The 57,086-nt window shown below is 71.8% G+C and carries 55 protein-coding genes and 2 pseudogenes (1 of these 57 running past the window's edge); 33 read left to right on the forward strand and 24 right to left on the reverse strand.

The features are described 5' to 3' along the window. Window positions 1-180: 180 nt before the first annotated feature. The 6 genes from FB00_RS10930 (at window position 181) to FB00_RS10955 (ending at window position 5,240) form a co-directional block, all read left to right on the forward strand. Complete coding sequence (locus tag FB00_RS10930; protein ID WP_047232961.1) at window positions 181-1,062, forward strand: DegV family protein; 882 nt, start codon at window positions 181-183, stop codon at window positions 1,060-1,062. A gap of 519 nt (window positions 1,063-1,581) precedes the next feature. Further along, a complete protein-coding gene (locus tag FB00_RS22735; protein WP_231581807.1) occupies window positions 1,582-2,505 on the forward strand; it encodes a helix-hairpin-helix domain-containing protein in 924 nt (307 codons plus the stop codon). Between the two features lie 930 nt (window positions 2,506-3,435). Further along, window positions 3,436-3,729 carry a hypothetical protein gene (locus tag FB00_RS10940; protein WP_047232962.1) on the forward strand — a complete coding sequence of 98 codons (294 nt, stop codon included), beginning with the start codon at window positions 3,436-3,438 and terminating at the stop codon, window positions 3,727-3,729. Continuing rightward, a complete protein-coding gene (locus FB00_RS10945; protein WP_156186373.1) occupies window positions 3,729-3,935 on the forward strand; it encodes a hypothetical protein in 207 nt (68 codons plus the stop codon). The genes FB00_RS10940 and FB00_RS10945 overlap by 1 nt, the downstream gene beginning before the upstream one ends. A 195-nt stretch (window positions 3,936-4,130) precedes the next feature. Further along, window positions 4,131-4,364, forward strand: coding sequence for a DUF2188 domain-containing protein (locus FB00_RS10950; protein WP_082141229.1), 234 nt, complete (start codon window positions 4,131-4,133; stop codon window positions 4,362-4,364). Between the two features lie 132 nt (window positions 4,365-4,496). Further along, on the forward strand, window positions 4,497-5,240 hold the full coding sequence (locus FB00_RS10955) for a hypothetical protein (protein ID WP_047232964.1): 744 nt from the start codon (window positions 4,497-4,499) through the stop codon (window positions 5,238-5,240). 63 nt (window positions 5,241-5,303) lie between these two features. Here the strand turns inward: FB00_RS10955 and FB00_RS10960 are convergent, their stop codons facing one another. From FB00_RS10960 to FB00_RS11045, 19 genes are all read right to left on the reverse strand, one after another. Further along, entirely contained in the window at window positions 5,304-5,612 is a 309-nt protein-coding gene (locus tag FB00_RS10960; RefSeq protein WP_047232965.1) for a hypothetical protein, read from the reverse strand. Beyond that, window positions 5,612-6,667: a hypothetical protein gene (locus FB00_RS10965; RefSeq protein WP_047232966.1), complete on the reverse strand. Its 1,056-nt coding sequence runs from the start codon at window positions 6,665-6,667 to the stop codon at window positions 5,612-5,614. Before FB00_RS10965 ends, FB00_RS10960 begins: the two co-directional genes overlap by 1 nt. Continuing rightward, a complete protein-coding gene (locus tag FB00_RS10970; RefSeq protein WP_197088797.1) occupies window positions 6,667-7,662 on the reverse strand; it encodes a hypothetical protein in 996 nt (331 codons plus the stop codon). The genes FB00_RS10965 and FB00_RS10970 overlap by 1 nt, the downstream gene beginning before the upstream one ends. Continuing rightward, window positions 7,662-9,251, reverse strand: coding sequence for a hypothetical protein (locus FB00_RS10975; RefSeq protein ID WP_047232968.1), 1,590 nt, complete (start codon window positions 9,249-9,251; stop codon window positions 7,662-7,664). Before FB00_RS10975 ends, FB00_RS10970 begins: the two co-directional genes overlap by 1 nt. A 1-nt stretch (window position 9,252) precedes the next feature. After that, window positions 9,253-9,759: a hypothetical protein gene (locus FB00_RS10980; protein WP_047232969.1), complete on the reverse strand. Its 507-nt coding sequence runs from the start codon at window positions 9,757-9,759 to the stop codon at window positions 9,253-9,255. Further along, a complete protein-coding gene (locus FB00_RS10985; protein ID WP_047232970.1) occupies window positions 9,759-10,184 on the reverse strand; it encodes a hypothetical protein in 426 nt (141 codons plus the stop codon). The genes FB00_RS10980 and FB00_RS10985 overlap by 1 nt, the downstream gene beginning before the upstream one ends. Continuing rightward, window positions 10,184-10,543, reverse strand: a complete 360-nt coding sequence (locus tag FB00_RS10990) for a hypothetical protein (protein ID WP_047232971.1) — start codon at window positions 10,541-10,543, stop codon at window positions 10,184-10,186. The genes FB00_RS10985 and FB00_RS10990 overlap by 1 nt, the downstream gene beginning before the upstream one ends. After that, on the reverse strand, window positions 10,540-10,899 hold the full coding sequence (locus tag FB00_RS10995) for a hypothetical protein (RefSeq protein ID WP_047232972.1): 360 nt from the start codon (window positions 10,897-10,899) through the stop codon (window positions 10,540-10,542). Before FB00_RS10995 ends, FB00_RS10990 begins: the two co-directional genes overlap by 4 nt. Beyond that, window positions 10,899-12,422: a hypothetical protein gene (locus tag FB00_RS11000; protein WP_047232973.1), complete on the reverse strand. Its 1,524-nt coding sequence runs from the start codon at window positions 12,420-12,422 to the stop codon at window positions 10,899-10,901. Before FB00_RS11000 ends, FB00_RS10995 begins: the two co-directional genes overlap by 1 nt. Before the next feature lie 2 nt (window positions 12,423-12,424). After that, entirely contained in the window at window positions 12,425-13,489 is a 1,065-nt protein-coding gene (locus FB00_RS11005; RefSeq protein WP_156186375.1) for a phage portal protein, read from the reverse strand. A 149-nt stretch (window positions 13,490-13,638) separates the two neighbouring features. After that, complete coding sequence (locus FB00_RS11010) at window positions 13,639-15,075, reverse strand: hypothetical protein (protein WP_047232975.1); 1,437 nt, start codon at window positions 15,073-15,075, stop codon at window positions 13,639-13,641. Window positions 15,076-15,196: 121 nt separating this feature from the next. Beyond that, the gene (locus FB00_RS23235) at window positions 15,197-15,478 is read right to left on the reverse strand and encodes an HNH endonuclease signature motif containing protein (RefSeq protein WP_082141230.1); all 282 of its coding nucleotides are present in this window, start codon (window positions 15,476-15,478) and stop codon (window positions 15,197-15,199) included. Between the two features lie 372 nt (window positions 15,479-15,850). Continuing rightward, window positions 15,851-16,063, reverse strand: coding sequence for a hypothetical protein (locus FB00_RS11020; protein WP_156186376.1), 213 nt, complete (start codon window positions 16,061-16,063; stop codon window positions 15,851-15,853). Continuing rightward, a complete protein-coding gene (locus FB00_RS11025) occupies window positions 16,063-16,299 on the reverse strand; it encodes a hypothetical protein (RefSeq protein WP_047232978.1) in 237 nt (78 codons plus the stop codon). Before FB00_RS11025 ends, FB00_RS11020 begins: the two co-directional genes overlap by 1 nt. Window positions 16,300-16,545: 246 nt before the next feature. Then, a complete protein-coding gene (locus FB00_RS11030; RefSeq protein ID WP_047232979.1) occupies window positions 16,546-18,081 on the reverse strand; it encodes a hypothetical protein in 1,536 nt (511 codons plus the stop codon). A gap of 166 nt (window positions 18,082-18,247) precedes the next feature. Next, the gene (locus FB00_RS22025; protein WP_156186377.1) at window positions 18,248-18,409 is read right to left on the reverse strand and encodes a hypothetical protein; all 162 of its coding nucleotides are present in this window, start codon (window positions 18,407-18,409) and stop codon (window positions 18,248-18,250) included. Further along, window positions 18,406-18,591 carry a hypothetical protein gene (locus FB00_RS11035; protein ID WP_047232980.1) on the reverse strand — a complete coding sequence of 62 codons (186 nt, stop codon included), beginning with the start codon at window positions 18,589-18,591 and terminating at the stop codon, window positions 18,406-18,408. The genes FB00_RS22025 and FB00_RS11035 overlap by 4 nt, the downstream gene beginning before the upstream one ends. Before the next feature lie 193 nt (window positions 18,592-18,784). Beyond that, window positions 18,785-19,087 carry a hypothetical protein gene (locus FB00_RS11040; RefSeq protein WP_047232981.1) on the reverse strand — a complete coding sequence of 101 codons (303 nt, stop codon included), beginning with the start codon at window positions 19,085-19,087 and terminating at the stop codon, window positions 18,785-18,787. 200 nt (window positions 19,088-19,287) lie between these two features. Further along, window positions 19,288-20,760: a recombinase family protein gene (locus tag FB00_RS11045; protein ID WP_047232982.1), complete on the reverse strand. Its 1,473-nt coding sequence runs from the start codon at window positions 20,758-20,760 to the stop codon at window positions 19,288-19,290. 83 nt (window positions 20,761-20,843) lie between these two features. On the opposite strand from FB00_RS11045, the pseudogene FB00_RS22990 reads away from it, so the two are divergent. The 5 genes and pseudogenes from FB00_RS22990 to holA all read left to right on the forward strand — a co-directional run. After that, window positions 20,844-21,560: pseudogene (locus FB00_RS22990) on the forward strand (ComEC/Rec2 family competence protein); the annotation flags it as partial. 165 nt (window positions 21,561-21,725) lie between these two features. Beyond that, window positions 21,726-22,709, forward strand: a complete 984-nt coding sequence (locus tag FB00_RS22995; protein WP_269430006.1) for a ComEC/Rec2 family competence protein — start codon at window positions 21,726-21,728, stop codon at window positions 22,707-22,709. Between the two features lie 153 nt (window positions 22,710-22,862). Further along, a pseudogene (locus FB00_RS21670) lies at window positions 22,863-23,771 on the forward strand (IS5 family transposase). 143 nt (window positions 23,772-23,914) lie between these two features. Beyond that, window positions 23,915-24,349: a hypothetical protein gene (locus FB00_RS11065; protein WP_047232983.1), complete on the forward strand. Its 435-nt coding sequence runs from the start codon at window positions 23,915-23,917 to the stop codon at window positions 24,347-24,349. 242 nt (window positions 24,350-24,591) lie between these two features. Further along, window positions 24,592-25,602 carry a DNA polymerase III subunit delta gene (gene holA / locus FB00_RS11070; protein ID WP_047233033.1) on the forward strand — a complete coding sequence of 337 codons (1,011 nt, stop codon included), beginning with the start codon at window positions 24,592-24,594 and terminating at the stop codon, window positions 25,600-25,602. Between the two features lie 223 nt (window positions 25,603-25,825). Here the strand turns inward: holA and rpsT are convergent, their stop codons facing one another. The 4 genes from rpsT to FB00_RS11090 form a co-directional block, all read right to left on the reverse strand. Next, window positions 25,826-26,086: a 30S ribosomal protein S20 gene (gene rpsT / locus FB00_RS11075; protein WP_047232984.1), complete on the reverse strand. Its 261-nt coding sequence runs from the start codon at window positions 26,084-26,086 to the stop codon at window positions 25,826-25,828. Window positions 26,087-26,341: 255 nt separating this feature from the next. Continuing rightward, complete coding sequence (locus tag FB00_RS21675; RefSeq protein ID WP_419865526.1) at window positions 26,342-26,650, reverse strand: type II toxin-antitoxin system PemK/MazF family toxin; 309 nt, start codon at window positions 26,648-26,650, stop codon at window positions 26,342-26,344. A gap of 387 nt (window positions 26,651-27,037) precedes the next feature. Beyond that, complete coding sequence (locus FB00_RS11085) at window positions 27,038-27,742, reverse strand: maleylpyruvate isomerase family mycothiol-dependent enzyme (protein ID WP_047232985.1); 705 nt, start codon at window positions 27,740-27,742, stop codon at window positions 27,038-27,040. Between the two features lie 31 nt (window positions 27,743-27,773). Further along, a complete protein-coding gene (locus tag FB00_RS11090; protein ID WP_047232986.1) occupies window positions 27,774-28,352 on the reverse strand; it encodes a DJ-1/PfpI/YhbO family deglycase/protease in 579 nt (192 codons plus the stop codon). A 200-nt stretch (window positions 28,353-28,552) separates the two neighbouring features. Here FB00_RS11090 and lepA point away from each other — a divergent pair, with 200 nt between their 5' ends. The 5 genes from lepA to FB00_RS11115 all read left to right on the forward strand — a co-directional run bounded on the left by lepA (window position 28,553) and on the right by FB00_RS11115 (window position 36,437). After that, window positions 28,553-30,445, forward strand: coding sequence for a translation elongation factor 4 (lepA, locus tag FB00_RS11095; RefSeq protein WP_047232987.1), 1,893 nt, complete (start codon window positions 28,553-28,555; stop codon window positions 30,443-30,445). Continuing rightward, window positions 30,442-31,776 carry a radical SAM family heme chaperone HemW gene (gene hemW, locus FB00_RS11100; RefSeq protein ID WP_047232988.1) on the forward strand — a complete coding sequence of 445 codons (1,335 nt, stop codon included), beginning with the start codon at window positions 30,442-30,444 and terminating at the stop codon, window positions 31,774-31,776. The genes lepA and hemW overlap by 4 nt, the downstream gene beginning before the upstream one ends. Before the next feature lie 86 nt (window positions 31,777-31,862). Then, entirely contained in the window at window positions 31,863-33,899 is a 2,037-nt protein-coding gene (locus FB00_RS11105) for an acyltransferase family protein (RefSeq protein WP_156186379.1), read from the forward strand. Window positions 33,900-34,104: 205 nt separating this feature from the next. Then, window positions 34,105-35,199, forward strand: a complete 1,095-nt coding sequence (locus FB00_RS11110; protein WP_052877601.1) for a hypothetical protein — start codon at window positions 34,105-34,107, stop codon at window positions 35,197-35,199. A gap of 119 nt (window positions 35,200-35,318) precedes the next feature. Continuing rightward, window positions 35,319-36,437 (forward strand): hypothetical protein, encoded by a 1,119-nt coding sequence (locus FB00_RS11115; RefSeq protein WP_052877602.1) that lies wholly within the window; start codon window positions 35,319-35,321, stop codon window positions 36,435-36,437. An 84-nt stretch (window positions 36,438-36,521) separates the two neighbouring features. Here the strand turns inward: FB00_RS11115 and FB00_RS11120 are convergent, their stop codons facing one another. Next, a complete protein-coding gene (locus FB00_RS11120; RefSeq protein ID WP_047232989.1) occupies window positions 36,522-37,385 on the reverse strand; it encodes a DUF3097 domain-containing protein in 864 nt (287 codons plus the stop codon). 155 nt (window positions 37,386-37,540) lie between these two features. Between FB00_RS11120 and FB00_RS11125 the strand changes: the two genes are divergently transcribed. From FB00_RS11125 to recO, 17 genes are all read left to right on the forward strand, one after another. After that, complete coding sequence (locus FB00_RS11125) at window positions 37,541-39,004, forward strand: MFS transporter (RefSeq protein ID WP_047232990.1); 1,464 nt, start codon at window positions 37,541-37,543, stop codon at window positions 39,002-39,004. A gap of 79 nt (window positions 39,005-39,083) precedes the next feature. Then, the gene (gene hrcA, locus FB00_RS11130; RefSeq protein ID WP_047233038.1) at window positions 39,084-40,100 is read left to right on the forward strand and encodes a heat-inducible transcriptional repressor HrcA; all 1,017 of its coding nucleotides are present in this window, start codon (window positions 39,084-39,086) and stop codon (window positions 40,098-40,100) included. Between the two features lie 133 nt (window positions 40,101-40,233). After that, the gene (gene dnaJ / locus FB00_RS11135; protein ID WP_047232991.1) at window positions 40,234-41,355 is read left to right on the forward strand and encodes a molecular chaperone DnaJ; all 1,122 of its coding nucleotides are present in this window, start codon (window positions 40,234-40,236) and stop codon (window positions 41,353-41,355) included. 11 nt (window positions 41,356-41,366) lie between these two features. Next, window positions 41,367-42,179 (forward strand): 16S rRNA (uracil(1498)-N(3))-methyltransferase, encoded by an 813-nt coding sequence (locus tag FB00_RS11140; RefSeq protein ID WP_047232992.1) that lies wholly within the window; start codon window positions 41,367-41,369, stop codon window positions 42,177-42,179. Then, window positions 42,176-42,538 (forward strand): HIT domain-containing protein, encoded by a 363-nt coding sequence (locus FB00_RS11145; protein ID WP_047232993.1) that lies wholly within the window; start codon window positions 42,176-42,178, stop codon window positions 42,536-42,538. Before FB00_RS11140 ends, FB00_RS11145 begins: the two co-directional genes overlap by 4 nt. A 121-nt stretch (window positions 42,539-42,659) precedes the next feature. Next, window positions 42,660-43,763, forward strand: a complete 1,104-nt coding sequence (locus tag FB00_RS11150; RefSeq protein ID WP_082141232.1) for a PhoH family protein — start codon at window positions 42,660-42,662, stop codon at window positions 43,761-43,763. Next, window positions 43,760-44,212, forward strand: a complete 453-nt coding sequence (gene ybeY / locus FB00_RS11155; protein WP_047232994.1) for an rRNA maturation RNase YbeY — start codon at window positions 43,760-43,762, stop codon at window positions 44,210-44,212. The genes FB00_RS11150 and ybeY overlap by 4 nt, the downstream gene beginning before the upstream one ends. Further along, window positions 44,209-45,546, forward strand: a complete 1,338-nt coding sequence (locus FB00_RS11160; protein WP_047232995.1) for a hemolysin family protein — start codon at window positions 44,209-44,211, stop codon at window positions 45,544-45,546. The genes ybeY and FB00_RS11160 overlap by 4 nt, the downstream gene beginning before the upstream one ends. Then, window positions 45,543-46,493, forward strand: coding sequence for a GTPase Era (gene era, locus FB00_RS11165; protein ID WP_047232996.1), 951 nt, complete (start codon window positions 45,543-45,545; stop codon window positions 46,491-46,493). The genes FB00_RS11160 and era overlap by 4 nt, the downstream gene beginning before the upstream one ends. A gap of 91 nt (window positions 46,494-46,584) precedes the next feature. Further along, window positions 46,585-48,183 carry an acyl-CoA thioester hydrolase/BAAT C-terminal domain-containing protein gene (locus FB00_RS11170; protein WP_047232997.1) on the forward strand — a complete coding sequence of 533 codons (1,599 nt, stop codon included), beginning with the start codon at window positions 46,585-46,587 and terminating at the stop codon, window positions 48,181-48,183. 45 nt (window positions 48,184-48,228) lie between these two features. Beyond that, entirely contained in the window at window positions 48,229-49,827 is a 1,599-nt protein-coding gene (locus FB00_RS11175; protein WP_047232998.1) for a PQQ-binding-like beta-propeller repeat protein, read from the forward strand. Window positions 49,828-49,960: 133 nt separating this feature from the next. Further along, window positions 49,961-52,111, forward strand: a complete 2,151-nt coding sequence (locus FB00_RS22340; protein ID WP_052877603.1) for a hypothetical protein — start codon at window positions 49,961-49,963, stop codon at window positions 52,109-52,111. A gap of 275 nt (window positions 52,112-52,386) precedes the next feature. Then, window positions 52,387-54,168 carry a 2-isopropylmalate synthase gene (leuA, locus tag FB00_RS11185; RefSeq protein ID WP_047232999.1) on the forward strand — a complete coding sequence of 594 codons (1,782 nt, stop codon included), beginning with the start codon at window positions 52,387-52,389 and terminating at the stop codon, window positions 54,166-54,168. Window positions 54,169-54,287: 119 nt separating this feature from the next. Then, complete coding sequence (locus FB00_RS11190; protein ID WP_047233000.1) at window positions 54,288-55,409, forward strand: ABC transporter permease; 1,122 nt, start codon at window positions 54,288-54,290, stop codon at window positions 55,407-55,409. Beyond that, on the forward strand, window positions 55,406-56,116 hold the full coding sequence (locus FB00_RS11195; protein WP_047233001.1) for an ABC transporter ATP-binding protein: 711 nt from the start codon (window positions 55,406-55,408) through the stop codon (window positions 56,114-56,116). Before FB00_RS11190 ends, FB00_RS11195 begins: the two co-directional genes overlap by 4 nt. Window positions 56,117-56,228: 112 nt before the next feature. After that, window positions 56,229-56,801 carry a TetR/AcrR family transcriptional regulator gene (locus FB00_RS11200; RefSeq protein ID WP_047233002.1) on the forward strand — a complete coding sequence of 191 codons (573 nt, stop codon included), beginning with the start codon at window positions 56,229-56,231 and terminating at the stop codon, window positions 56,799-56,801. Between the two features lie 54 nt (window positions 56,802-56,855). Next, window positions 56,856-57,086: the 5' end (the start) of a DNA repair protein RecO gene (gene recO / locus FB00_RS11205; RefSeq protein ID WP_047233003.1), read on the forward strand. It continues 582 nt past the right edge of the window; only the first 231 of its 813 coding nucleotides appear in the window; the start codon lies at window positions 56,856-56,858; its stop codon lies off the right edge, out of view.

The following is a 57,086-nucleotide window of genomic DNA, read 5'->3' on the forward strand; positions in this document are numbered from 1 at the left end:
GACGGCCTTGGCCTCGGCGGCCTCCGCGGCCGCCTGCGCGGCCGCCGCGCGCAGGGCGGCGAGCTCGGTCGGGGACTGTGCGGCGTCGTCGGCCATGCTCGGATCGTAGGGGTGGCACCGCGCGGGCGCAGCCGGGCCGGGATGCGCGACGGCCCGCGCGCGCCGTAAGGTGGCGCGGCCATGACCGACCACCGCGTGCACGTCGTCACCGACTCGACGGCGTCCCTCCCGCCCGTCCCCGACGAGCGGCTCCGCTCCGTCCCGCTGCACGTGATCGTCGACGACGTGTCCTCCCTCGAAGGGGTGGGCCTCACCGCCCAGGACGTGGCGGCGCACCTCGAGGCCGGTCGTCGGGTCACGACCTCGCAGCCGACGCCGCGCGCCTTCGCCGAGGCGTACGCCGCGGCCGCCGCGGCGGGGGCGCGGGAGATCGTCTCCGTCCACCTCTCGGGCGAGCTGTCGGGCACGGTGCACGCGGCCGCGATCGCGGCGGCGGACGCACCGGTCCCGGTCCGGGTCGTGGACTCCCGGACCGTCGCGATGGGGCTGGGCTTCGCGGCGCAGGCCGCCGCCCGGGCCGCGGCGGCGGGGGAGAGCACGGACGTCGTCGCGCGGCGCGCGATCGAGGTCGCCGACGCGAGCCGCGCCGTGTTCCTCGTCGACTCGCTCGACCATCTCCGCCGCGGTGGCCGCCTCAGCGCGGCGTCGGCGGCGCTGGGGACGGTGCTCGGCGTGCGGCCGCTGCTGGCCGTCCGGGACGGGAAGATCGAGGTCGTGCAGAAGGTCCGGACCAAGGCCGCGGCGGTCGAGCGCCTGACGACGGTCGCGGTCGAGTCCGCCGCACGCCGCACGCGGCCGGCGCTCGCGGTCCACCACGTCGGGGACGACGCCGGCGCGCACCGGCTCGCGTCCGAGCTGACCGCTCGCACCGGCCTGGACGTCGTGGTGACCCCGGTGAGCGCCGTGCTCGGGGCGCACGTCGGACCGGGAGTGCTGGCGGTCGTCGTCGCGGAGCTCGCGGACCGCGGTTCCGGCGTCGGGGGCCGCTCGGCCGCGCACTGAGTCCCGTCGCTCCGGCCTGCTGCGGGAGCGCCTCGTTGGTCCTGGCCGTGCACAGGACCGCTCGCGGACGGTCTCGTCCACAGGGCCGCCCGGCGCCCGGTCCCCGCCCTGCCCGACCTCCGTACGGTGCGCGACGTGAGCACCCCACGACCCGAGCCGCGTCAGCACGCCCGTCCCGCCCGTGACCCCGTCCGGGAGGGAGCGGTCGTCCGGCAGCGTCTGCGCGCCGTGACCGGGACCGGGCGACCAGCGCTCGCGTGGCACCCGGCGACCACGACCCTTCCGCAGGTCGGACCACTGGGCGACCCGGAAGCCGCGCCCGACGTCGGTCCGTGGCCGGGCGGTCCGGGGACGCCGGCGCTCTACCCCGTGGGCGATGGCGCGGCACCCGCGTCCAGCGGAGAGGCGCCCGGAGGCTGGGGAGAGTCTCCCGTGCCCGACGAGGGTGATCGCCGCGGACGCGTTCGTGCGCGGGGGTCGGACGACACTGCCGCGGGTTGGCTCCCGCCCCGCCCCGACGTGGACGAGAGCAAGGGCGTGGACCGCGCGGGAGAAGCCGGGACGGACGACGCCGGGACGGAGGATTCCGGGCTCGCCGGTCGCGCGAGTCCGGGCGACGTGGCGGTCGACCGCCTGCGGTCCCGCGCGGCGCGGACCGCGGCGACGGCGTACACCGCGACGTACGGGCACCCCACGTCGCACGCGGGGTTCGCCGGGCTCGGCGAGGAGGGGCGCCGCCGGTGGGCGCTGCGGCCACGGACGGCGGTGGTCGCGCTGGTCGTCGTGCTCCTCCTCGCGGCCGGGGTCGTGCTGCTGAGGTCCCCGGCCGGAGGGGTCACTGCGGTCGCGCCGATCGACGCGACGCCGGCCGGCGGTCCGGCGACGGAGCCGGACGGGGAGTCCGCGGCGCTGGCGGGCGCCGACGCGACGACCGGCGGCGGGACCGCGGAGCGTGCAGCAGCGGGAGGAGGGGGAGAGAGCGCCGAGTCCGGGGCCGAGGGCGCGCCGTCGGGCGGCGTGGTCGTGCACGTCGTGGGCCAGGTCGCTGCTCCCGGCCTCGTGACCGTCGCCGCCGACGCACGCGTCGCGGACGCGCTCGAGGCGGCCGGCGGGGCGACCGCCGAGGCCGACCTCGCCGCCCTGAACCTCGCCCGGACGGTGACGGACGGCGAGCAGATCGTCGTCCCACGACCCGGCGAGGCGGTGCCCGCCGCCGGACCGGCAGCGCCCGCGGCCGGGACCACCGCGGGCGGAGCGGTGGACCTCAACGCGGCCGACGCGACGGCGCTCGACGCGCTGCCCGGGATCGGGCCCGTGCTCGCCGAGCGCATCGTCGCGTGGCGGGACGAGAACGGTCCGTTCACGACGGTCGACGAGCTCGGCGAGGTGAGCGGGATCGGGCCCGCCGTGCTCGCGGACGTGCGCGACCTCGTCCGCGTGTGACCGACCTGCGGCTCGTCCCGGCGGCGCTCGCGGCCTGGGGGGCGGCGTTCCTCGCGGTCGGCGCTGCGCCGACCCTGGTCCTGCGCGGTGCGTCGATCACCGTCGTGCTGCTGGGCGTCGTGCTCGGCGGAGTGCTGCTCGGCGCGCGACATGCCCGCCGCGGGACGCCGGCGGGCACGGGACCCGCCATCTCCCCGGGCGCCGCCCGCGTGCCGTCGGGGCCGGGAGTCCGACGACCTCCGTCGGGCCCGGGCCGGCCCGTCCGGTCGGGCCTGACCGCGCGCGTGCTGGGACAGGTCGCCCTGGTGGCCGCGTGCGTGGTGGCGGTGCTCCTGTCCACGGGCGCGCAGCTCGCCGACCGGCAGGCGCTCGCCGACCTGGCCGGCCAGGGTGCGACGGCGACGGTGACCGCGACCGTGCGCTCCGCCGTCGTGCCGCGGTCGAACCCGTGGTCGGGCGCCACCGACCGCCACGAGGTACGCGTCTTCCTGCGCGACCTCACCGCGCGCGGCGTGACGACCGCCGCGGCGGGCACCGTCGTCGTCACCGGGACGGGCGACGGCTGGGAGGAGCTCCCGTACGGGGCGTCCGTCGTGGCGACGGGCCGGCTCGCGGTCCAGGGCGACCGGACGATGCTCCGGACGGAGGGCCCGCCGCGGGTCGTCGAGCCACCGGGCGCGTTCCTGCGCGGCGTGCACGCGATGCGTCGCGGGCTCCTCGACGCGACCGCGGGCCTGAGCCCGCAGGCGCGCGGGCTCGTCCCGGGTGTGGCGGTCGGTGACACCTCGCGGCTCGACCCCGTGCTCGACGACGCGATGCGGACGACGTCGGTGAAATTCATGAACTACCACCTCTGGGTGTACATGCCTAGCACCGCTAGATATGGTTATCAACGTCAGGATAATCCGACACTCAACCCAGGAGGACACCATGGCCACCAAGCCCGCCCGCAAGACCGAGACCGTCGTCGAGTTCAACCGCGTCGCCGTCCCCGCCAAGACCGTCGCGCCCAACCCGTTCCAGCACGTGATCGACTACCTCAACGGCCACGTGGACGACGCCGAGGGAGCGGTCGAGTTCAACCACGACCGCCCGGGCTACGCGCTCGGCAAGATCCGCTCCGGCTCCGCGGACGGCGTCAGCTTCCGCGCCAAGATCGACGGCCGCACCGTCACCATCTGGGCGCAGACCCGCCGCCCGCGCGTCGCCAAGGAGGCGAAGTGATGGCGACGTTCACCGTGACCCTGCCGCTCCTCACGGACGCTGCGCAGTCGTTCGCGGAGGACATCGGCGTCGACCGCTTCGGAGTCGTCGTCGCCTCATGGACCGAGGGCGCCTCATCACTCCTCGCGGAGGTCGACGCCTCATCACAGGAGGACGCCGACGCCTGGGCCGCCTACGTGTCACGCGGAGACCGAGTGCACGAGTGACCCTCTAAGACGCAGAAGGACCCCGGCGCGGGTATCGCCGGGGTCCTTCTTGTTGCGTGACTCTACTGCCACGAGGAGTGCCTCCTGTCCGCCCTAAGCGAACGCGCGTTCGAGAACTACAACTGTGCAACTTGGTCCGGGACACTGAATGTGACGCGGCCAACACGGGCGGCGTCTTGACACAAAGGAGCCACCATGGCCAAGGGCGACGTGCACACGTCGTACGACGACGAGCGGGGTCAGTGGGTCAACCGGCGCGAGGGTGCTAGCCGCATCTCGAGCGCCCACGACCGCGCGGACGACGCGAGCGCTCGGGGGCAGGACCTCGCGCGCAGTACCGGTTCGGAGTGGGTCAAGCACCGGAAGGACAACGGGCAGATTCACGACCGCAACAGCTACGGCGACGACCCGTTCCCTCCGAGGGGCTGACAGGTCGTCCTGCTGCCTGAGACTCAGCAGGACGACCCGACTAGCGCGACCGTAGCGCACGAAGAGCCGCCGTTCCTGGATTCACCCGGGAGCGGCGGCTCTTGCCGTACTCCGGATCGGTACGCTCACCGCATGTTTCCGCCCATCCCCAATCCCCTCACGATCGTGGTCGAGTCTGCGGCGTCCGAGCCCTCGTGGTGGCAGACCTGGGGTCCGACCCTCGTGCCGCTGCTCGTCTCACTCGTCGCGCTTGGCGGTGTCATCTATGCGCAGCGGAAGACCGGCAAGAACATGATCGTCGCTGAGCGGGAGCGTGCGCGTCTGGCCGAGATCGCGGAAGACAAGCGGGCAGCTCTGGCGATCGAGGCCGAGAATGTCCGAGCAAAGGCGGCGCTTGACGCTGAGAACGCTCGTCACGCAAATGCGATTCGGCAGGCGACGCACGCGCACGTTGTCGACAACATCCGTGACTTGTACTTGGAAATCGAGGCCGCGCGTCACGAACTCTCTCGAGCCTGTTGGTTCATTACAAACATGACGAAGGACAACGCGCTGGACTGGCTCAACATGACACCGGGCGGAGTCGAACGGCTCGATGAGGCGATGAACGCCTTCAGCAAGGTGGACGATCGGGCTTCGCTATTTGGCAGCAATGAAGTGTCGTTCCTCACATCGAAAATCTTCGGAACTGCGTTCGGTCTGTCTATGGACCTCGGCGAGATCAAGCACCTGAGCGAAGCGGACGATGTTGATGAAGCGCAAATTACAAAATTGGTTGCCCGCGCTCGAAGGCTTCAGCAAGAGTGCAGAGAATTGCTCCAGCAAATGAGGAGCGAAATGCACGTATCAACTAACGCCACTGCCGCCACCACCTGATCGCCTGCCAGAGGAACCAGCCCGCGACGAACCCGCCGACCGCGAACATCGTCCAGACGACGATCACTTGTCCGCCTCGGCCTCTTCCGCCATCTTCCGCGCGGCCCACTCGTTGACCGGCGCGGCAGCCTCGATGTGCTCCGCGAGGACACGCTCGATGCGGTCGGTCTGGTCACGAAGCGTCGAGCCGCCGTTGTTCTTGAACTGCTTGCGGACCTCTTCGGTCTTGCGCGTGTTAGCGGCCAAGGCGTTGATGATGTCCTTGCCGAACTTCCACAGCAGGACGAAGATGCCCGCGAGGACGACGAGGAACAGCGCGGGCCACGACGTTCCCACCGCCTCGACAAGCTTGATCAGGCTGTCGACGTCCATCACACACTCCCGGACGGGTTCGGGTTGAGGACGGCGCGCATTGTTCCGTTCACCTGGAAGGTCACGGACTCGACGCTGAGCATGCGGTCTTCACCAAGCGCGTTGAGGCGGACCCACTGGCGAGCCGCGAGCGGGTAGTGCGCGATGGCCTCGACCTCGTAGAGCCGGCTCTGGGTCATCACGCGGTCCAGCAACTCGCTGGCCTCTGCCGCGCCTGCGAGTGTCACGGCGGTTGAGTCGCTGTAGTTGAGGTATTCGGTGCGTCGGCCGATCTCTGTGGGGGCTCGTGGTCCGGTGAGGGACGACGTGGTGACACCGTCGGAGTAGCGGACGACGACCATGTTCGTGAGGTTCGAGGAGTCGAACTGCGCGGACATCGCGAGGATCGTGGCGTCGGTGATCTGGTGGTCCTCTGACCCCGTTGCCGGAGGAGTGAGCGTGGTCGCGCTGTCCACGTAGGTGATGGCGCCCGCGCGCGAGCCGTAGATGATTCGACCTGCGGAGCGTGCGGCGTCGGTGAGGAAGCCGGATGCGCTCTGTCCGGTCTTCCACTCGAGCGCGCGGTTGGTGCCCGTGCTCCCGACACGCGTGATGCCCCAGATGGTCAGGTCCAGGTTGCTCAGCACGTTGGTCGTGATCGTCGCGAGCGATGCACCCTTCACGTATGTCTGGGGGTCCTCGCTGGTGGAGTAGCGCGGGTAGTCCAGGAGGATGTCCAGGGACGCGACGTCGACGGTTACCTCTCGTTGCACGTAGTCGATGCTTGCCTTGTATGCGACGAACTTGAACGTCGTGGACGCCGCGGAGTCCGGTGTTGTGCTTGTCGGGCCACCTGCCGAGAGGGTGAGCACGAGGACGCGTGGGATCGAGAAGTCCCACGAGGTCGTGACGCCGTTGTACGGGGTGACGACCTGTCCCTGCGATGTGGGTGCCCAGTCCGAGTTCTCCGTGATGTTGAAGTGCAGCACGTCGAGGTCGCGGATGAACGTTCCGCTAGGTGAGTAGAGCGCCGCTGAGGCTGTACGCCAGTGGTCCTTGGAGTAGTCGACCGCCATCAGGCAACCTCGACCCACTCAAGGGTGACCTCGCGGTACTCCTTCGCGAATCCGGGCACGTGCGAGACGCTGATCGAGCGGACGTGCATCGCGCGCGAGCGAGCCGGGTTGTCCGTGTCCTCGAAGTACACGGCGGAGGATCGCGTGATCGACTGCAAGCGGTTCACGCCGTCCTGGAACATGATCGCCTTGAGCGTCCCGGACGGCGGCGTGTAGCGGACGGCGCCCGGAGCGAGGACGACGACCGGGCTCGTCGCGCCGAGCGGTAGGAGCTCGTACCCGCGAGTCGTCTTGTCCTCGTCGTACTGCGTGACCGCGAGCGGGACGTTGAGCGCGGCCGGCTCGATGGTCGGCTGCGCGACGGACAGCGAAGCTCCGCGCGAACCGGTCCACCACGAGCCTGTCGCGCCGGTCGCCGGAGGTGTGTCACCGCTGAACGCTCGCGTCGTGCTGCCCGCACTAGAGGGGAAGGTGCTCGCGTACTCGACCTGGACTCCGCCGATCTCTAGCCAGCCGCCAGCGGGCAGCGGTGTCGAGCCGGGCACGGTGACGTAGAACATCACGCCGTCAAAGTCGGTCGGCGCGGTTCGGCTGAAGGTGCGCTGCGTGAAGCCCGTGCCGAAGTTGGTGGAAGCCTGCGCCGACAACGCGACGGGCTCTCCGGCCTTGGTCAGGTAGACGCTCGTGGTGGCGTTGCGTGCATCGCTCGCGCGCTGTGAGAACGCGAACCAGATGACGTCTCCGGCCTTGCCGTTGATCACGCCCTGGACCATGTAGCCGACGCCGTAGTCACCCGTGCCGGGTGTCGTCCAAGTGCGGCGAACTGTTCGCAGCCCACCCGTACCTGCGCTGTACGACGGTGTCGTGTTCACGACGCCGCCCGTGCCTGCGCCGTAGAAGTAGCCCGCATCACCGACCGTCGCGTCAGGAGCCGGGTTCGTCGCGTAGTTGACGCGCACGCGCGGTGCGGTCAGAGATAGGAATCGTTGAGACATCAAACAGCCCTCGGTGCGCCCACTGCGGAGCGGTAGTAGATCGTCGGGGGACGGACGCGGCGCGCGGCCGAGTCGATGGCCTCCTGAAGACCAGCGACCGCTGCCTTTGCGGCGATGACCGCCTCACGCCTGCGCGCGACGTTGTTCAGCTGCTCCTCGGCGGTCTGCGTGTGAGCGTTGGCCGTCGTGTCGACTTCCTTCGGGATCAGCCCGAGTGAGGTCGCGTACGACTCGGCCTGCTCACGAGTCATGCCGAGTTGCTGTGCGGCCGCGATCAGGCGCTCGCGTCCCTGGTTGATGACCGCGTTGGCCTGCTCCTGAGAGCCGCCGGCCTCGGTGATCGAGTCCGCGTACTGGAGCGCGCCCTCGGAGATGTCACCGAGCGCACGCAGGTTCTCGCGTCCCGCGGCGGTGTTCTTGTCCCAGCCCGCCTCGGCGTTCTCCTGCAACTTCGCCGTCGTCTCGTCGAGCGTGTCGAGGAAGTCGAGTTCGGAGTCGATCATTCCGCGGTTGAGTTCCGCGGCCTCCTCCATCGCGGCGTTGCGCTCCTGCATCGCGTCACGCTGCTTGATGACCTCGACAGTCACGCCCTCTTCAGCGGCGCGCATGTCGTAGGCGACGTCCTCGGCCTCCTGGCGCTTCTCGATCTCCTTCTCGAGTTCGCTGATCGCGTTCTTGCGCGCCTGGTACTCATCGTTGATCGCAACGGTGTTCGCCTGGTGGCCCTCGGGAACGAGTTCACGATTGACCTCCTTCAGGCGCTCGACGTACTCCTCAAGCGTCGACGTGTCACCCTCGGAGAACGCGTTGTAGAGGTCCCCGAGCGAGACGCCGGTTCCCTCAAGCGCGACGTTGAGGTTGTCGAGGTTCGTGATCGCGTCGTCCTGCCAGAACTCCCACGCCTGCTTCGTGTCCTCAATCGCGACAAGCCACTCATCGAACTTGGCGACGAGGTCCATCTCCGCGAGACGACCACCCGCCTCCTTGAACTCAAGCGCGAGGTCGCCCGTCTCCTCCTTGAGTTCGTTGATCTTGTCGGCGGCCTCCTGCAACTTGGTCATCGCCAGACCGAGACCCATCGCCGCGATGAGTCCGCCCGCCGCACCGGCCGGACCAAACCCGGCGAACGCCTCGGAAAGGATCTCTTGGGCCGAGTCCGCGATGCCCTCAAGCGAGCCGTCGAACGACGACGCCGCTTCCTCGGCCGACTGACGCGCGGAGTCCTTGAACTCGTCCGCGCCCTCCTTCGCCCGGTTGAAACCGTCCTTCGCTGACTTGCCGATCTTGTCTCCGGCGTTGTCCGCGTTCTTCTCGACGTTGTCGAACGCGTCCTTGAACTTCCGCTCAAGGTCGCGCGCAGAGTCCTGCGCGTCGTCCACCTTCTCGGTGAACTTGTTGTCGATGTCGCGACCGGCGTCCTTGGCCGCGTCTGCGACGTCCTCGAACGACTTGTCGACGTCGCCCAGGTCCGCCTTCTCAAGCTTCTCTAGTTCGTCACCGAGAATTTCGAGAGAGTCGGCCGCCTCGTCGGAGCCCTTCTTAAAATTCCTTGTGTCAAAGTCAATAGCGAACTTGAAACCACCGGCCACGTCAGGCTCCCTTCTTCAGTGCTTCGAATACGAGTCGGATTGCGTTCTGCGACCAGAGCGCGAAGATGCGCGGCGCGGTCGCCGCTACGGCGGGGTACAGGACACGCCCGCCCTTGGTCTTCTGCGGGAGTTGCCGCTTGGTCTTGCGGATCACCTGGTGGCGCTTGCCCTTGGGTGACGTGCGTGAGTAAGCGACGCGCTCGTGGCGGTTGGCTCCGAACTCGAACGCGCGCCACGACTCGGAGGGCACCAGGCCACCTGAGAGCGCGCGGGAGGACGTGGCGGCTGCGAGATACGGACGCGCGCCCGTCGCGACTCTGGCGCCCTTCTGGAGGACTCTGGCGTCCATCGGGTGACCCGACCGCTCAGCGACCTCGCCCTGCCATATCTCGTTCAGGACCCCGCGCGCCTGAGCGTTGATGTCCTTGCGCAGGTCCGCGTCGACGCGACGGAGCGCGTACGACGCGGCGCGCGCCTCACGAATCCCGTCGACGCGGACCCGGCTCATCAGGAGATGACCGGCTTACCGTTCACGCCGAGCGTGACCGAGGTCGTCGCGTAGGCGTTGACCGTGCCGCCGATGGCACCCGGCGCGGCAACCAGCTTCGCCGTGACCGTCGTCGTCCCAGCGGAGCGAGGCTTGAAGACCACGCTCAGTTCCGCACCCTCGTTGTTGAAGAGGTACTTGCTGAGAGAATCCGTGGTCTCCCAATCCTGAACGTAATTGATGACGCACGTCCACGTGGCGGTCGAGACGTCGGTGTGAGTGTTCGAGCCGAGGCCCGTCCACGTCACGGATGACGTGGTCGGCGTGAAGGTGACCGCGTCGATGTGCTTCTTGAAGTCCGGGCTGGTGCCGGAAGGTGCGCCCGAGAGTGACGAGATGAAAGTCACGTCCTTGAGTACGAGCGGCTTAACGTCGATGACTGGCATTACTCTGTTTCCTTCTTAAGCGGAAGAGTGAGTGAGATTTCGTAGCCGTGGACCTTGTCTCCGAAGACGGAGCGGGTTGCGGTCCCGGTAATTGAGGGGAGGCCGTCCAACGCGGCGAGGAGGTCAAAGACCGTGTCGTCTAGGGCGTCCTCGGCTCGCTTGTAGTCCTCGTAAGGAACGACGAGCGAGAGCGTCAGGCCGACCTGGAAGAGGCCGACCGTCAGACCCCACTCAATGGAGTTCTGGGTGACGTAGACGGTCGGCGCCGTGATCGCAGCCGCGTTCGCAGGTGCGTAGTCCTCAACCTTCAGGTCCGTGTTCTCGCGGAGGAACGCGACAACCTCAGTGCGGGCGCTCATGAACGCGCTCCGAAGTAGAACGAGCCCGGACGCTTCGGACGAAGAAGGTCCTTGACGGTCCAGTCCATCGGGAAGACCGTGACGGTGAATCCGTCCGGGCCCACCTGATCGGCGTCACCGGCCTTGCCGGAGCGCCACAGCGCACGGGCCTGCATGACCTGCGCCATGAGATGGCGCTCCTCGAGTTCTGGACCCTCGTAGTCGGCAGGGATTCCGACGAACGCCGCGCACTGCTGGACGGCGGCCACCAGGTAGGAGCCCAACTCAAACTCGTCCATGCGCGCGGCCTCGGGCCAGAGTCGATAGACGTACTCGAAGTCAGGGACCCACCCGATGAAGCCGTCGTCCGGGAACATCAGACCACCGAGACGATTCCGCGACCCGTGTAGAGCAGCGCGTAGTAGCCGTACAGTGCCTCGTCGATACCGGCGTGAGCGACGTCGAGAGCGTTCACGCGGATCGGGGAGCCTGGGAGCTCGAAGAGCGTCAGGGACTCACGAGCGCCGACGAGGACCTTGCCCTGAAGGGCAGCGGCCGAGGACGGTACGACCGTGAAGCCGAGCGAGTTGCCGGACTCCAGGCCGAACGCGCTGGACAGGTACTCGAAGACGTTGTCCTTCGGGGTGAGGAGCAGCGAGCGGTAGAGGTCCGAGCCGACGACCGCGAAGGTCGGAACGATGTCCTGGCCGAGCAGGTCGAGCGCACCGTCAACGATCTTGGTAGCGGTGGCGTTCATGCCCGCTGGAACGGTGCCGCCGGTCACGACCGTTGCCGAAGCGCTGATCTTGTTGAGGACCTTCGCGTCGATCTTGCGTGCGTAGTCGTCCGTTGCGTGGCGGAAGAACGACGAGATGAACGCCGACTCACCGAAGTCCACGAACTCGCGGTCAAGCTTCCAGCCACCCGCGAGGCGCTGAGCGTTGACCTCGACGGACTCCGTAGAGACGCCCGAGGTCGGGACCTCTGCCGGGAAGCCCGCGTAGTCGTCTACGGTCGGCGTCTCCACGAACTTCCAGCCGACTGCCTTGCGGCTCGTGAGGCTGGCGTGCGAGACGAGCGGAGCGAAGCGCTGCGAGAAGGAGCGTCCGTCCCAGAGTTCTCCGAGGAACTGCGGCTGCGTGATGTCGTCGTAGACGTCACCGATGCCGATGTTCTCAAGAGCAGCGGTCAGCTTGTTCTCCTGGCCGCTCTTGTGGTGGCTCGCAACGAGTTCTGCGAATCCCTTGATGTTGACCGGTGCGTCGGTCTTGTCCTGGTTGACGTTCTTCGACGCCACCAGGAGTTCCTGTGGTGCAACTGCGTTGTCCACGTTCACTTCCTGTTCTGTGTTGGTGTCGTCGGCGGACGCCTCAGACGTTGGTGCGGAAAGGGCCTCCGGGGTCACCGAAACGGGGTCGTTTTCAGACGCGGGATCGGGGTTACCGGAGGGGTCTAGGTCGCCGCAGTCGGATGCGACGAGTTGCGCGCTCGGGAAGGCGGGAGTCACGACGAATCCCGCTCCGGTGAGGTCACCCGCGAGCAGCGCGCCAGCGCGAATGACCGGGTTCTCGATCTCGACGGAGATGCCCGTTCGCAGGCCCTCTGCGATCTCGGCAAGAAGGTCGTTGCCCGCCGTGTTGGCGACGACGCGGACCGAGGCGGTGAGACCCTCCTCCGTCTCCTCGACCGATACGAAGCGTCCGACCGGACGAGTCGGGTCGTGCTCGAGGTTCGCCGTCAGAGTCGTGGCGTCCTCCGGCCAGGAGACCGAGCCGGCCGAGGCCGTGATCGCGCCCGCGGACGTCCGTCCGGTCTCTCCGAAGGGGAGCAACAGATAGCGCACTACTCTGCTATCCGCACTAGCGGTGATGAGTTGGCCCTGGGCCTTGAGAGTGGTCATGGTCAGTCCTGTACTGAGGTGTTAACCGCGGAGGAAAGGTCGAACTGCACGTAGGTGCCGCGCGGGACGCAGTCGTCCATGGAGAGGCGAGACGTGATCGCCTCAGCCCAGAAGGCGAGGCCGGTGTTCGCGAACCACTCGGCGCTCTGTGTCTTGTTCTCGTACGTCAGGGAGGACGTGTTGCCCGTCGCGACGGCGGTGTCGATGACGTTGGAGGGGATGCCGAGCAGCTGAGCGATTTCCACGCCGAGCGCGTTCGAGACCTCCACGAAGAGGTCGACCTTGATGTCACCGCGCTCGCGAATCTCGATGCCCGGCTTAGTGACGACGACGGAGCCGTTCGCGGACCTCAGGGCCTCGACGTAGTTCTTCTGGATCCCGACGATCTCTTCCTCGTCAAGCTGCGCGTCGTCGGTGATGTGGAGTTCCGTGACCGCCGAGGGGTTGCGGAGACGCTGCGAGCGGGTCGCCTGAGCGTCGCGGGCCGCGCGGATGGTGCGGGCGCCGATCGTCAGCAGTCCGCCCGGGATCGGGCCGGAGAAGAGGATGACGTCCAGGACGTCGACGTTCTCGTTGTCGATGAGGATTTCGCCCTGCGCGTTGAGGTCCCAGCGCTCGAACGGAACCCGAGCGGCGTCCGTGATCTGACCGTCCGTGCCGCGCGCGACCTTCCAAAGAGACGAGCCGTAGAAGAGCAGGTCATCGACGGTGTACATCAAGCGGTACTGCGGAGCGAGGTTGCCGTTCGTGCGGTAGAGCCAGGTGGGCTGGTTCGCGAGCGGGGTGCCGTCCTTCTTGGCCTGGAGCGGCAGGCGGGCGATGGTGCCTGAGATGAGGTTTCGCGCGGCGGCGACAGCCGGAATCTGCATGGCCTCGCCCTGCGAGAGCGGGAGCCAGGAGGCGTCTCCGAGGATGTCCGGGAGGACGATCGTCGCGAGGTTGTTCGGGGTCGAGGAGGCAAGCGGAAGGCCCCCCATGCCGTAGGTGGGTACTACGCCCTGGGGGGCCGTCGCGTGGGTAGCGGTAAGTGCGGCATCAACAACGCTGTTACGTGTGAAGAGCCCCACTTAAAATCCGCCTGTCATGACCCGATACTTGGATAGATCAATTTTATCGGGATTTCTAGGCCGACTGCATTCACACAATGCACAAGTGAAAGCCCCGCCGGGCAACCTTGTTCCGGCGGGGCGAGGGTTTGATCACCTATTCGATTGTATTACGTGTATGCGTTCGGAATGACACCGATGCTCGATTTCGTGTTGTTCTCGAACTCGAACAGCGCCATTGCCGCCGCACGTACGGGCGTGATGTCGCCCTTTGAGCGGGAGAACCCGAACCAGCGCCCGCGCTCCGCCGACTCGCGCCACTGGAGACAGTCCGCCGCAGCGTTGAGTCCCGGCTGGTTGGGGTGTTCGAGGTCTCCGGCGTGGACCTGTCGGACGAACGCGGCCTGCCCTGCCTGGACGTCCTTTGAGTTGACCGGCTTCACACGGTTCTTCACCTTGGAACGTTCGAGCGTGCGAGCGGGGTCCAGGTTCGCGCCGACCGCGTCGTACATCAGGCGGGCCTTCGGGTACTTCACGAGGAGGTCGTTCGCGGTCTTGGCGAGCCAGTTCGTCCCCGGCTTGTGCTCGGTGAGAGAGACGCGCGCGACACCGTTCTTGTCGCGCCAGGCTGCGACGAGTGCGGCGGACGACGACTGCGGGTGAACGTCGAACGCCAGCACGAAGCGGTCCGTGTCCGGCAGGGCCAACTCTCCCGCGCACTCCTCCCAGCGGTCCGGGTCGATGGCGCGGTCGTGCGCTGCCTTGGGCCAGTAGCCGAGATACTCCACCATGAACGCCGGGAGCGGCATCAGCTCGAAGCGCTCACGGACGATCTCGATGTCCACGAGGCCACAGGCGAGTCCGGGGTGGCAGCGCCACCAGACGTCCTCTGAGGCGGGGTCGTCCTCCTCTCCCATGCCGTAGTCGAGTGCTCCGGTGCCTCTCTTGCCTTCCTGGGCCGCGACGATGGAGTCCCACAGCAGTCCGGTACGGCTGGGCGCGGGTGTCCCGCTGATGATGACCTGGCCCATCTGGCGCGTGTCCATGAGGGGCAGGGCTCCTTGAACGAGCGCGTCGGAGACCTCAGGTCCGTACTCGCCGGCCTCGTCGAACCAGAGTGCGTCCGCCGCCGCTCCTCGGAACGCGGACGCGTTCGGGGGTCGACGCTCCCAGCGAGACCCGTTCGAGAACAGGATCATCTCGCCGCCGTTCGACCAGCGCGTCTCCCAGAGTCCGAGCGTTCCGTCCGGGTCGACGGCGTCCAGGATGTACATGATTTCGCGGAGCGCGGTCGACGCGCGGGAGCCGTCCTGCGCCGTGCTGATCACGCGGTAACCCGGCGTCGAGAGGCAGCGACCGAGGAGCGTCGAAGCGATCGACGTTGTCTTGGTCGAGCGTCGCGCGAACTGGATGGCGACACGGCGATAGAGCGGACGTCCGTCCTCGCGCCGCGCCTCCAGGAGCGAGCCGACCTGGCGGCCCTGGGGCTTCAGATCGAGTCCGAGGTGCTTCGCGCCGAGTTCGGGCGCATCTAGCGGCACGTCGTCCGGGACGGCGGACATGTACCGCGGTATTGCCCTGAATTCGGGCGCGATTAGCGTGCTCATTTGGTGCCTATTCTGGACCGCTTTTCCACATCGTGGAATAGAGAGAGAAAGTTAACGGAAGTCGCGAGGGTTGTCGTGCATTCTAAAAAGGATGCGTGCGACTCGTCGCGTTGCGTTCGCATCACAGGTCGAGCAGTCTTTGATCCGAGTCCGCGCGTGTGTTCGCGCGTCGACTCTGTTGACCGAGTGCTTGACCTGCTCGCATGTTGCAGCGCGGATGCGACGGCCACGTGTTGTTCACGTCGTTCGGCGCTCCGCCTTTCGAGCGCGGAACCAGGTGATCGACGTGGAAGTTGTCCGCCGTGACCGGACCCCCGCACTTCGAGCAGGGCAGCGGACCAGCTGCGAGCCTCGCCGCCCAGTGCGCGCGCAGCCTGCGTACGTCGTACCCGACGCCGCTCATCGCTCGGCCTCCGCCGCGCACAGCGGGCAGCGGTCCGGGGCCGAGACCCCGCGCTTCGTGTGGTACCTCGTGTGCGTGGACTTGGTCCACGTGTCCGGCGTCGGCTCCGTCTTCGGAGCCCAGCCCTGCTCGATGTGGTCCGCGCACCACCACCAGCCGACAGCCGAGGGGCGGAAGCAGCGCATACAAGGGCGGTACGGCTCGACCCTGCCTGTCCGCCCGGCCTCAGGCTCTACGCCTCTCTCAGCGGCACCTCGTGATCCTGGCGCCGTCATTCGTCCGACTCCGCGAGGTAGCGCTCGATCTCCGCGATGAACTCGTCGTCCTCGCGAGACCACCACGACCCGATCTCGTCGTTCCAGTAGACCGCGCTCATCGCTGCTCCAACGAGTCCGCGATTCGCTCAAGCGCGTCCGCTGTCCGCTTCTGCTGCTGGTACATCCCCTGCGTCCAGGTGAACGCCGCCTGCTCGATCGCGAGCCGTTCCTCTGTCGCCTTCGCGAGACGCTGAATCGCGGTGTACACGTCGTCGATGTCCGCCTGGAAGTGGACCTGCTGGCCGTCCGGGTCCGTGTAGTACGCCATCATCGGACCTCGATCTCGTCCGTCGTGAGGAGGAACTGTCCGGACCGTTCGCCCGTGAACGGGTCCGTGTACTTGACGAGACGTGGACCGTCTTTGTCCTCGTCCCAGATCGCGCGCTCGACCTCGATGGTCGTGCCGCTCCACCTAATCGCGCTCACGTGGTTCGGGTCGTACCCGAGGTCCATGCACAGCTGCTTGACGATGTCTCGTGTGTTCTTGTTCTTGTTCGTGCTCAACTTCTCGCCCGTTTCTCGTCCGGCCAGCCTTGTGCTGACCGGTGGGCGTCTCTGTGTCGTTGATCGGGGCATCTGGCCCCTCGTCGTTCCAGATGGTCTACAACTACTTGTTGTCTGGCTCAGGTCCCGTACTCTCTGACTCCATCCATCAACATCTCTCACTCCAGAAGTAGAACAAGTAGTAGAAGTAGAACAGAGTGCTGGAATCACAGGGTTTCGAGCCGGTCTACTTGTGCGCCTCCGGTACTACATCGACCACTTCTGGATTGCTGGAGCGCCCACAGGGGCCAGCCGGTACCACGCTCCGCCCTTGGTGCCCACGTTCCGGAGCTCGTAGTTGTAGTACCGGCGCGTGATTCGAGCTAGCTTCCGGCCGGCTGCCATCTTCGAGCCCTTGGGTGTATCGCGCAGCCACTCGTGGAGGAACCGGCCCTCAGGCGTGTTCAGCGCGTCTACCTGGTCCACGCGCTCCCAGAGGTCCTTCGCCTGCCACGTCTCCTCCGTGCCCATTACCTTCGCGATGCGCGCCACCACATCGGCGTCGTCCTCGTCTTCGGTGTAGACGCTTCCTGCGGTCTCCTCGTGTGCCTCGTAGAAGCCCTTCACCCCTGCCGCTTCGAGGATGCCGGAGACTGTGCGTGACCACGTCTCGTAGCCGGACTTCACGACGGAACCCTGTGTGCACCCCTGCTGTACCCAGTAGGCGATCAGGAGCACGAGGTCCATGCGCAGGTCGTCGGCCATCATCCGGGCTCGGTCTACGACCCCGCCCGACCACGCCGTACGTGTTGGACTCTCGAGGTCGAGCGGGATGAGGATTAGGCGGCGGAGCATGTCCGGGCTAGCGGACGCGCCGTTCATCGTGAAGAGCCACGTGACGTTGTTCTTGAGCCTGATCTTCTCGGAGCGCCCGAGCACACGACCGGTGAACGATCGGCTCGTGAGCACCGATTCGAGGGATGGGGAGTTGAGGTCGTGCTTGATGTTGTCGAACAGGACCACGCCCGCGTCACCGTCTCGGAGGGTCGCCGTGATGCGCTTCTCGATCTCCGCCTCGCCGGGAAGCGCCTGCGCGTCCGGCTTTGCGCCGGAGCCCATCGTGCCGATGACCTCTGCGAGAGCCGTCTTGCCGGAGCCCTGGCGGTTCGCCATGACGAGACCTCCGGGGATCGTCGCGGTAGGGATCGCGCTCACGATCAGCGGTGTTAGAGCGAGCGCGAGGCAGTCTGCGCGGGACGACTCGTGCTTGAGCGCGAACTCGTCGAACCACTCCATGAGCCGTCCGGCCGCCACCCGGACTTCCTTCTGCTCGATCGGCCGATCACGCCAGGCCGGTGTCACGGGTGCCTTGCGGGTCACGAACGTCTCCGAGTCCGGGTCGTATCCCTGCTCCCACGCCAGCGTCCACATCGGACGAACGATCGGAGCCGGTGCCATGCGCGTCACACGCGGCACCCCGGGGTGAGCCTCTGCGCCGATGTACGCGCGAAGGAGCGTCTGAGGGATCGCCGTCTCGGGTCGCGTCTGCCACGAGGTCGAGTTGTCGGCGTTCTTCTTGAGGGTCTTCTTCGACGGTACGACCCAGTTCATGAGGAACGAGTTCAGACGCTCCTCGCGGAAGGGGTGGTAGACGAACTCCCCGTGCTTGTCCACGACGCGCCCTAGGCTGCCGTCCGGAAGTTCGAGGAGGTCGTGCTTTCGGTTGCACGTCTCGACCGCCTTGTGCAGCATCTCTTCCTGCTGGTTGAGGGAGAGGTCCAGATCGATTGCGTATCCAGTCACCTGATAGAATCCTTACTAGTAGTTGACGCAGCCACGTCTACTTCTTCGAACGGCTCGCCCACAAGGCGGGCCGTTCGTCTTGTCTCCCATGCCTGCCGCGCGACGAATCCCCAGAGCGCGCCTGCCGCGAGCCACAGCAGGCACGTGACGACGATGAACGCCGTGATCACGCGACTGCCCAAACCAGCGTGCCGAGCAGGAGCACTCCCGCGATCACCCCGAGGAGGACGATCACGACCGTCCGCTGACGCTCGGCCTTCGGCGCCACGACGCCCTTCTCCTCAAGTGCGCGGCGTACTGCGTCGAGGTCGACCTTCTCGCCGCTCATCGGGCGTCCTCGGGGTGCTCGTTGAGGTACAGCTCGTACTCAGCGCGTAGGGCGGAGAGTTCTTGCTCCTTCGTGCGGCGCTCACGGGCGTGACGTTCCGCCATCTGCTTCAAGCCCTTTTCGCGGAGTCGGATGCGCATCCGGTACGTCAGGCTGTCGGGCTGGTTGTAGTGCTTTCCCACTTCTACTCCCTGTGTCCAATTCGCCGCTTTGGCGATGGATTAACCGTAAGCGGCAGGAAGCGGCTACTTGCATCGCGGAATGCGCGCGCCATCTGCTTTCCGTTGCAGTTGCAACGGTCTGGGCATCACACAGGTTCATCGAAGTTCACCAGGAACCGACCGAGGACGGCCCCGGAGGGCCGCCCTCGGCGCGCTACTCGGATGTCGTGTACCTCTCGGCAAGTTCCCTGTAGAACTTCTCCTTGCTGGTGATGTCCGGGGTGGTTTGCGGAATCGTGACGGCGACCGGCGCGATTCCGCCGGTTACGAGAGCGGGCGTCGTGTTCGAGCCGACCTCGAGGGTCGTACTCGATGCCTTCAAGGCATCACGGGCCTCGACCCACTCGTCGTGCGCCTTGTTCAGCTTCGCGATGCGCCGCTTGAGGCGACGGTCCGCCTTCACGAACCGTCGCAGGATCTTGTCCACGCTCGGCGGGGTGTTCTCGGTGTCGGTCACTCGATCTCCTGGTGTCGTGCCGAGGGCTCTTCCCTCGTGCTCGACAACCATGCCCCCGAGAGCCTGGTCGCCCTCGGAGCCCCGCCGCAGGGATTCCCGGACAAACCAGGCGTCCGTGCAGGTCAGAGTCGCGTTTCCGCAGGTAGTGCACGCCGCCGAACACGGTGTAGGAAGGTGAAGACGACCGCGATCATCTTCGTCTAGACGACGTTCTCCACCCGGACCGGTGCGAGCGCAACCTCACCGAGCGTGATCTCGAGCCCGGACTCCCTGGGCTCGTCCGTCGAGTCCCAGACCGCCTCGACCTCTGCCGCCCGCCTGAAGACGACGGTCTCGGGCCGGAACTTCTGGTTCGGCCGGATCGGCAGGAGCGTGATCCGGTCCCAGACGGACCGCAGGACGTCCTGCCGACGCATCAGGGGCAACTCGTTGAAGCGGCGGATCGCCTCCGCGCGCGCCTCCGCGTCCTCCCACGTGAAGTGCCAGAGCCCGTCCAGGAGGTCGGAGCGCGTCCGCTCGTGGATCTGGGCGTCGATCGCGTCGACGCGCTCCTGGAGGCCGCTGGATGCCACGATCAGCTGCGAGAGCGTGATCTGTCCCTTGCCGTGTGCGTCGGCAAGTTCGTCCAGTTCGACACCGAGGCGGATGCGCTCGCCGCGGAGTTCCCTCATTTGTTCGGGGTCGCTCTGCCGGACGATCGACTCACCGGCGCCGTGCGCGAGAGTCCAGAGCGTCGCGAGGACTACGTGCTCCTCGATGTCCGCCGCCTTGCGCGTGCAGTGGTGCTTCTCGCGGCAGCGGTACGCCCGGTTGCCGTGCGAATTCACCGAGACGACCGTCGCGCCGTTGTCGCAGATGCCGCACCACGCGAGCGTCGAGAGGAGGTAGGTAAGGCGCCGTGGACCGCCGTGGGTGCGACCGGGGGAGTTGAGCACTGCGACCGCGTCGCGCCAGGTGTCCTCCGAGACGAGGGGAGTCCAGTTGCCGGGTCCGACCTCTTCGCCGTTGTGCGTCCGGATGCCCGCGTTCCGCGCGGCGCAGAGGATCTGTCTCAGGTGAGACGGACCCTTGCCGATGTCGCGCGCGATGTCCTTGAGCGTGTCTCCGTGCAGGACCCGGTCGTACGCGTCTCGGATCAACGCGGCCTCGCTCTCGCGGAGTGTCCCGTCGCGCTCGTATCCGTAAGGTCGGTTGCTCCACCAGGGCTTCCCCTCGGCGGCGTGCTGGGTGAAGAAGCGTCGCATCCTCTCCTTGGCGATCTCGGACTCGCTCGTGGCGACTTCGCCGAGGATGCCCGCGACGAGTCGTCCCTGCGCGGTGGACATGTCCACGTCGGTGCCCTTGATGAGCGAGACCCGGAGCTCACGCTCCTGGCCGAGTTCCATGAGCCGGTACTGGTCCTTGCGGTTGCGCAGTAGGCGGTCCCACCTGTCCGCGACGACTACCTGGACGCGTCGCTCGTCTACGAGACGGAGTAGTCGCTCGAAGCCTGGGCGCGGCTGCCCCTTGGTCGCGCTCGTGTCGTTGTCCTCTACGACCTCGACGACCGTCCAGCCCTTGATCTCGGCCATCTTCTCGGCGTCCTGGCGTTGACGCTTGACGGCCTTCCTCCCGTCCTTGTCGTCGTCTGCCAGGTCGTCCTTGCTGATCCGTACGTACACCACCGCGTCCACCGGTGGACCTCCTCTCCGGGCGCTCGGGCGCCCCTGGCGCCACCGTATACGGATGAGGTGGTTCAAGACACCAGACCTCGCTCACGCACGTCACCGCCGTGTCCGGCGGGCACTTCGCGATCGTCGTGGCCTGCGTGGCCGGGCTGTGCGTCCTGGTCCGCGCGCCCCGCTGGGCGCGCGTCGTGATCACCGGCGCGGCCATGGCGGGCTTCGTCGTGCTCGTCCACCCGGAGCCCAGCGTGCTGCGGGCGGCCGCGATGGGCGCCGTCGGCGTGGTCGGCATCGCGCTCGGCAGGCCGTCGCGCGCCGTGGCTGCCCTCGCGGCCGGCGTCGTCGTGCTGCTCGTCCTCGACCCCGGGCTCGCCCGCTCGTACGGCTTCGTGCTCTCTGTCGCGGCGACGGCCGGGCTCGCGCTCCTCACGACGCCTCTCGCCCGCCGGATGGCGCCGTGGTGCGGGCGGACCGTCGCGCACGTGGTCGCGGTGCCCGTCGCCGCGCAGGCCGCGTGCGCCCCGGTGCTCGTCCTGCTCGACCCGAGCGTGAGCACCTGGTCCGTCCCCGCCAACCTGCTCGCGGCCCCGGCACTCGGACCCGCGACCGTCCTGGGCGTCGTCGCCACCCTCGTCGCGCCGTGGTGGCCCGCCGCGGCGACGGCGCTCGGGTGGGCCGCTGGGATCTTCACGGGGTGGATCGCGGGCGTCGCAGAGGCGTTCGCGGGTCTCCCCGGCGCACGACTGCCCTGGCCGGGGGGCGTCGGAGGGCTGGTCCTGCTCGCGCTCGGGACCGTCGTGCTGATCGCCGTCGTGCTCCGCTCGCGCGCGCTGCGCGAGGCCGGGGAGCGACGTGCCGTGCGGCGAGCGTCGTCGCCGCCGCTGGGCGACCGCGTCGCCCGGGCGGTCCGGGCCACCCGGCGCCGGTGGTCCCGCGGCGGCCGAGGCGGGGCCTGGCCCGGCACGACGCCGAGGATGCCCCGCCGGTCCCCGGGGAAGGTCGTGGCTGGTGCGCTCGCCGTCGTGGGCCTGGTGGTGCTCGTCGTCGCGCTCGTGCGCCCGCTCGTCGTGACGGCCGGGCCGGTTCCGCAGGACTGGGCCGTGGTCGCGTGCGACGTCGGGCAGGGCGACGCCCTCGTGCTGCGCTCCGGGCCCCGGTCGGCGGTGGTCGTGGACGTGGGGCCAGCGGGAGCCGCGGCGGGCGACTGCCTCGACCGCCTCGGCATCTACCGGGTCGACCTGCTCGTCCTCAGCCATTTCCACGCCGACCACGTGGGCGGTCTCGACGCCGTGCTGCGCGGCCGGAAGGTCGAACGCGCCCTCGTGACCGCGACGGCTGGTCCTCCGGAGCAGGCCGAACGGACACTCGCCGCACTCACGGACGCGGGCGTCCCGATCCAGGTCGCACAGCCGGGCGCCACCGGCAGCGCGGGAGGCGCGGACGACATGGACGGCCGTCAGGACGTCGGCGCGTCCGGAGGCCCCGGCGCCGGCGGCGTGCGGTGGGAGGTGCTCCAGGCCGGGGTGGGCGGCGGGCCGACGAGCGTCGCGCGCCCGAGCACGGCACCTACCGCCGCCGCGGAGTCCGACGGCGGTGCGAACGACGCGAGCGTGGTGCTCCTCCTGCACGTGGCGGGGATGGACGTCGTCGCGCTCGGCGACCTGGAGGACGCCGGCCAGGCGGCGCTCGCCCGGACCCTCGCGCAGCGCGGCTCCGGCCCGGTCGACGTCGTCAAGGTCGCGCACCACGGCTCGGCGACGCAGTCCGACCGCCTCGCCGAGCTGCTCGCCCCGACGGTCGCGCTCGTCAGCTCGGGGGAGAACACCTACGGGCACCCGACCGACCGGGCCCTCGACCTCTACCGGGGCGTCGGCGCGACGGTGCTGCGGACGGACACGTGCGGGACGTTCGCGCTCGTCGTGCGTGACGACGTCCTCGCCGCCGCGGGCTGCGGCTGACGCGGCCGGAGCGTCCCGGCCACGGGACGCATGCCGTCCGTACCGTGGCGGACGGAGCCAGGGGAGCCAGCAAAGCCCGAGAAGCCAGGGGAACCAAGGGATCTAGGGCGTGTCTCCCAACGGTGAGTACGGGCGCGCGGCAGAATCTCGGCGGTGAGTCGGTTCCAGGCCTTGACGGATGAGCAGTGGGAGCGGATCGAGCCGTTGCTGCCGTCGAATGCGGGCAAGGTCGGCCGTCCGTTCGGGGATCACCGCACGGTGGTTGAGGGCATCGCTTATCGGTATCGGACTGGGATCCCGTGGCGCGACCTGCCCCGTGAGGTGTTCGGGCCATGGCGGACGGTGTGGAAGCGGCACAAGAGGTTCGCCGAGGACGGCACCTGGACCGCATCCTGTCCCAGCTGATGGCCGAGGCCGACTCCGCGGGCCAGGTCGACTGGACCGTGTCGGTGGACTCCACGATCAACCGCGCATACCAGCATCCGACGAACACGAGGCGCCCGGAGCAAGACACAGGGGGCGACGTCGAATCACAAGAACCGTGGGACCGAGGCGGTCAACAGTGAACCTGCTGGTCACGGCATCGGTCGGTCCTGCGGCGGGCTGACGAGCGAGATCCACCACGCCGTCGACGGGCGAGGCCGCCCGCTGGCGGTCGTCGTGACTCCGGGGCAGTCCCATGATGGACGAGCGTTGGAGCTCGTGCTCGCTGACATCTGGGTTCCACGACTTGGCGCGGGTCGACCGCGGACAACCCCCGATGCTGTGCTCGCAGACAAGGCGTACTCCTCACGCGGGAGCCGGGCGATGCTGCGTGGGCGCGGGATCCGAGTCGTGATCCCCGAACCGTCCGACCAGCAGGCGAACCGGAAACGGCGAGGTGCGATGGGTGGTCGCCCGCCGAAGCTCGACCGGGAGACCTACAAGCGGCGCAACGTGGTCGAGCGGTCCTTCAACCTGCTCAAGCAGTGGCGCGGCCTGGCAACCCGATACGACAAGCACGCCATTGTCTACCGCGCCGGAGCCGTCCTGGCCGCAATCGTCGTCTGGCTTCGCAGCTAAGCGACTGGTTCTGCGAACCTACTTTGGCGTGCTGTCGTGCCCCAGCGCAGCCATCACGAGGCACGCGCCAGCATCACTCCCGACCAAAGACAGTGCAGCAGGCCTGCCTGAGTGGGCTTTGACACCTTCGATACGGTTCGGGGATGCAGCTCGAGTGGACACAACCGTTTCGGTGGGGCCTCCTCCTGGCTTTCGACGAACGGGAGTCCTTCGACCTGCCTACGGACCTTGGCGACGAGGCGATCACCTCGTCAGAGTCTTGCCTAGCCGTACCGGTGCTACATGCAGCCGACATCGACATCCCGGATGACTGGCCCGAGGACGTGACCCTTCCGTCGGCGATGGTGACCGTGGCGGTCGTCGTCGGTGAGCCCTTTCCATTGGATGACGCGGTGGAGTTCGACGGGCAGCTGAATTGCCCGTCCGGGCGCCTCGCGATCGGGGACGCCGAGAATGAGCGCGTCGTCGACGTCCGTCGAGGGCCCATACGAGTGCAAGTCATCAGAGAGCCACTCGAGTACGCGAGCCACGTGACGATGCGCATCGGCGCCCCGGAGCCGACTGATGTCCGGACGTAGAGGCTTGAGTCCATGGGCCGTGTCGCACCAAGCACCTCTACCGGCCCCGCCAACCCATTCAGGCCTCGGATCACAGCGCGACGCACTCGGCAAGGTCCGGCACGAGGGAATCGAACAGGGCGCCGCTCAACTCGAGTAGGGAGACACGCCCTAGAGGCCGGGGAGCCAGGGATCCGTCGAGCGGGGGCGCCAGGACGCGCCGGGGTTCTCGCGCGGTGGGCGGCTCGTGGGAGGCTGGTGCCATGCCCGCGCCGACCCGTACCGCCCGTCCGTCCGCCGGCCCGTCGCTCGCGTGGGACGACGTCCGGATCGCACCGGTCGTGCTGGTGCAGGGTCCCGAGTCGCTCCTGGCCGAGCGTGCCGTGGACGCGATCGTCGGGCTCGCGCGCGAGCGGGACCCGGAGGTCGAGAAGGTCACGATGGAGGGGGCGACCTACCAGGCGGGCATGCTCACGGTCGCCGCGAGCCCGTCGCTGTTCGGTGAGGCCAAGGTCGTGGTCATCGAGGGGGCGGAGGCGGCGACCGACGCGCTCGTCGCCGACGTCGTGGACTACGTCCCGACGGCCGACCCGGAGACGACCGTCGTCGTCGTGCACGGGGGCGGCGTGCGTGGCAAGCGCATGCTCGACGCGATCAAGGCGAGCGGCGCGCCGGTCGTCGCGGTCGAGGCGATCAAGAAGGACTCCGACAAGACCGCGTTCGTCACCGCCGAGTTCCGTCGTGCCCGCCGCCGCATCGACGCGTCGGGAGTGCGCGCGCTCGTCGAGGCGGTCGGCAACGACCTGCGCGAGCTCGCCGCCGCGTGCAGCCAGCTCGTCACCGACACGGACGGCACCGTGAGCGAGGCGGTCGTCGACCGCTACTACGGCGGCCGGGTCGAGGCGACCGGCTTCCGTGTCGCGGACGCAGCCGTCGCGGGGAACGCGGGGGAGGCCGTCGCGCTCCTGCGCCACGCGCTCGCGACCGGTGCCGACCCGGTGCCGCTCGTCGCCGCGCTCGCGATGAAGCTCCGCGCGCTCGCGAAGGTCGGCGCGATGCGCGGTCGCGGCGGCATCGCCGCCAAGGACCTCGGGCTCGCCCCCTGGCAGGTCGACCGTGCACGCCGCGAGCTCGCGGGGTGGACCCCGGAGGGCCTCGCCACGGCCATCAGCGCCGTCGCGCAGGCCGACGCCGAGGTCAAGGGCGCCGGGCGGGACCCGGTGTTCGCCGTCGAGCGGGCGGTCCTCACCATCGCCCGCGCCCACGGTCGCTGAGCGCGCTCGACGGGCCGACGACGGCGGACCACGACCAGGGCTCTACCTCGCCCGACCAGGGCTCTACCTCGCCGGACCAGGGCTCTACCTCGCCGGGTAGGGGTGTTCTCTCACCCCACGCACGGAGGGGCGCCGACCCGTGCGGGTCGGCGCCCCTCCGTGGGAAGCCTGTGCGGCCGTCGTGACGTTCAGCGTGTCACGTCAGCGCGGGCGAACCGTGCGCTCAGAGAGCGTTGACGGCCTTCGCGATGGCCGACTTGCGGTTCGCGGCCTGGTTCGCGTGGATGACGCCCTTCGAGACGGCCTTGTCGAGCTTGCGCGACGCAGCCTGGAGCGCGGTGCTCGCCGCGTCCTTGTCGCCCGCGGCGACGGCCTCGCGCACGCGGCGCACGTACGTCTTGAGCTCGGACTTGACCGCCTTGTTGCGCAGGCGAGCCTTCTCGTTCGTACGGATGCGCTTGATCTGGGACTTGATGTTTGCCACGTGTGGACTCTCTGGTTCTGTTCGCCGGAGCGAGCGGATAGGTCGTAGAGGGCGGCTCCAGCTCCGGGACTGGGGTGGGGAACCCGTGGAGAGGTGCTGGGGCTGTGCCCGCCGACCTGGGCGGACACGCGACCACCAAGACTACCAGCGGTCGGGGCCCGAACTCCAATCCGCCGGAGCTCCCGCCGGAGCCCCCACCGGACGACGCCGCGAGGTCGCCGCGTCGCGTCCCTGTCGGGTTCCCGGTCCGCGGGGTCAGCGGTGCTGCGCGATGCCCGCCACCACGCGGTCGAAGACGTCGCGCCCCACCACGGCGCCCTCGCGCCGCACCGCGCCCGGCTCGACGCGGATCACGCGGTCGAGCCGGACCTCGCTGTCGCGGCCCTGGGTGTCCCACGGGCCGGACCCGATGTCGAGCCAGTAGCGACCCCACCGGGCCTCGTCGCGCGCGTCGCGCGAGTGGTCCTTGCTCGTGAGCATGACGCCGAGCAGCCAGTCACCGTCCGACCCGACGAGCAGCACGGGCCGGTCCTTGCCCTGCGAGAAGTCCTCCTCGAAGGGCACCCAGGTCCAGACGATCTCCCCGGGGTCCGGGTCGCCGTCGAGCCGCGGCGCGTACTGCGCGCGGACGCGACCCTCGTAGTCGCCGGGGTACGCGCCGGTGCGGCTGCCGCCCGCTCCCGCGCGCCGGGGCGCTTGGCCGGCCAGGGGCCGTCGGGCGTGGGCCCGGGCGCGGGGACGGCGTCCGGCCCGACGGCGTCCGCTCCCTCCCGGGCGCGCGCGTCGCCGCGGTGCCCGTGCCGCCCTGCGAGCCCTGCGACGAGCGCGTGAGCCCGGAGACGACGGCGCGTGCCGCGTCGGTGAGTAGTCCCAGCCATCGGTTGCGTGCCACGCGCGCACCCTACCGGGCGTGCCTCGCCGCGGTCAGGGCGCTCAGGGCGGCTGGTGCGGTCAGGGTGTGAGGCGCCTGGCGAGCGCGGCGGCCAGCGCGTCGGCGTCGCCGTCCACCACGACGCCGGCCGCGGCAGGTGCGAGCCGTCCCCACAGCAGGAGCGCGAGCTCGCGCGCGGGTGCCGACGCCGTCGCTGCCGGCTCGCCGTCGCCGAGGACCCACGACCGTCCGGCGTCGATGGCCCGGAGCGCGACGGGCAGGGCCAGCGGCTCCGCACGGCCGAGGCGGACCTGGCGAGGCGCCATGACCGTGACGACCTCGTCCACGGCGTCCGCCCAGACGACGGGGTCGACGTCACGGACCGCGTAACCGCGGGCGGCGCGGAGGTCGTGCAGGTGCACGAGCGTCTCGTGCGTCTGCCGGCGGTGCCAGAAGAGCACCGTCGAGGCCGGGTCGTCCGGTGCGAGGAGCGTCCACGCCGGGGCGTCCGGGTCGAGCGCGGCGAGCGTCGTGCGCAGCTCCGCCGCGTGCTCGGCGTAGAACGGGGCGAGGTCGAACGGGCCGGGCCCGAGCGGCGTCTCCGGCCGTCGTCGGGCCTGCGCGGCCGCCCAGTGGTGGACGCTCCCGACGTGCTCGACGAGGTCGCGGACCCGCCACCCGGCGCACGCCGGGACCGGCGTCTCCGGGTCGGCGTCGCGGACCTCGGCGAGGAACGCGTCCTGGAGGCGGGACAGCAGCGCGAGGTGGTCGAGGGCGTCGTCCATGGCGGGAGTATGCCCGCGCGGGACCGCCGCGTCAGCCCCCGAGGACGGCGTCCACCTCGCGCAGGAAGTCGTCGAGGTCGCCGGGGTCGCGCGACGTGACGAGCGTGTAGCCGTCGTCGTCCCGCACGACGGGACGGTCGACCCAGGCCCCGCCCGCGTTGAGCACGTCGGTCTCGAGCGACGGGTAGCTCGTGAGGGTCTTGCCCTCGACGGCTGCCGCCTCGACGAGCGCCCAGGGGCCGTGGCAGATCGCCGCGACGGGCTTGCCCGCGGTCGTGAACGCGCGCACGAGGCTCACGGCGTCGTCCTGGAGGCGCAGGGCGTCGGCGTTGATCGTGCCGCCGGGCACGAGCAGCAGGTCGTACGCGGCGGGGTCGGCGTCGGCGTGCGTGAGCGTCGGGGTGACGGTGCGGCCGGGGTCCTTGTCGTCCACGAGGGTCTGCACGTCGTCGGCGGACACGGCGGCGACGTCGACCTCCACCCCCTCGCCGCGCAGGTGCTCGAGCGGGACCACGAGCTCGTCCTGCTCGACGCCGTAGTTCGTCACGATCGCCAGCACGCGACGGCCGCCGGGGCGGCCGGAGGTCCGGTGCGCGGTGTCCTGGGCCATGAGTGCTCCTCTCGTCGCCGGGCGGCCGGTGCCGCCGGGACCTCCACGCTAGGTCGGTGCACGGCGCCCCGCAGGGCGGGCGGGTGCGCGACGCCGGACGTGGGACAATGGACGTTCCCGCCCGCCCGAGAGCGACCGTCGGCGCGCCGCCCCCGAGCGCGCGGCCCGACCCGCACGCCACTCCCAGGAGCGCACCCGCGTTGTCCCCGATCCCCAGCGCCCAGCTGAGCACCCGCATCCAGCCCGCGGCCACGCCGCCCGAGCTGATCCGGAATTTCTGCATCATCGCGCACATCGACCACGGCAAGTCGACCCTGGCCGACCGCATGCTGCAGCTCACCGGTGTCGTCGAGCCGCGCGCCATGCGCGCCCAGTACCTCGACCGCATGGACATCGAGCGCGAGCGCGGCATCACGATCAAGTCGCAGGCCGTCCGCATGCCGTGGGCGGTCGTCGAGGACGGGGTCGAGACCCCGCACGCGCTGAACATGATCGACACCCCGGGCCACGTCGACTTCACGTACGAGGTCTCGCGCTCGCTCGCCGCGTGCGAGGGCGCGGTGCTGCTCGTCGACGCCGCGCAGGGCATCGAGGCGCAGACCCTCGCGAACCTGTACCTCGCGATGGAGAACGAGCTCGAGATCATCCCCGTGCTCAACAAGATCGACCTCCCGGCGGCGCAGCCCGAGAAGTACGCGGAGGAGCTCGCGAACCTCGTGGGCGGCGACCCGGACGACGTGCTCAAGGTCTCCGGCAAGACGGGCGCGGGCGTCGAGGCGCTGCTCGACCGCATCGTCGAGCGCGTGCCCGCCCCCGTCGGGAACGCGGACGCCCCCGCGCGCGCCATGATCTTCGACTCGGTCTACGACACCTACCGCGGCGTCGTGACCTACGTGCGCGTCGTCGACGGCAACCTCAACCCGCGCGAGCGCATCCTCATGATGTCGACGCGCGCGACGCACGAGCTGCTCGAGATCGGCGTCATCTCGCCCGAGCCCATCGTCACGAAGGGCCTCGGCGTCGGCGAGGTCGGCTACCTCATCACGGGCGTGAAGGACGTGCGCCAGTCGAAGGTCGGCGACACGGTGACGAACTCCGCGAAGCCCGCGGCGGAGGCGCTGGGCGGTTACTCCGACCCCAAGCCGATGGTCTTCTCGGGCCTGTACCCGATCGACGGCACCGACTACCCGGTGCTGCGCGACGCGCTGGACAAGCTCAAGCTCAACGACGCGGCGCTCAACTACGAGCCGGAGACCTCGGTCGCGCTCGGCTTCGGGTTCCGCGTCGGGTTCCTCGGCCTGCTGCACCTGGAGATCGTGCGCGAGCGGCTCGAGCGCGAGTTCGACCTCGACCTCATCTCGACCGCGCCGAACGTCGTCTACGACGTGACGCTCGAGGACGGCACGGTCATCAAGGTGACGAACCCGTCGGAGTTCCCCGGCGGCAAGATCAAGCAGGTCAGCGAGCCCGTCGTGCGGGCGACCATCCTCGCGCCGAGCGAGTTCGTGGGCACCGTCATGGGTCTGTGCAACGACCGCCGCGGCCAGATGCTCGGCATGGACTACCTGTCCGAGGACCGCGTCGAGCTGCGCTTCACGCTGCCGCTCGCCGAGATCGTGTTCGACTTCTTCGACCAGCTCAAGTCCCGCACGCGCGGCTACGCGTCGCTCGACTACGAGCCCTCGGGCGACCAGGTCGCGGATCTCGTCAAGGTCGACATCCTGCTCCAGGGCGAGCAGGTCGACGCGTTCAGCGCGATCGTGCACAAGGACAAGGCGTACGACTACGGCGTGATGATGACCGCCAAGCTCAAGGAGATCATCCCGCGCCAGCAGTTCGAGGTGCCGATCCAGGCGGCCGTGGGCGCGCGCGTCATCGCGCGCGAGACCGTGCGCGCGATGCGCAAGGACGTCCTCGCCAAGTGCTACGGCGGCGACATCAGCCGTAAGCGCAAGCTGCTCGAGAAGCAGAAGGAGGGCAAGAAGCGCATGAAGAACATCGGGTCCGTCGAGGTCCCGAAGGACGCCTTCATCGCCGCGCTCTCCTCCGACGCCGCGGGCGGCAAGGACGCCAAGGACAAGTCCAAGAAGTGAGCCCTGCCCTGCCCGACGGCGAGCCGGTCCCGCCCGACGGCTCGCTCCCCGCGTGGATCGCGGCGGGCGGGGACGGGTCCGTCGCGGGGGCGCCCGGCCCGACGGCGTCGCGCGGGTTCGGCGTCTACCTGCACGTCCCGTTCTGCTCGGTCCGGTGCGGGTACTGCGACTTCAACACCTACACGGCGTCCGAGCTCGGCGGGGGCGCGAGCCAGGCGTCGTACGCGAGCACGGCGCTGCGCGAGATCGACCTCGCGGCGCGCGTGCTGCGCGACGCCGCACTGCCCGAGCGCCCCGTCTCGACCGTCTTCGTCGGCGGGGGGACGCCCACGCTCCTGCCTGCCGGCGACCTCGTGCGCCTGCTCCGCGGCGTGCGCGACGCGTGGGGCCTCGCGCCCGACGCCGAGGTGACGACCGAGGCCAACCCCGACTCGGTGACGCCCGAGTCTCTCGCGGAGCTCGCGGCGGCCGGGTTCACGCGCGTCTCGTTCGGCATGCAGTCCGCCGTCCCGCACGTGCTCGCGACCCTCGAGCGCACGCACGACCCGCGCCGCATCCCCGACGTCGTGCGCTGGGCGCGCGACGCGGGCCTCCAGGTCTCGCTCGACCTCATCTACGGCACGCCGGGGGAGAGCCTCGACGACTGGCGGGCGAGCCTCGACGCCGCCCTCGCGACCGGCGTCGACCACGTGTCGGCCTACGCCCTCGTCGTCGAGGCGGGCACCAAGATGGCCGCCCAGGTGCGCCGCGGCGAGGTCGCGCTGCCGAGCGAGGACGACCAGGCGACGAAGTACGAGCTCGCCGACGAGCTGCTCACCGCCGCCGGGCTCACCTGGTACGAGGTGAGCAACTGGGCTCGCGCCGACGACGACCGCTGCCGCCACAACCTCGCGTACTGGCGGGGCGACGACTGGTGGGGGATCGGTCCCGGCGCGCACTCGTACGTCGCGGTCCCCGGGGCGCTGCGTGCCGACCCGTCAGTGACCGACGACACGGGCGCGTCGGTCCGGGACGCGAGGGTCGGCGTGCGATGGTGGAACGTGAAGCACCCGCGCCGGTACGCGGCGCTGCTCGAGGCGGGCACGAGCCCCGCCGCAGGACGTGAGCTCCTCACGCGGGACGAGGGCCGGCTCGAGCAGGCCATGCTCGGCGTGCGGCTGCACGAGGGTCTCGACCTCGCGGTCCTGTCCCCGGCCGGACGGCGCGCCGTCGCCGGGCTCGTCGCGAACGGGCTCCTCGACGGCCGCGCGGCGGTCGCGGGACGCGCGGTGCTCACCCTGCGAGGACGGTTGCTGGCGGACACGGTGGTACGGGAGATCACGGACGAGTGACGACGACTCACGAGGCATCTCGACCCGGGACGACCCCTGCGGGGGTCGGCCGCCCGACGCTCGAGACGCCTCGTGTCGTCGGGCACGTGCGCGCACCGTCATCGGGCCGCCGGCCGGGCCGCCCGACGGTGCGCTACCGCCGGATGCCCGGGCTCGACGGGCTGCGGGCGCTGGCCGTCGTGGTCGTCGTCGCGTTCCACCTCGCCCCCGCCACCTTCCCGGGCGGGTACGTCGGGGTCGACGTCTTCTTCGTGCTCTCGGGCTTCCTCATCACGACGCTGCTCGTGCGCGAGCATCGCGACCGGCACCACGTGGGGCTGCGCGCCTTCTGGGCGCGCCGGGCGCGCCGCCTGCTCCCCGCGCTCGGGCTGGTCGTGGCGGTGTGCACGGCCGTCGCGGCGGTCGTCGGCGGCGACGTCCTCGTCGGCATCGGCCCCCAGCTCCTCGGCGCCGCGACGTTCACGAGCAACTGGGTCGACGTCGCGAGCGGCGCCACGTACTCGGGAGCCCTGCTCCCGCACCTCTTCGGCAACCTGTGGTCGCTCGCGGTCGAGGAGCAGTTCTACCTCCTGTGGCCGCTCGCCGTCGTGCTCCTGAGCGTCGTGCGGCCCCTGCGCCGTCGGGCGCCGTGGATCGTGGCCGGTCTGGGGCTGGCGTCCGCGGCCCTCATGGCGCTGCTCTACGCGCCCGGCGCCGACCCGACGCGCGTCTACGTCGGCACCGACACCCACCTCTTCGCGCTCATGGCCGGGGCGGCGCTCGCGTTCTGGCACGTGCGCCCCGTCCAGCGGCCCGACGGCGACGCCCGGTCCGGCGCCGACGCCCACGTCCTCCTGCCGGGCGGTCCGCGCGTGCGCACGCCGCGCGGCCGGCTCGCCGTCCTCGCCGCCGGGGTGGCGGGCGCGGTCGTGCTCGGGGTCGCGGTCGCGACGATGCGCTGGGACGACGCCCTCGCCTACCGCGGCGGGCTGCTCGTGTGCGCCGTCGCCGCGACCGCGGTGCTCAACGCCGTCGTGTGCCTGCCCGGCCTCGGCACGCAGCTCGACCGCGGCCCGCTCGGCTGGGTCGGACGGCGGTCGTACGGGCTCTACCTGTGGCACTGGCCCGTGCTCGTGCTCGCCGCGTCCTCGCTCGGGACCGTGGTCGGGCCCGTGCCGCCGGGCACGGTGCACCCGGTGGTCGTCGTCGTGACGCTCACCGTGACGGTGATCGCGGCGGCGCTCTCCTTCCGGTACGTCGAGCGCCCCGTCCTGCGGCGCGGGCTGCGCGGCGCGGCGCGCGACCTCGCGCGCCGGCTCCAGCCGACGTCCGACGAGGCCGGGCCGCGCGTCCTCTCCCGCCGGGGCTGGGCGCTCGCGGCGTCGTGCGCGCTCGTCGTCGGCCTCTCCGCCGCCGGCGTCGTCACAGCTCCTGCCACGACGAGCGTGGAGCAGCAGATCGCGGCGGGGGAGCAGGCAGCGCAGGCGACGCAGGCCGCGTCGGACGCCCCGGCGGAGGCCGCTCCGGAGGCGGACGCCCCGGAGGGGGAAGCACCGGCAGACGGAGCCGGGCCCGACCCGGCCGCCTCGCCCGCACCGGACCCCGAGCCCGGGGCCGACGAGGTGCCGGCGGGGCCGGTCGCCGCGCCGACGGGCGACCAGGTCACCGTCGTCGGCGACTCGGTGACGCTCGCGAGCGCGCCCGCGCTCCTGTCCGCGCTCCCGGGCGCCTACGTCGACGGCGCGGTCTCGCGCCAGGTCAAGGACGGACCGGCGGCGCTCGCCGCCGCGCGCGGCGCGGGCGCGCTGCGGCCCTACGTCGTCGTCTCCCTCGGGACGAACAGCACCGCGAGCGCCGCGGCGATGGACGAGCTGCTCGCGGCGATCGGACCCGACCACCGCGTCGTGCTCGTCACCGGGTACGCCGACCGGCCGTGGGTCCCCGGCACCAACGCTGAGATCGTCGCCGCCGCGGGCCGGCACCCCGGCGTGGTCGTCGCGGACTGGTCGGCCGCGGCGGCCGCGGACCCCTCCGTGCTCGGCCCGGACGGCGTGCACCCCACGGACGCCGGCGCGACGGCGTACACGGCGGTCGTCGTCGACGGCCTGACCCGCGCGGCGGCGCTGGGCTCCGCGACGAGCTGACCCTGCGTCACGTCGTGCGGTCTCGCCCGTGGGGGCGCCGGGTGACATCTGCCCGCGGCCGTTCCGCCCGGCGTTTCCCCTAGCGTCGTCGGCGGAATCCCGAGAGGCTGTACGGCGACAGCGAAATGTGCGACTGACACACGACGTCCACATCCGGTGCGTGGCGGCGGTTTCGCCGCGGCCCGTCGACCGTCCGAGGAGACCCATGAGCGAGAGCACCGCGGGCGGCCCGCCGCGCGACGAGAACGAGCCGCAGCTCCCGTCGGACGCCCCGGCGCCCGAGAACCCGTACGTGGCGGCCGAGCCGCCGGTCCCGCCCCAGGAGTCTGGCGCTCCCGAGCCCGCCGCGCCGCAGCCGCCGCCGGCATCCGCACCGCCCGCGTCGCCGCCCCCGGCCGGGCCGCCGGCACAGCCGCACGGTGCCCCGCCGGCGGGTGCGTACCCGCCCCCGGCCGGGCCGCCGCCTGGTCAGCCGTACGGCGCTCCGCCGGCCGGTGCGTACCCGCCGCCTGCGGGGCCGCCGCCCGCGCAGCCGTACGGCCAGCAGCCGCCGGGGCAGCCGCCGTACGGCGGGCAGCCCGGCTACCCGCCGCCGGCCGCGCCGTACGGGCAGCCGGGCTACCCGGGGCAGACGGTCCAGGTCCAGGACGCCTTCTCCTACGGCTGGAACAAGTTCACGCAGAACGTCGGCGTCATCCTCGGCGGCGTCCTCACGTACGTCGCCGTACTCGCCGGCCTGTCGGTCGCGTTCTGGGCGATCCTCGTCGGGACGGCGCAGACGACCGTCGACCCGGTCACCGGCGAGGTCAGCACGGCGGGCGGGTTCGCGTTCGGGTTCGGCACGTTCCTGTTCGTCGCGATCTTCGTCGTGCTGGGCTTCCTCGTGCAGGCCGCGGTGGTCAACGTGTCGCTCCTGGTCACCCGGGGCAAGAAGCTCGAGTACGCGGACTTCTTCCGGTACCCGAACCTCGGCACCGTGATCCTCGCCGCCCTCCTCATCGGGCTCGCGACGGGCGTGCTGGCCATCACGATCGTGGGTCCGATCGTGTTCGTGTTCTTCGCCCAGTTCACGCTGTTCTACGTCATCGACAAGAAGCTCGGCGTCTTCGACGCGTTCAAGGCGAGCTTCACGGTCGTGAGCAGGAACCTCGGCACGGTCGTGCTGCTGTTCCTCGGCGTGTACCTCGCCCAGCTCGTCGGGACGCTCCTGTGCTACGTCGGCCTGCTCGTCGCTCTGCCGGTCGCCCAGATCGCGACGGCGTACGTGTACCGACGCCTGAACGCCGAGCAGCCCGTCTGAGGAGGATGGGCGTCGCGGTGCTCGCCGCGCGCCCAGGCCTCTGAGCAGCCAGGATAGGACCGAGCACGTCGAGGACGCGTGCTGCCCGCAGCACGTGACGACGAGGAACGAGGTGCACCATGACGGACCCCACGAACCCGGGCGGTCAGCCGCCCCGCGACGACGAGCCGACGCCGACGGACGGTTCCGGCACCCCGCAGCAGCCCGCAGAGCCCCCCGCGGGTCCGGCCCCCGACCAGCCCGCAGGCCCACCACCCACGACCCCCGACGCTCCGCCGGCCTCGCCGTACGGACCGGGCGACGCGACGCCGCAGGACCCGGCGGCCCCGCCGTCGGGTCCGCCGGCCTGGGGTGGGCCGCAGGACCCGGCCGCACCGCCGTCGGGCCCGCCCGCGTACGGCGCACCCGGAGCGTACGGCGCACCCGCGGGCGCGCCGGGCGACCCCACGGCCCCCGGACCGACCGCCCCGCCGCCGGGCGCCTACCCGCCGCCGTCCGGCGCCTACCCGCCCCCGCCGGGTTCCTACCCCCAGGCGGCGGGCGGCTACGGCGCCCAGCCCGGGTACACGGGACCCGCGTTCGCGGTGGGTGAGGCGATCTCCTACGGCTGGCGCAAGGTCACCTCGAACCTCGGGCCGTGGATCCTCGTCGCGCTCATCTTCATCGCCGTCAACGTGGCCTGGAGCTGGATCTCGGGCGGGTTCGACCAGTTCCAGGACCAGTACGACTTCACGGACACGAACTTCGCCGCCGTCAGCGGCATCACCTTCACGAGCATCCTGCTCGGGATCGTCGGCACCGTCATCGGCTACCTCATCACCGCGTTCTTCACGCGCGGCGCGCTCGACGAGGTGGACGGGCGCCGCCCGGACGTCGCGGCGTTCTTCCGCATCGGCAACGTCGTCAACGTGCTGCTCGCGGCGCTGATCGTCGGCATCCTGACGGGCATCGGCTTCGTGCTGTGCATCCTGCCGGGCTTCGCGGTGCTGCTCTTCTCGGCGTTCGTCTACTACGTCGCGCTCGACCAGGGCGTCGACGCGATCACGGCGATCCGGACGAGCTTCTCGCTCGTGGCCAAGAACTTCGGCCAGGTGTTCCTGCTGCTGCTCGCGCTCTTCGGCATCAACATCCTCGGCGCGATCCCCTGCGGCCTCGGCCTGTTCGTCACGATCCCGCTGAGCTACGTGGCCGTGGGCTTCGCCTACCGCCGCCTCACGGGGGGCGTGCCGGCCGCCTGACGGCCGGTCGTCGTCGCCCGTCCACCGCGCCCCGGTGCCGCTCGTCGGTGCCGGGGCGCGGCGCGTCCGGACCCCGGGGCGAGGTCAGGGCGCGGTGACGAAGTCGATGAGCTCCTCGACGCGCCCGAGCAGGGACGGCTCGAGGTCCGCGTACGTGCGGACGGTGCCGAGGATGCGCTGCCACGCGCGGCCGACGTCCTCGGCGGTGTCCGCGGGCCAGCCGAGCTCGCGCAGGATGCCGCGCTTCCACTCCGTGCCCCGCTCGATCACGGGCCAGCGCTCCAGGCCGACGCGCGCAGGCTTCACGGCCTGCCACACGTCGACGTACGGGTGCCCGAGCACGAGCACGGTGCCCGCAGGGGAGCGGCGCAGGGCCTCGTCGGCGATCCGCCGCTCCTTGCTCCCGGGGACGAGGTGGTCCACGAGCACGCCCACCCGGCGCTGCGGCGTCGGTCCGAAGTCCGCGAGCGCCGCCGCGAGGTCGTCGACGCCGTGCAGGGGCTCGACGACGACGCCCTCGACGCGCAGGTCGTCGCCCCACACCTTCTCGACGAGCTCGGCGTCGTGCTTGCCCTCGACCCAGATGCGGCTGCCGCGGGCCACGCGCGCCCGCTGCCCGACGACGGCCCGCGAGCCGGACGCGGTGCGTGCCGGAGCCGCGGGGGCGCGGGACGTGACGGGCGCGGTGAGCTCGACCGGCTCGCCGTCGACCCAGAAGCCGGGCCCGAGCGGGAACGTCCGCGTGCGGCCGGCGCGGTCCTCGAGCACGACGACGTGCATGCCGCCCGACTTCTCGACGCGGACGACGGCGCCGACCCACCCCGTCTGCACCTCCTCGACCACGAGCCCGCGCTCGGCGGGCTGCGGTCGGGACACCGGTCGCGCGCGGTGGTGGGCGGGGGCGGGCGCGCCGCCGAGGACGTCGGAGCCATAACGGTCGAAGGACACGCCGTCACCCTAGGTCAGCGCCGGACGCACCCCGCCGAGATCGGCCCGTGCGTCGCGACATCGACCTGCCGAGGGCCGATCTCGGACGCTCGGGCCGATCTCGGCACGCGGCGCCCGCCGCGCGCGGAACCGGGGGCGGGTGGTACGACGGAGCGGTGAGCCCGCAGCGCGCCGAACCGGACCCGAACCGCTGGCGCGTGCTGCCCGTCTGCCTCGCGGTGGGCTTCGTCACGACGCTCGACGTCTCGATCGTCAACGTCGCCCTGCCGTCGATCGAGTCGTCTCTCGACGCGGGCCCCACGGAGCTCCAGCTCGTCGTCGCGGGCTACACGCTCGCGTTCGGGCTCGCCCTGGTTCCCGCCGGCCGCCTCGGTGACGCGGGCGCCCGGCGCTCGCTGTTCATCGCCGGGCTGGTGGGCTTCGCGCTCATGAGCCTCGCGTGCGGGCTCGCGCCGACCGACACGTGGCTGGGCGTCGCGCGCCTGCTCCAGGGCGTGAGCGCGGGCATCCTCAACCCGCAGGTCGTCGGGCTCATCCAGCAGCAGTTCTCCGGGTTCGAGCGCGGCCGGGCGTTCGGCATGTTCGGCGCGACGATCGGTGTCTCGACGGCGCTCGGCCCGCTGCTCGGCGGGCTCATCATCGCGGCGGCCGGCTCCGCGGACGGCTGGCGCTGGGTGTTCCTCGTGAACCTCCCGGTCGTGGCCGTCCTGCTGCCGTTCGCGTGGCGGCTCGTGCCCGGGCCACCGCCCGCCGACGCGCGGACCAGAGGGGGCCCGCGTCGCCTCGACCTCGTCGGGCTGGCGCTCCTGGGCGCCGCGACGCTCGGCGTCATGATGCCGTTCGTCACGACCACGGGACAGGGCGACGACGCGTCGCGCTGGTGGTGGCTGGCCGCCGCGGCGGCGGCGGGACTCGCGGCCGTCGTCTGGGAGCGCCGGTACCAGCGCCGCACGGGGGAGGCGGTGCTCGACCCGCAGGTGGTCGGGCTCGGGTCGTTCCGCAACGGGGCGCTGCTCGGACTCGCCTACTTCGCGGGCTTCACGGGGATCTTCCTCGTCGTCACGCTCTACCTCCAGGACGAGCTCGGGTACACGCCGCTCCAGGCGGGGCTCGTCGGGACGCCCTTCGCGGTGGCATCGGGGGTCTCCGCCTGGTTCTCGGGACGGTGGGTCGCGCGGTGGGGCCGCCAGCTCGTCGTGGGCGGCGTGCTGCTCGTCCTCGTCGGGGTGGTCGCGGCCGACGCCGTGGTGCGGCTGCTCGGGGACGACCCCGGCGCCGTCGGGCCGGCGCTCGCGGGCGCGCTGCTGGTCGCCGGGGCGGGCAGCGGCACGGTCATCGCGCCGAACCAGACCCTCACCCTGTCCGAGGTCCCCGTGAGCCGTGCGGGAGTCGCGGGGAGCATGCTCCAGCTCGGCCAGCGCATCGGGTCCGCGGTCGGGATCTCGGTCGTGCTGTCCGTGTACTACGGCGGGCTGGCGAGCGGCGACACGGCGGCGCACGCGACGGGGCGCGCGCTGCTCGTGACGATCGTGCTCGTCGCGCTCGCGCTCGTCGTCGGGCTCGTGGACCTGCGTTCGCGACGAGCGGAGGACCGCGGGACGGGCCGCGCGGACGCGTAGGATTGGCACTCGGAGGTCGAGAGTGCCGACGCCCGCGCGCCCGCCCGGGGCGGCGACGGCGCGGCACACGGAGGTGGACGTGAGCGAGGAGCGCCGGCTCGAGGTGCTGCGGGCGATCGTCGAGGACTACGTCCTCACGCGCGAGCCCGTGGGGTCGCGCGTGCTCACCGAGCGGCACAGCCTCGGCGTCTCGCCCGCGACGATCCGCAACGACATGGCCGCCCTCGAGGACGCCGGGTTCATCGCGCAGCCGCACACCTCCGCGGGCCGCATCCCGACGGACAAGGGCTACCGCCTCTTCGTCGACCGGCTGTCGGGCGTGAAGCCGCTGTCGGCACCGGAGAAGCGCGCGATCGAGACCTTCCTCTCCGAGGGGGTCGACCTCGACGACGTCATCGCCCGCGCCGGGCGCCTGCTCGCGCAGCTCACGGGCCAGGTCGCGGTCGTGCAGTACCCGTCCCTGAGCCGGTCCGGGCTGCGCCACCTCGAGCTCGTGCCCGTCGGGGAGTCGCGCCTGCTCGTCGTCATCATCACGGACACGGGCCGCGTCGAGCAGCGCACGCTCGAGGTCGCGAGCGTGCCCGACGAGGGCACGCTCGTGGAGGTCCGCGCGCGGCTCAACGCCGCCGCGGCCGGCAAGCGCCTCACCGACCTCGCGCCGGGGCTCGCCGCCGTGACGGAGAGCTTCCACCCCGACGACGCCCCGCTCGTGCGCGCCGTGGGCGACCTCGTCGCCCAGACGCTCGCGGAGGAGAGCGAGGAGCGCCTCGTGCTCGCCGGCACGGCGAACCTCGCCCGCGCGGGCATGCGGTTCGAGCACGCGCTGCGCCCGGTCCTCGAGGCGCTCGAGGAGCAGGTGGTCCTGCTCGGCCTGCTCACCGAGATGGCCGCGGAGTCCGGCGTGAGCGTCCGGATCGGGCACGAGACCCAGCTCGAGGGCCTCGTCGAGACCTCCGTCGTGACGACCGGTTACGGTAACGACGGTGACACGGTCGCCCTCGTCGGCTCGATCGGGCCGACGCGCATGGACTATCCCGGGACCATCGCGGCGGTGCGCGCCGTCGCGCGCTACCTGTCACGGGTGCTCGGCACGTGAGCCCCGCCGCGGCCTCCCCGCACGCGGCGGGCACCCTCGACGACCGGCCCCGTGCCGGTCTCACGACTCCCACCAGCCCCTTCACGACCGGCCCCGTGCCGGCCTCACGACCCGCACCAGCAGAGAGTGACGTGTGAGCGACTACTACGAGATCCTGGGCGTGGCGCGCGACGCCAGCCAGGACCAGATCAAGAAGGCGTACCGCAAGCTCGCGCGCGAGCTGCACCCGGACGTCGCGGGCGAGGAGGCGGGCGACCGCTTCAAGGACGTCGCGCGCGCGTACGAGGTGCTCTCCAACCCCGAGAAGCGCCAGCAGTACGACCTCGGCGTCGACCCGAGCGCGCCCGGCGGCGGCAGCGGCCCCATGGGCGGCGGGTTCGGCTTCCAGGACATCTTCGAGACGTTCTTCGGCGGCGGGCAGGCGCAGCAGGGCCCCATCCCGCGCGCCCGGCGCGGCCAGGACGCGCTCGTGCGGCTCGACATCGACCTGTCCGAGGCGACGTTCGGCGCGCAGCGAGAGCTCCAGGTGGACACCGCGGTCGTGTGCGGGACGTGCGGCGGCTCGTGCTGCCGCCCGGGCACCTCGCCGCGCACGTGCGAGGTCTGCCACGGCCGCGGCACGGTCCAGCGCGTCGCGCGCTCGTTCCTCGGCCAGGTCATGACGAGCGCCCCGTGCGCCGCGTGCCAGGGCTTCGGCACCGTCATCCCCGAGCCGTGCGCCGAGTGCTCCGGCGAGGGCCGCGTGCGCAGCCGCCGCAGCATCACCGTCAACGTCCCCGCGGGCGTCGACACCGGCACGCGCATCAAGCTCACCGCGCAGGGCGAGGTCGGCCCGGCCGGCGGCCCCGCGGGCGACCTCTACGTCGAGATCCGCGAGCGCAACCACGACACGTTCGTGCGCCGCGGCGACGACCTGCACTGCACGCTCCAGGTGCCCATGACCGCGGCCGCGCTCGGCACGGTCCTCGAGCTCGAGACGCTCGACGGCGCGCAGGAGATCGACCTGCGCCCGGGCACGCAGCCGGGCCAGATCGTCACGCTCAAGAACCTGGGCGTCGGGCACCTGCACGGCAGCGGCCGTGGCGACCTCAACGTGCACATCGAGGTCCAGGTGCCGCGCGAGCTCGACGAGGAGCAGGAGCAGCTCCTGCGCACGCTCGCGACGCTGCGCGGCGAGGAGCGGCCCGAGCCGCGCCTGTCCGCCGCGCACCCGGGCGTGTTCTCGCGTCTGCGCGACAAGCTCTCCGGGCGCTGAGGGGCGGGCGCGTGAGTGCTCCGGTGTTCCTCGCCGAGACCGGGCTCGACGCCGTCGCGCCCGGCGACCGCTACGTCCTCGACGGGGCGGAGGGTCGCCACGCGGGCGTCGTCCAGCGCCGCGGGACGGGCGAGCGGGTCGACGTCGTGGACGGGGACGGGCTGCGCCTGCGCTGCGTCGTCGAGCACGCCGACGCGGGCCGCGTGACCCTGCTCGTGCAGGAGGCCGACCGCGAGCCCGCGCCCGCCGTCGTCGTGACGCTGGTGCAGGCCCTGGCCAAGGGCGACCGCGACGAGATGGCGATCGAGGCGGCCACCGAGATCGGGGTCGACGTCGTGGTCCCGTGGCAGGCGGAGCGCTCCGTCGTCGTGTGGCGGGGCGAGCGCGCCGCGAAGTCCCGCGCCCGCTGGCTCGCGACCGTCCGCACCGCGACGAAGCAGGCGCGGCGCGCGCGCCTGCCGCACGTGGAGGTGGCCCTCGACTCGCGCGGCCTCGCCGCCCGGGCGGCCGACGTCGTCGCGCGCGGCGGGTGCGCGATCGTGCTGCACGAGGAGGCGGCGACGCCGCTCGCCGACGTCGCGCTGCCCGACGGCGCGACCGCGGACGGCGGCCCCGCGCCCGAGGTGCTGGTCGTCGTCGGCCCGGAGGGCGGGATCTCCGACCGCGAGGTCGCCGACCTCACCGCGGCCGGCGCGGTCGCGGCCCGGCTCGGGCCGCACGTGCTGCGCACGTCGACCGCGGGACCCGTCGCCGTCGCGCTCCTCGCCGAGCGCCTCGGCCGCTGGGGCGTGGGGGCCGGGCCTGGACTAGCCTCGGGGTCATGACGAGCACCGACGCACGCACGGACCCGGACTGCCTCTTCTGCCGCATCGTCGCGGGCGAGCTCCCCGCCGACGTCGTGGCGACGAGCGAGCGCTCGATCGCCTTCCGGGACATCGACCCGCAGGCCCCCGTGCACGTGCTCGTCGTGCCGCGCGACCACCACGGCGACATCGCCCAGCTCGCGGCCGCCGACCCGGAGCTGCTGAGCGACGTCGTCGCGCTCGCCGACGAGGTCGCGGGCGACCAGGCCGACGGCCAGTTCCGCCTCATCTTCAACTCCGGCCCGCGCGCCGGGCAGAGCGTGTTCCACGTGCACGGGCACGTCATCGCGGGCGCCGAGCTCGGGTGGACGCCCGCCTGAGCCCTGCGCGAAAGGACGTGTGGAGCCCGGGCGCGCTCGGTACGATGGAGGCGATCTGCGGGGCCCTGGCGGCCCCGGCCCTACCGTCCGACCGAAGGAGCGCAGCGGCGCAAGCCGGCTCATGACCTCTCCGTCCCGAGAACCCGACCCCCAGCAGCACCGGGTCGAGCACCGCATCGTCATCCCGAACCACGTGCCGATGGTGGCGCTCCTCGGCAGCCGCGACTCCGTGCTCCGGGCCGTCGAGGAGGGGTTCGGCTCGGTCGACGTCCACGTGCGCGGCAACGAGATCGCGGTCTCCGGCCCTCCGGGGGACGTCGCGCTCGCCTCGCGCCTGCTCGACGAGCTCGTCGAGGTCGTCGAGGCCGGCACGCAGCTCACCGCCGACGTCGTGTCGCGCTCCATCGCGATGCTCACGGCCGCGACGGTGTCGCGCCCGGCCGAGGTGCTGACGCTCAACATCCTGTCGAGCCGCGGGCGCACGATCCGGCCCAAGACCGTCGGGCAGAAGCGCTACGTCGAGGCGATCGACGCGAGCACCATCACGTTCGGCATCGGACCCGCGGGCACCGGCAAGACGTACCTCGCGATGGCCAAGGCCGTCCAGGCGCTCCAGTCCAAGCAGGTCAACCGGATCATCCTCACGCGCCCGGCGGTCGAGGCGGGGGAGCGGCTCGGGTTCCTGCCCGGCTCGCTCACGGAGAAGATCGACCCGTACCTGCGCCCGCTGTACGACGCGCTGCACGACATGATCGACCCCGACTCGATCCCCAAGCTCATCGAGGCGGGCACGATCGAGGTCGCGCCGCTGGCGTTCATGCGCGGACGCAGCCTCAACGACTCGTTCATCATCCTCGACGAGGCGCAGAACACGACGACCGAGCAGATGAAGATGTTCCTCACGCGCCTCGGGTTCGGGTCGCGCATGGTCATCACGGGCGACGCGACGCAGGTCGACTTGCCGGGCGGCACCCAGTCCGGGCTGCGCGTGATCGAGGACGTCCTCACGGGCGTGGACGACGTCGAGTTCTGCCGCCTCACGTCGTCCGACGTCGTGCGCCACCGACTGGTGAGCGAGATCATCGACGCGTACGCGCGGTGGGACCTCGCGTCCGGGACCGGCGCCGGGGCGCGACAGGGGACGGGCGGCGGACCGCGCCGCCGCGACGACGAGCGCCGCGGACGCCCCGCGGCCAGGGACCGACGGACGAGGGACGACGCGTGAGCATCGAGGTCAACAACGAGACCGAGGCCGAGGTCGACGAGGCCGAGTTCGCGGCGCTCGCGCGCTACGTGCTCGACGCGATGCGCGTGCACCCGCAGAGCGAGCTGTCGATCCTCTTCGTCGACACCGACGTCATGACCGAGCTGCACGTGCGCTGGATGGACGAGCCCGGCCCGACGGACGTGCTCTCCTTCCCCATGGACGAGCTGCGGCCGGGCCGCGACGGCGAGACGTCCGGCCCCGGCCAGCTCGGCGACGTCGTGCTGTGCCCCGAGGTCGCCGCGCAGCAGGCGGTCACCGCGGGTCACTCGACCGCGGAGGAGATGCTGCTGCTCACGACGCACGGCATCCTGCACCTGCTCGGCTACGACCACGCCGAGCCGGAGGAGGAGAAGGAGATGTTCGCGCTCCAGCGCAAGCTGCTCCTGACCTTCCTCGCCGGCCGGTGAGCGGCGAACCCGTCGCGCTCCTGGCGGTCCTGACCGTCCTCACGGTCGTGCTCGCCGCGGCGCTGAGCGCCGGGGAGGCGGCGGTGCTGCGCGTGACGCGCGCGGCGGTGAGCGAGGCCGCGCTCGGCGACGACCTGGCGACGCCGCCGCGTCCCTCGGGGCGTCGCGCGCTCGTCCTGCTCGCGGACCCGGCCGCGACCGCCCGCTCCGTCGGCTTCGTGCGCGTCGTCGCGGAGGTCGCCGCGATCACGTGCCTCACGCTGCTCGTCGCCGCGTGGCTCGAGCCGTGGTGGCAGGTCCTGCTCGTCGCGCTCGCGGTGAGCGTCGTCGTCGGGCTCCTCGTCGTGCGCGTCAGCCCCCGGTCGCTGGGCCGCCGGCACGCCGTCCGTACCCTGCTCGCGCTCTCGGGCCTCCTCACGGGGATCGTCGCCGCGACCCGCTGGCTCACCCGCCTCGCGCCCGCGCCCGACTCGGGGGCGCACGAGCGCGAGCTCCAGGACATGGTGGACCGCGTGAACGAGTCCGAGGTCATCGAGGACGAGGAGCGCGAGCTCATCCGCTCGGTGTTCGAGCTGGGCAGCACGCTCACGCGCGAGGTCATGGTCCCCCGCACGGACATGGTCACGACCTCGCGGGACACGCCGCTGCGCAAGACGCTGTCGCTGTTCCTGCGCTCCGGGTTCTCCCGCATCCCCGTGACGGGGACGTCCGCGGACGACCTCGTCGGCGTCGCCTACTTCAAGGACGTCGTGCGCGTCCTCCAGGGTGGTCCGGGCACGGACGCGCGACCCGTGGGTGACGTCGCACGCGCCGCGATCTTCGTGCCCGAGTCCAAGCCCGTGGACGACCTGCTGCGCGAGATGCAGGCGTCGTCGTCGCACATCGCGATGGTCGTCGACGAGTACGGCGGCATCGCCGGGCTCGTGACCATCGAGGACGCGCTCGAGGAGATCGTCGGCGAGCTGACGGACGAGCACGACCGGCCCGAGCCCGAGGTCGAGGACCTCGGCGAGGGCGTGCTGCGCGTCCCCGCCCGGCTCGGCGTGGACGAGCTCGGCGAGCTCTTCGGGCTCGACCTGGACGACGACGACGTGGACACCGTCGGCGGCCTGCTCGCCAAGACCCTCGGCAAGGTTCCGCTGCCCGGCTCCGTGGCCGACGTCCACGGCCTGCGGATCGAGGCCGACCGGGTCGAGGGCCGGCGCAAGCAGCTCGCGACCGTCCTCGTCTCCCACACCGCTCCACCGTCCGCCGTGCCGCCCGCGGCGCCCCACGAGCCGGAGACCCCGGCCGACACCCGACCCTCCCTCCCGACCGTGAAGGACACCCCGTGAGCACGACCACCCCCGAGCACCGCTCCGGATTCGCCTGCCTGGTCGGGCGGCCCAACGCCGGCAAGTCGACCCTGACCAACGCCCTCGTGGGCCAGAAGGTCGCCATCACGTCCGGACGGCCGCAGACGACGCGCCACACGATCCGCGGGATCGTGCACCGGCCCGACGCGCAGCTCGTGCTCGTCGACACGCCGGGCCTGCACCGGCCCCGCACGCTGCTCGGCGAGCGTCTCAACGACCTCGTGCGCGAGACGCTGACCGAGGTCGACGTCATCGCGTTCTGCCTGCCCGCCGACCAGAAGATCGGCCCGGGCGACCGCTTCATCGCGAACGAGCTCGCCGAGCTCATGCGCGGGCGCCGCGGCACGCCCGTGGTCGCCGTCGTGACGAAGGCCGACCTCGTGGACCGCGGCACGCTCGCCGCGCACCTGCTCGCCGTGGACCGGCTGGGGGAGGTCGCGGGCGGCTGGGCGGACATCGTGCCGGTCTCGGCGCAGGACGGCTACCAGGTGGACGTCCTCACCGACGTCCTGGTCTCGCACCTCCCCGAGGGGCCGGAGCTCTACCCGGGCGGCGAGCTCACCGACGAGCCCGAGGCCGTGATGGTCGCGGAGCTCGTGCGCGAGGCCGCGCTCGAGGGCGTGCGCGACGAGCTGCCGCACTCGCTCGCCGTCCAGGTCGAGGAGATCGTGCCCCGCGAGGGCAGCGGCGACGAGGCCAGCGGGCGCCCGCCCCTGCTCGACGTGCGGGTCAACCTCTTCGTCGAGCGCGACTCGCAGAAGGCGATCGTCATCGGCCGGGGCGGTTCGCGGCTGCGCGAGGTCGGCACGCGCGCCCGCCACGGCATCGAGGCGCTCCTCGGGACCCGCGTCTACCTCGACCTGCACGTCAAGGTCGCCAAGGACTGGCAGCGCGACCCCAAGCAGCTCCACCGTCTCGGGTTCTGACGCGTCCGACGACCCGGCGGGGGAGAGCCCCCGTCCGGTCGTCGGGGCGGCACCAGGGACCCGCGTCCGGGGCGCGACGTACGATTCCCCGGTGATCTTCCGGACCGCCGCGACCACCGCCGCCCTCGCGATCGTCCTCGCGATCGTCGGTGCGGTCACGGGACCGCAGTGGGACCCGGTGCCCGTGACCGAGCACCTGGAGCCCGCGACGCCCGACACCGCGATCGGCGGCCAGCCCCCCGGCGGCGCCGCCCCGGTCGGCACGTTCGAGGTGCGCGAGACGGACGTGACGATCCGGCTCGACGGCGCGACGGTCGGCGGCATCCTGCGCGAGCCCGTCGACGCGGGGGACGACCTCCCGGGCGTGGTGTTCGTGCACGGCGCGGGCACGGGCCTGGCGACGGAGGCCTTCGTCGACGTCGCGGCCGACCTCGCGAGCGCCGGCGTCGTCACGCTCGTCCCGGACAAGCGCCTCGACACGTACACGACGCGCCACCGCGACTACGAGGCCATGGCTCGCGACTACGAGCGCTCCGTGGACCTGCTCCGGGCGAGGCCGGGGGTCGACCCGGACCAGGTCGGCCTGTACGGGGAGTCGGAGGGCACGTGGATCGTGCCCGTCATGGCGGTCGAGGACCCGACGATCGCGTTCTCCGTGCTCGTGTCCGCCCCGGTCGTGCCGCCGCGCCAGCAGGCCGCGTTCGCGGTCGACAGCTACCTGCGCAACACCGACGTCCCGCACGGCGTGTTCCGCGCGATCCCGCGCGCGGTCGGCATGGCGATCCCGGGAGGTGGGTTCGAGTACGCCGACTTCGACGTCGAGCCGTTCCTCGAGCGGCTCACCCAGCCGGTCCTCGTCGTCTACGGCACCGCGGACCCGTCGATGCCGGTCGAGCAGGGCGCGCAGCAGATCCTCGACGCGACCGGACCGTCGTCGGAGTCCGGCGGCGCCGACGTCACCGTCCGGTTCTACGAGGACGCGAACCACGGGATCAAGATCGACGACGTGCTCGTCCCCGACTTCCCACGCGACCTCGGGGCCTGGATCACGTCCCTCCCGGACAGCGCGACCGCGCAGCCGCAGGTGGCCGGTGCCGAGCCGAACCAGCAGTACCTCGCGGGGCCCGTCCCGACCCCCCGGTGGCTGGGCAACGGCGACCTCCTCGTCGGGCTCGTGCTCGGTGCCGTGGGCCTGCTCGTGCTCGGTCCGGTCGTCGGGCTCCTCGGCGGGCTCGTGCGGCGCCTGCGTCGCGTCGCCGGGCGCCCGAGCGCGCCTGCCGGGCTCGCGCCCGGCTTCCGCGTCCCGCTCGCCGGCCTCGGGGCGGGGGCGGTCGGGACGACGGCGGCCCTCGTCGTCTATCTCGTCGCCGTGGCGCGGCTCGCGCTCGACTACGAGAAGGACGCCTGGGTCGTGCAGGGCGGCTGGGTGGGGGTCCGGCTCGTCGGCCTCGCGACGCTCGTCGCGGCGGCGCTGCTCATCAACCGGTCGGCCGAGGTGCGGGCCACCCGCCGCGCCGCGGCGGACCTGGCCGACGCGTCGGGCACGGACGTCGTCGACGAGGGCCGGGCGGGGGTCCTGCGGGTCGCGCGGGGCGTGACGACGCGCGTCATGCTGTGGTGCGTCGTGGTGGGCTCCGCCCTCCTGCTCGTGATCCTCGCGTACTGGGGCGTGTACCAGCTCGGCATCTGACCGCTCGCCCGGGCGCGGGCGCCCCCGCGTGCGTATCGTGGACAGGTGAGGCGCCGTCGGCTCGCGCAGGACCGGGCGGCTCGTGCCGGGCACGTCACCCACGAGCCGACGACGGACGGTGCCAGCGCACCGGCGAGCTTCGTCAGCTTCGAGCTCCTCCCGCCCGAGCTGCGCACCGACGACCGCTTCGACGCCGTGTTCGACGGCGAGCCCGAGGCGGCGCGCGACCGCGGCACGCCCGCGGCGACCGCCCCGGGGGCTCGGGACGACCGACGTCGCTCCCCGCACCCGCAGGGCTCAGGGAACGTGCCGCGACCCTCGACCGCCGCGGCGCGGTCCGCCCCGGTCGGGCGCGAGCGCAGGCCGTCCCGGGAGAACGGCGACGCGGACGCGCCGCGGCGTGCCTGGTACGCGCACCCAGTGCCGTGGGTCGCCGTCGCGGTCGCCGCCGCGTTCGCGGGCTCGGTCGCCTTCACGGCGTCGATGGAGGACGCGCGGCCCGTCGACGTCACCGCGCTCGCGGGTGGGCTGCGCCCGCTCGAGGAGCCGCCCGAGGCGCGGTGGACCGTCCCGGTCGCGCCGGGCTCCGAGATCGTCCCGGCGGTGGGCGCCGTCGTCACGGTCGACGGAGGGCTCACGGCCTACTCGGTCGACGATGGCTCGGTGCTCTGGCGGTCCGAACGCCTGGGCGACCGGGCCACGTGCCTGCCGGCGCAGGGCGAGCCCGCCCGCGAGGTGGTCGTGTGCGCCGTGCCGTCGGGGTGGCGTGAGCAGGTCGCCCGGCTGGTCACGGTCCGGTCCGGGTCGGGCGAGGTCGTCGGGGACCGGACGGTGGAGACCGCCGGCCGGCTGTCGGTCGTGCCGGTCGGCGCCACCGACGTCGTGCGCGCCTGGTGGCGGGGTGGCGACGTCGCCGTCGTGCGCGAGGACGCGGCGACCGGAGAGGTCCGCTGGGACCGCTCGCTCGAGCACGACGGGCTCGGGCGTGGGGGCGACGTCGTGCTCGACGTCCGCCGCGGGGTGGTGGACGTCCTGGCGCCGGGCGTCGCCGCGGCGCTCACCGAGGACGGCCGCTCGCTCGTCGAGGACGACGTGTGGACCATCGTGCGGCTCCAGGACGGGCGCTACGTGGGGAACGAGTACGGGCGCGGCACGGCGACCGTCTTCACGGCCGCGGGCGAGCCGGCCTTCCGGATCAAGGGTCGCGTTCTCGAGTCGCCGCTCTCCGACGGCTCCGCCCCGGGGGTGATCGTCACGAACACGTTCGGGAGCATCGTGGGGGTCGACGCGGCGACCGGCTCGGAGCTCTGGTCCCTCCCGGGGACGGGCCTGCGGGCGGTGGCGCGCGTCGACGGGCGGGTGGTCGTGCAGACGGACTCGTCGTACCGCAGCGTCGACGCGCGGACCGGCGAGGAGGCCTGGGCCGTGGACCTCGACGACAGCGGGCCCTGGCCGGTGCTCACGGACGGACGATCTCTCTTCGTGACCGAGCGCGGCCGGGAGGGGCAGGGGCTCGTCTCGCTCGCGCTCGACGACGGGGCCGTCGAGTGGCGGTGGACGCTGCCCGAGGACACCTACCACGTGGTCGCGGTCGAGGGCCGGCTCTTCCTGCTCGGCGTCGACCGGCTGACGGCCGTGTCCTGAGCCGTGTCCTCGGATCGGGGCCCGCGCCGCGTGGGCGCTTGAAGACGCACGTGATGAACCGGTAGAAACGGTCGGGGCCCGTCGGGCCGGCGTGCGTGCGTACGGCACGGCGCGACAGCGTAGGGAGTGCACGATGACCAACCAGACAGAGCCGGCCGAGGACCCGCAGCCCCGTGCTGCGGGCACCGGGCCGACCACGGCGCCCGACGGCGTCGCGGTGGGTGACGGGGACTCCTCGGCCGAGCGCGCGCCGGTCGGGACGCCCGCGGAGCCGGGCGCCGGAGACGGCGGACCTGGCGGCGAGGAGAGGGCCGAGACGCCCGCCGAGCCGGTCGCCGCGTCGGGAGCCGCCTCGCCGTTTGCCGGGATCCCCGTGAGCGACTACGTGCGCGACGGCGTCGCCGCGCTCCTGCTCCTCGTGTCGCTCGCGCTGCCGTGGGACGCCGCGAGCCGCGCGTCCGACAAGATCGAGGTCGTCCTCCTGACGATCCTCTCCCTGCTCACGCTCGCGCTGCCGTACCTGGCACGCACCGGGGTGCTGCCCGCGACCTGGACCGTGCACACCACGCGAAAGGTCCGCCTGCTCGCCAACGCCCCGTACGTCCTGCTCGTCGGCGTGTACCTCGTCGTCGACGTCGTCGGGGGCGGTGACTTCCGTGACGGGTGGGGCGGCGTGGGCTCCGCGGCCGCGCTCGGGCTCGCAGGCGCGCTCCTCGCGGCGCAGCCGCGCGAGAGCGAGCTCGGACCGCAGGACCAGGACCGCGCCGTCACGAACCGGTGGCTCCAGGCGCTCCTCGTCGGGGCCGCCGTCCTGGCGGTGGCCGTCCTGCTCACGGTCGTCCTCACGATCACGGGGCCGCTTCTCGGCGGCGCCCTCTCCGTCCTGCTCGTGCTCGTCTCCGCGCTGTTCGTCCTCGCGCTCGCCGGGCTGCCGACGTACGGCACGTGGCGCCGGTCGGAGGCGGCGCGCCTCACGCTCGTCGGGCTGGGTGTCATCCTCGCGGTGGCGTTCGTGCTCGGCTCGGGCAACAACGGGCTCTTCACGATCGAGAGCACCCACCGCGGCCGTTTCGGGCTCGTGCTCGTCCCGGCGCTCGCCGCGATCGCCGCCGCGCCCGCCGTGCACCGGGCGATGGCCGCCGCCGACCCCGTGAAGACCTGGGTGCGCGTCGCCGTGAACGCCCTCGACCTCGCGCTCGTCGTCGCCGGGTACCTCGCCGTGACGGCCGTGCTCACGCTGGCCGAGGGCGCCCGCGGGGTGCCGGTCGTGCTCGCCGTCGTGGTGGGGGTGCTCGCGGCGGCCGTCGCGTTCGTCGCGCGCCGCTCGCTCGCCCGCGACGCGACGTCCGGCCGCCCGCTCGCCCTCGGCGGGGCCGGCGTGGTCGCCCTGCTGGGCATCGTCCTGCTCGTCGTGACGTCCAACCGGGTCGTGTTCGGCGCCGGCGTCGAGCACGTGCTCCTCGCGTTCGGGCTCCCGCTGCTCGTCGTCGGCGCCCTGACCGTCCCGCGCGAGGCGCGCGCGTACTTCGCCGAGCACCGCCCGGTGCCCGCCGCTGCCGCCGGGCAGGCGGCGCAGGCGTACGTCTGGCAGCCGCCCGCGCCCAAGCCGGTCCGCCCGGCGCCCGCCGCTGCGTCCGGACCTACGGTGGCGCAGCCGCCGGGCGGCTCCTACCCGGCGACCCCGCACGGCGCCGGGGCGTACCCGGGCGCCACGCAGACCGGGCCGGTCGCCGCGCAGCAGCCCGGCCGGGACCGCTGGGCCCCCGCAGGCGGCGACGCGACCGAGGTCCTCCCGGTCCAGCAGGTCGAGCCCGAGCGCAGCGGGTACGCCGCGCGCCCTGGCCTGGACCCCGACCAGGGCCCCTCGACCGCCGTCATGCCGGCGTACCAGGAGGGCCAGCCGGGCACCGGTCCGCAGCCGACCGCGCAGCCCGGCGCCGCGTCGCCCGCGCAGGGCTACCCGGGCTACGGCCAGCAGGGCTACCCCCAGCAGGGCTACCAGCAGCAGGGGCAGCCGCAGCAGGGCTACGGCGCCGGGTACGGGCAGCAGCCCGCGGCGCAGCCGCAGCAGTCGTACTCGCCGCCTGCCCAGGCGCCGGGCTTCACGGCCGCCCAGGCGCTCGACCCGAGCACGCCGCTCGAGGTCCTCGCGCAGATCGTCCAGGACGCGCCGCACCTGCGGCCCCAGGTGGCGGCGAACCCGTCCACCTACCCGGCGCTGCTGGAGTGGCTCGGCAACCTCGGCGACCCCGCCGTCGACGCCGCGCTGCGCTCGCGCCGCTGACCACCCGACGACGCCCGGCCGACCTCCCCGCGGAGGCGGCCGGGCGTCGTCGCGCCGCCGTGCGGGAGAGGGGCGGCCCCGCCGCGGCGTTCCCACGGACGACGTGCCCGAGGAGCGGACGTCCTCGGGTCACGGAGCGTGGAGGAGTACAGTGGCGTCGTGCACCTGATGCGGCAGCTCCTCCTTCGTTGCCGCGGCGAGGCTCTCTAGCCGGTCCCTCGTCGCGGTGGTCGGTGTGCCGGCTGACACCCATCAGACGACCCGAAGGACCCACGATGAACGCCTCAGCCCCCTCCTCGACGCCGACCGCCACGGACGCGAACCCGCAGCAGCCGTCGGGCATGCCGATCCACAAGTACCTGCCGTTCCACCGGCAGATCGACGTGTCGGTGCCCGACCGCACGTGGCCCGACAAGCGCATCGAGACAGCTCCCCGCTGGTGCGCGGTCGACCTGCGCGACGGTAACCAGGCCCTCATCGAGCCCATGAACGCGGAGCGCAAGCTGCGCATGTTCGAGCTGCTCGTCGAGATGGGCTACAAGGAGATCGAGGTCGGCTTCCCGTCGGCCTCGCAGACCGACTTCGACTTCGTCCGGATGCTCATCGAGGAGGACCGCATCCCCGACGACGTCGTCATCCAGGTCCTGACGCAGTCGCGCGAGCACCTCATCGCCCGCACCTACGAGGCGATCAAGGGCGCCAAGCAGGCGATCGTCCACCTGTACAACTCGACGTCGGTGCTCCAGCGCGAGGTCGTGTTCCGCTCCGACCCCGAGGGCATCATCGCGATCGCCGTCGACGGCGCGCGGCTGTGCAAGAAGTTCGAGGAGACCGTCCCGGAGACGACGGTCTACTACGAGTACTCGCCCGAGTCCTACACCGGTACCGAGCTCGAGTTCGCCGCGCGCATCTGCAACGAGGTGCTCGAGGTCTTCGAGCCCCGCCCGGACCGCAAGGTCATCATCAACCTGCCCGCCACGGTCGAGATGGCGACGCCGAACGTCTACGCCGACTCGATCGAGTGGATGAACCGGCACCTGAACCACCGCGAGAACGTCGTCCTGTCGCTGCACCCGCACAACGACCGCGGCACCGCGGTCGCCGCCGCCGAGCTGGGGTACCAGGCCGGCGCCGACCGCATCGAGGGCTGCCTGTTCGGCAACGGCGAGCGCACCGGCAACGTGTGCCTCGTGACGCTGGGCATGAACCTGTTCAGCCAGGGCGTCGACCCGCAGATCGACTTCTCCGACATCGACCACGTGCGCCGCACCGTCGAGTACTGCAACCAGCTCGGCGTGCCCGAGCGCCACCCCTACGCCGGTGACCTCGTCTTCACGGCGTTCTCCGGCTCGCACCAGGACGCCATCAAGAAGGGCTTCGACGCGATGGCCGTCCACGCGGAGGCCGAGGGCAAGACGGTCGACGACCTCGTGTGGGCCGTCCCGTACCTGCCGATCGACCCCAAGGACGTCGGCCGCTCCTACGAGGCCGTCATCCGCGTCAACTCGCAGTCCGGCAAGGGCGGCATCTCCTACCTGCTGAAGTCGGAGCGCCACCTCGACCTGCCGCGGCGGCTCCAGATCGAGTTCAGCCAGGCGGTGCAGCACCACACCGACCAGCAGGGCACCGAGGTCACCGGCGACGACATCTGGCGGATCTTCTCCGACGAGTACCTGCCCGTCGAGCCCGACTCCGGCCTGGAGCCGTGGGGCCGCCTCAAGCTCCGTTCGACGCGCGCGTCGTCGAGCGAGGAGGGGCCGGACACGCTGAGCGTCGACGTCGTCGACCGCGGCGAGCAGCTCACGCTCGAGGGCACCGGCAACGGCCCGGTCGCCGCCTTCGTCGACGCGATCGCCCAGGTGGGCGTCGACGTCCGCGTGCTCGACTACGCCGAGCACGCCCTGTCCGAGGGCGGCGACGCGACCGCCGCGGCGTACGTCGAGTGCCAGGTGGGCGACGACGTCCTGTGGGGCGTCGGCATCGACCCGTCGATCACCACGGCGTCGCTCAAGGCCATCGTGTCCGCCGTGAACCGCGCGGAGCGTGCCCAGGGCTGACCACCGCCTCGCCGATCTTCCGACGGCCCGGACGACCTCGTCGTCCGGGCCGTCGGTGTTTTGTCGACACAGCGTTGGTAAGATACCGACGCACTGTCGACAACATCGGAAGGTCCCTCATGTTCCTCGCGTTGCGCGAGCTCGTCTTCGCGCGCACCCGCTTCCTCCTCATGGGCGGTGTGGTCGCGCTGGTCGCGGTCCTCGTCGTCCTGCTCTCCGGCCTGTCGGCCGGGCTCGTCAACGACGGCGTCTCCGGCCTCAAGCGCACCCCCGTCACCGACTTCGCCTTCGACGAGGGCACCGGGACCGACGCCGCGTTCACGCGCTCCGTCATCGAGACCGACCAGGTCGGCACCATGGCCGAGCAGCGGGGCGTGATCGAGGCCGCCCCGTACGGCCTCCTCCTGGCCAACGCGCACCAGGAGGACGGCTCGCCCGTCGACCTCACCCTCGTCGGCGTCGAGCCCGGCTCGTTCGTGGCTCCCACCGCGCTCGCGCAGGGCGACCCGGTCGGCGCGGCGGACGGGATCGTCGTCTCGGCGACCGCCGCCGAGGACGGCCTCGCCGTCGGGGACACCGTGACGCTCGCGCGCCCGGAGCGCACGCTCACCGTCGTGGGTGTCCTGGAGGACCAGCACACGTTCGGGCACGTCGACATCGCCTATCTGCCGCTCGCCACGTGGCAGGAGCTGCTCGCCGGCGCGGAGGGACCGGGCGCCGACGTCCCGGACGTCGCGACCGCCGTCGCGCTGCGCACCGATCCTGCGTCGTTCGACCGGGGGGCCGCCGACGCGGCGTCGGGCACGGTGACCCGGACGCTCACCGAGTCCTTCGACGCCTCGCCGGGGTACGCGGCCGAGACCGCGACGCTCCTGCTCATCCAGGTGTTCCTCTACGCCATCTCCGCGCTCGTCGTCGGCGCGTTCTTCACCGTCTGGGTCATCCAGCGCCGGCACGAGATCGCCGTGATGCGCGCCATGGGGGCGCGACGTCGCTTCCTGCTCGCCGACTCCCTCGGTCAGGCCGCCGTGCTCCTGCTCGCCTCGATCGGCGTGGGCTTCGCCCTCGGCGTCGCGGCGGGCGCGGGCCTCGGCGCGTCGCCGATGCCGTTCGCGCTCCAGGCCCCCGACCTCGTCCTGGCCGGCGTCCTGCTCTTCGTCCTCGGCATGGCCGGAGCGGCCGTCGCCGTCGCGCGCATCACCTCCGTCGACCCCCTGACCGCCCTGGGAGGGCAGCGATGAGCACCACCACCCCCGCCACGCCCGTGCTCGAGATCGACCGCGTCACCGTCCGCCACGGTGACGGGGACTCGACCGTCGTCGCGCTCGACGAGGTGAGCCTGAGCGTCGCCGCGGGCGAGCTCGTCGGCGTCGTCGGGCCCTCGGGCTCCGGCAAGTCGAGCCTCCTCGCCGTCGCCGGCGCGCTCACGGCGCCCGAGTCCGGGACCGTGCGCCTCGAAGGGGTCGACCTCGGCGCGGCGAGCGAGCGCGAGCGCGCCCGGCTGCGGCGCGAGCGCATCGGCTTCGTCTTCCAGTCCGGCAACCTCCTCCCGGCGCTCACGAGCGTCGACCAGCTCCGGCTCGCGCTGCGGATCGCCCGGATCGACGAGCGCGACCCCCGAGCGCGCAACCCCCGCGAGCTCCTGGAGTCCGTGTCCATGAGCCACCGTGCGGACCGGCGCCCGGACCAGCTCTCCGGCGGCGAGCGGCAGCGCGTGGGCATCGCCCGAGCTCTCGTCGCGAGCCCCGCGCTGCTCCTCGTCGACGAGCCGACGGCGGCGCTCGACCGGGCGCGCAGCCACGAGGTCGTGAGCCTCCTGGCTCGCGAGGCGGAGGCGTTCGGCGCCGCGGCGCTCATGGTCACGCACGACCACGACGTGCTCGAGCACTGCCACCGGGTCGTCGAGATGGTCGACGGGCGCCTCGGGATCCCCGCCGTCGCGGGGTGACCGGTCGGGTGCACGCGGGGGTCGGGGTCGGCGAGGACGGCGCCGCCCGCGCGCCCGGTCCTCGGGCATGATGGTCCGGCCGGGTCGTCGTGCCCGGGGAGGAGGAGGCACCGTGCCGAAGATCGCCGCTCCGACGGTGGCGGAGCACCGCGCCGCGCAGCTGCGCGCGCTGCTCGACGCCGCGCGAGAGCTCATCCGCGAGGACGGGAGCGGGCTCACGCTCGCGGCGGTCGCGGCGCGCGCCGGGCTCGCCCGGTCGAGCGTCTACCAGTACTTCCGGTCGCGGGAGGAGCTCCTGGACGCCGTCGTCGCCGACGTCGTGCCGCGGTGGTCGGCGCGCATCACGGCCGCGGTCGCGACGGCGGCGTCCCCGGAGGACGCGATCGTCGCCTACGCGCGCGAGAACCTGCTCCTCGTCGCCGAGGGCGAGCACGCCGTCGTCGCGGCGCTGCGTGCCGAGGCGGGCCGCGAGGCGCTCGCGCAGCAGAGCGCGGCGATGCACGCGACGATCCTCGTGCCGCTCGTGGAGGCTCTGGAGCAGCTCGACGTCCCGGACGCCGCGCGCTCCGCGGAGCTCGTCAACGCCGTGGTCCTCGCCGCGGCCCGCCAGGTGGAGGCCGGCGAGGACGCGGAGACGACGCTGGCCCGGGTGCGCGCCGTGCTCGGGTGCCTCGCGCCCGCCTGAGCGTCGTCGGCGGGTGGTGCACGCCGTGTCGGCGGCGTGACGGACAATAGGGGCGTGGTGCTGTACCGAGACGACGCGATCGTGCTGCGCGCCCAGAAGCTGGGCGAGGCGGACCGTATCGTCACCCTCCTCACGCGCGAGCACGGCAAGGTGCGCGCGGTGGGCAAGGGGGTGCGGCGCACGTCGTCCCGGTTCGGGGCGCGGCTGGAGCCGTTCATGGTCGTCGACGTCCAGCTCTACGCGGGCCGGTCGCTGGACACGGTGACGCAGGCGGAGACGATCGGC

The organism is Cellulosimicrobium funkei, from assembly GCF_001019615.1.
In the GTDB taxonomy this organism is placed as follows: Bacteria; Actinomycetota; Actinomycetes; order Actinomycetales; family Cellulomonadaceae; genus Cellulosimicrobium; species Cellulosimicrobium cellulans_E.

What these genes read in the sequence shown, in the direction of transcription:
- FB00_RS10930 (WP_047232961.1), top strand. Translation starts at nt 181, where the DNA reads ATGACCGACCACCGCGTGCACGTCGTCACCGACTCGACGGCGTCCCTC.
- FB00_RS10940 (WP_047232962.1), top strand. Translation starts at nt 3,436, where the DNA reads ATGGCCACCAAGCCCGCCCGCAAGACCGAGACCGTCGTCGAGTTCAAC.
- FB00_RS10945 (WP_156186373.1), top strand. Translation starts at nt 3,729, where the DNA reads ATGGCGACGTTCACCGTGACCCTGCCGCTCCTCACGGACGCTGCGCAG.
- FB00_RS10950 (WP_082141229.1), top strand. Translation starts at nt 4,131, where the DNA reads ATGGCCAAGGGCGACGTGCACACGTCGTACGACGACGAGCGGGGTCAG.
- FB00_RS10955 (WP_047232964.1), top strand. Translation starts at nt 4,497, where the DNA reads ATGTTTCCGCCCATCCCCAATCCCCTCACGATCGTGGTCGAGTCTGCG.
- FB00_RS10960 (WP_047232965.1), bottom strand. Translation starts at nt 5,612, where the DNA reads ATGGACGTCGACAGCCTGATCAAGCTTGTCGAGGCGGTGGGAACGTCG.
- FB00_RS10965 (WP_047232966.1), bottom strand. Translation starts at nt 6,667, where the DNA reads ATGGCGGTCGACTACTCCAAGGACCACTGGCGTACAGCCTCAGCGGCG.
- FB00_RS10970 (WP_197088797.1), bottom strand. Translation starts at nt 7,662, where the DNA reads ATGTCTCAACGATTCCTATCTCTGACCGCACCGCGCGTGCGCGTCAAC.
- FB00_RS10980 (WP_047232969.1), bottom strand. Translation starts at nt 9,759, where the DNA reads ATGAGCCGGGTCCGCGTCGACGGGATTCGTGAGGCGCGCGCCGCGTCG.
- FB00_RS10985 (WP_047232970.1), bottom strand. Translation starts at nt 10,184, where the DNA reads ATGCCAGTCATCGACGTTAAGCCGCTCGTACTCAAGGACGTGACTTTC.
- FB00_RS10990 (WP_047232971.1), bottom strand. Translation starts at nt 10,543, where the DNA reads ATGAGCGCCCGCACTGAGGTTGTCGCGTTCCTCCGCGAGAACACGGAC.
- FB00_RS10995 (WP_047232972.1), bottom strand. Translation starts at nt 10,899, where the DNA reads ATGTTCCCGGACGACGGCTTCATCGGGTGGGTCCCTGACTTCGAGTAC.
- FB00_RS11000 (WP_047232973.1), bottom strand. Translation starts at nt 12,422, where the DNA reads ATGACCACTCTCAAGGCCCAGGGCCAACTCATCACCGCTAGTGCGGAT.
- FB00_RS11010 (WP_047232975.1), bottom strand. Translation starts at nt 15,075, where the DNA reads ATGAGCACGCTAATCGCGCCCGAATTCAGGGCAATACCGCGGTACATG.
- FB00_RS23235 (WP_082141230.1), bottom strand. Translation starts at nt 15,478, where the DNA reads ATGAGCGGCGTCGGGTACGACGTACGCAGGCTGCGCGCGCACTGGGCG.
- FB00_RS11020 (WP_156186376.1), bottom strand. Translation starts at nt 16,063, where the DNA reads ATGGCGTACTACACGGACCCGGACGGCCAGCAGGTCCACTTCCAGGCG.
- FB00_RS22025 (WP_156186377.1), bottom strand. Translation starts at nt 18,409, where the DNA reads ATGAGCGGCGAGAAGGTCGACCTCGACGCAGTACGCCGCGCACTTGAG.
- FB00_RS22995 (WP_269430006.1), top strand. Translation starts at nt 21,726, where the DNA reads ATGCCCCGCCGGTCCCCGGGGAAGGTCGTGGCTGGTGCGCTCGCCGTC.
- FB00_RS11065 (WP_047232983.1), top strand. Translation starts at nt 23,915, where the DNA reads ATGCAGCTCGAGTGGACACAACCGTTTCGGTGGGGCCTCCTCCTGGCT.
- holA (WP_047233033.1), top strand. Translation starts at nt 24,592, where the DNA reads ATGCCCGCGCCGACCCGTACCGCCCGTCCGTCCGCCGGCCCGTCGCTC.
- FB00_RS11085 (WP_047232985.1), bottom strand. Translation starts at nt 27,742, where the DNA reads ATGGACGACGCCCTCGACCACCTCGCGCTGCTGTCCCGCCTCCAGGAC.
- FB00_RS11090 (WP_047232986.1), bottom strand. Translation starts at nt 28,352, where the DNA reads ATGGCCCAGGACACCGCGCACCGGACCTCCGGCCGCCCCGGCGGCCGT.
- FB00_RS11110 (WP_052877601.1), top strand. Translation starts at nt 34,105, where the DNA reads ATGAGCGAGAGCACCGCGGGCGGCCCGCCGCGCGACGAGAACGAGCCG.
- FB00_RS11115 (WP_052877602.1), top strand. Translation starts at nt 35,319, where the DNA reads ATGACGGACCCCACGAACCCGGGCGGTCAGCCGCCCCGCGACGACGAG.
- FB00_RS11145 (WP_047232993.1), top strand. Translation starts at nt 42,176, where the DNA reads ATGACGAGCACCGACGCACGCACGGACCCGGACTGCCTCTTCTGCCGC.
- FB00_RS11150 (WP_082141232.1), top strand. Translation starts at nt 42,660, where the DNA reads ATGACCTCTCCGTCCCGAGAACCCGACCCCCAGCAGCACCGGGTCGAG.
- FB00_RS22340 (WP_052877603.1), top strand. Translation starts at nt 49,961, where the DNA reads ATGACCAACCAGACAGAGCCGGCCGAGGACCCGCAGCCCCGTGCTGCG.
- leuA (WP_047232999.1), top strand. Translation starts at nt 52,387, where the DNA reads ATGAACGCCTCAGCCCCCTCCTCGACGCCGACCGCCACGGACGCGAAC.
- FB00_RS11190 (WP_047233000.1), top strand. Translation starts at nt 54,288, where the DNA reads ATGTTCCTCGCGTTGCGCGAGCTCGTCTTCGCGCGCACCCGCTTCCTC.
- FB00_RS11195 (WP_047233001.1), top strand. Translation starts at nt 55,406, where the DNA reads ATGAGCACCACCACCCCCGCCACGCCCGTGCTCGAGATCGACCGCGTC.